This window comes from Novosphingobium sp. ZW T3_23 (assembly GCF_044987305.1).
GTDB lineage: Bacteria > Pseudomonadota > Alphaproteobacteria > Sphingomonadales > Sphingomonadaceae > Novosphingobium.
Window position 1 is genome coordinate 1 of sequence record NZ_JBJDRF010000011.1, and the last position, 55,324, is coordinate 55,324.

Below are 55,324 nucleotides of genomic sequence, written 5' to 3' on the forward strand. Positions count from 1 at the left end.
GCCCCAGCCAGGCTTGCCCCAGCCGGAGTTACCCCAACCGGAGTTGCCCCAGCCCGAGTTACCCCAGCCGGAATTGCCCCAGCCGGGCTTGCTGGAGCCCCAGCCGCCGCGGTCACCGCCACGGCCATTTCCACGGCTCGATTCGGAACCACGGCTTGAGCCGGAGTCCTTCGAGAAGCCGGCCTTCTGGAAGTTGCTGGAGGACGAGCTCGGCCTCTGATCTGCCATTGCGGCGGTTGGCGCTGCTACGAGCCCCACCACCATGGCAGCAATCAACGCTTTGTGCTTCATTGATGCTTCCCTTCCATTGATGCGCCCCAGGCGCCTGACAAGGCCACCCGTTCTCCTAGATACCGGTTACCGAGAGAATATTGGCAACCCGCAAGCATCAGATATGCCGGCCGCCGCAGGGGCGCGAAACACCGACCGAAGTCTCTAATGCTGAACATTTTTTTCGTAGGACGGGCACGACCAATAAAGGTCTTTGCACCCTGTCGCGGGCGATAGTTCATCCAAGAGCGCGCCGTTGCGAGCCGATTGCGACGATCCGTCCGCTCTATCCGCTCAATGGTGGGCAGTGGAACATGCTGATTCTTTGGTTAATTTTGAAATCGTTGGATAAGTGCATGTTCTTGGGGGAGAGCTTCTGTTCCTATACTACAGTTACTAAATCGTTTGCTAAACACTTAGTCCGCAATCCGAATCAAGGAATCGCCGGAGAGCTTCCTATAAAAACAGCTCCTCGCACCGGTGTGGCACGCTGGTCCCTCCGGACGAACCCGCAGTTCGAGAGCATCCTGATCGCAATCCACCAGCATCTCTTCCACGCGCAGGAAATGGCCGGAGGTCTCCCCTTTCAGCCAAAGCTTGCCGCGCGAACGCGAATGGAAATGAGCCAAGCCGGTTTCGCGCGTCTTCTCCAGCGCCTCGGCGTTCATGTAGGCGACCATCAATATGTCTCGCGTCTGCGAATCGACGGCGATCGCGATGAGAAGGCCCTGTGCGTCGAACCGGGGGAGGAACTCATGGCCCAGTTCGCGTTCGGTCTTGGTTGCTTCCGACATGCAGAAATCTCACTGACAGGAATTGTTGGACGCGGTTGTTGCACGATAACCACAGCCGTTGACCAAAATCCTCGTAGCCACGCTGCGCCTCTTTTCAACCCCGAGATTTCGTAGGATTGTCTACTTGCAGTCGGGGGGCTGCTGCTGACCCACAGGTCGCTGATACAAGCGCCACGGTTCAGGGAACAAGGCCGGAGTGCTCTCGGGTGGTCTGGTTTCAGGTAATGAGGGATCGGGCCAGGCGGCCTACAGGGGGACCGCCGAACTGCAATGCAGGGCTCAACAGTTTCGTCACGAGGACGCCCGGAACCCTAAGTTCCGGGCGTTTTCGTATGCTCTTCCGGGATTTCCTTCCCGTTCTGACGGACGACATCAAGCGCCTCGTCCAACACGCGCGCGAAGCAGCCAATGACTACCCTTTGTGCGCCGGATCGCTTGAGGATCGATACACAGGCGTCACTGGTCGCGCCGCTTGTCAGCACGTCATCCACCAGCACGATGCTCGCACCTTTGACGATCGTTTTTCGCGCTGGGCGAACGGCAATGGCGCCCGAAAGAACGCGGCGCCTCTCCGTCTTGCCCAGCCCGCCCAGCGACGGCGTAACCTTGCGACGTTCGAGCAGGTCGACCACCAGCCGGCCCCGGTTGATCCTGGCCACTTCGCGCGCCAGTTCGGCCGCCTGATTGTAGCCCCTTCGCCACAAGCGCCACCGATGAAGCGGGACGGGAACGATCAGCCAGGTCTCGTCGACGAAGCTCAACTTCGTCGCGAGAAGCCTGGCCATGAACCGGGCGTGGGATATCTGGTTGCCGTGCTTCAGCGCAAGTACCAGCTTGCGCGAAACGTCGTTGTAGAGCGTGGCCGCAGCGATGCCGTCGTGTCGAGGCGGATCCCCAAGACAAGGCGCGCAAAGGGCGCCCTCCGGCACGCCGTCGCCGAACGGACGGGAACAGGTTCGGCAGGACGGCTCACCGGGAATGGCCATCTCGCTCCAGCAGACATGGCAAAGCCCGTCCTGCGTACTCAGGCCGACGCCGCACAAGGGACATCGCGGCGGAAACACCAGGTCGATGAGCGGATCGAGAGCACGTGCAAGAGACATCGCTTGCAGGCTAGCCGAGCATGAGCCGCCAGCAAGCTACAAGACGTTAACCGCCGCGCTCGGTTGCATGAAGCGCGATTGCATCCAGGCTTGCGACGCGGCAGGGAGCGGGCATGGCCAGCAAAGCTCCTCCCCGCATCTTTTCCCCCGCACGCCGCATCGCGGCCCGCCGCCGCGCGATTGGGCTACAGCAACGGCCAGACGCGCCGCGCTACCTCCATGAGGACATGGTGGAAGACATCGTCGAGCGCCTGTCGTTCCTGCGCTTCGAACCGAAACGCGCCCTGGTCGTTGGAGACTGGACCGGCGAATTGGCACGGGCGCTGCAAGGCCAGGGCGTCGAAGTCACCGAGGCCGAACCCGCTGAGGGCTTCGACGAAGAATCGCCCTATCCCTTCGAAGGCTTCGATCTGATCGCCAGCCTGGGTACGCTGGACACGGTGAACGACCTGCCCGGCGCTCTGGTCCATATCCGCAAGGCTCTTGCGCCGGGCGGCATGATGATTGCCAGCTTCCTGTCGATCGGCAGCCTGCCGGTGCTGCGCGACGTGATGCTGGCGGCCGACGGAGATCGACCCGCGGCACGCATCCATCCGATGATCGATGTGCGCGCGGGCGGTCAATTGCTCCAGCGGACCCTCTTTGCGGACCCGGTCATCGATCACCGGCCCCTACGGGTAGGTTTTCGCAGCCTCGCGCGGCTGGTGGGCGATATTCGCGCCCAGGCGGCTGGAGCCGTCCTTGCCGACGCCGCCCCGGCGCTAGGAAAAGCGGGATTGGCGCGCGCCCAGGAAAGCTTCGCCGCCGCCGGTGAGGATGGCCGCACCGTCGAGACTTTCGAGATCATCACCCTATCGGGCTGGAAAAAATAAGAATTTGCACTCCCGGCCTCCCCCAAACTGGTTTGGCGACAAGGTCAGTTGGGGGAAGCCGGGATTTCGATCAGCCTTCGATGCGCGAAAAATCCGCGACCTTGTGGACGGCAGCACGGAAGCGATCGAGCAAGGCCAGGCGGGCCTGTCGCTTGACCGGATCGGCGTCATTGACAGTGACATGCTCGAAGAAGGCGTCGATCGGCGCGCGTAACGAGGCCAAGGCGCTCATGGCGGCGGCGAAGTCCTCTGCGGCCACTGTGCGAGCCACTTCGCTTTCCGCTGCTCCCACCGCCTGGACGAGGGCCTGCTCCGAAGGCTCGCACTGATAGACGGGCGCCTGCTCGCTGGCATGGCGATCGACCATCTTGGCGGCGATGACTTCCGACAGATCCGGATCGTCGACGAGCGCCAGGGGATCTTCTTCTCCGGTCCGGGAAATCTCACCCTCGACGCCGTGCCAGTCTTCCTTCCGAAGGATGTTCGCCGCGCGCTTGTAACCCGCGAGCAGGTTCACGCCGTCATCGGTGGAGACGAAAGCCTGAAGCGCATGGACGCGGGCGAGCAGGCGAACCAGATCGTCCTCGCCGCCCAGTGCGAAAACCGCGTCGATCAGGTCGTGACGGACGCCAGCTTCCTTCTGCTGAACCTTGAGACGATCAGCAAAGAAGTCCAGCAAGTCGCCCTCGGCCACGCCGAAACGCAGACCGTTGTCGGTGACGAGGCGGATGATGCCCAAGGCCGCGCGACGCAATGCGAAGGGATCCTTCGATCCCGTAGGCTTTTCGTCGATCGCGAAAAAGCTGCGAAGCGTATCCAGCTTGTCTGCCAGCGCCACCGCTACCGTAACAGGTGCGGTGGGAACCTCGTCGCCCTGCCCGACCGGCTTGTAGTGATCGCGGATGGCATCGGCTACCGCGTCAGGAAGACCTTCGGCACGGGCATAATAACCGCCCATAAGTCCCTGAAGTTCAGGAAATTCCCCGACCATCTCGGTGACCAGATCGGCCTTGCAGAGTTCCGCCGCCTGACGTGCGAGTGCGGGATCGCAGTTCGGCACCACGCCTTCCGCAGCCAGCCACTCGGCCAGGTTCGCCACGCGCGCAACCTTGTCGGCGACAGTGCCCAGCTTCTCATGGAAAGTGATGCGTGCGAGCTTTTCGGCGTGAACCGAGAGCGGCGTCTTGCGGTCTTGTTGCCAGAAGAAGCGCGCGTCCGACAGACGCGCTGCCAGAACCTTGCGGTTGCCGTCGACGATCGCCGCACCGCCATCGGTTGCGACGATATTTGCCGTACAAATGAACGCGTTGGCAAGCGAACCTGCTTCGTCTTCGCAAACGAAATACTTCTGGTTCACGCGCGCCGTAAGCTGGATCGTTTCTGGCGGGACTTCAAGGAAGTCCTCCTCGAAGCGGCCCATGAGCGGCACCGGCCATTCGGTGAGGCCGGCGTTCTCGATGACCAGGCCTTCGTCCTCGACCAGCTTCAACGCCGCCGCAGCGGCGGCTTCGCGCGCCTTGTTGCGGACGATATCCTGGCGTTCCTCATGGTTCACGAGGACATGGGCGAGCCGCAGCTTGTCTGCATAGTCATGCGCGCCGCCGATGGTGATCTCGCCGGGCGCGTGGAAACGGTGACCCAGCGTCACATAGCTGGACCGGATGCCGCCCACTTCGCATTCGACCAGATCCTCGCCGAGGATCGCGACGATGCCGGAGAGCGGGCGCACCCAGCGCAGCGATTCGGTCGAGATCGAGGCGGTGCCCCAGCGCTGAGACTTGGGCCAAGGGAAATTGCGGATGATCGCGGGGATCACCTCTCCCAGCACATCGGCCACCGCGCGGCCGGGCTTTTCGACGACCGCGAAATAGGTGTCCTTGCCCTTGAGGTCACGGACTTCGAGCTGGTCCTTGGTCAGGCCGGTCTTGCGCAGGAACCCTTCGAGCGCCTGTTCCGGCGCGCTGGTGGCGGGGCCCTTCGTTTCCTCGTGAACGGCCTCGGTCGCGAGGGGCAGGCCGCGCGCAATCAGGGCCAGACGGCGCGGAGTCGACCATACGGAGACTTCGCCGATGGCGACGCCCGCCGCTTCCATCTCCTTGCGAAACAGCTTTTCAAGATCGGCACGGGCGCCAGCCTGCATGCGGGCCGGAATTTCCTGCGAGCGGAGTTCGAGAAGGAAGTCGGTCATACGGTCCACCCCGGAAACTTGGCTTCCCATTCGGTCTTGTTCTTCTCGATCCAGGCCTCGCACGATCCCTTGGCGAGATCGCGCACGCGGCCAATGTAGCTGGCGCGTTCCTGCACGGAGATCACGCCCCGTGCCTGAAGCAGGTTGAAGAGGTGGCTGGCCTCGATCGCCTGGTCGTAGGCCGCGAGCGGAATCTCCGCCTCGATGCAGCGCATGCATTCGGCCTCGGCGGCCTTGAAGCCCGCGAAGAGCGCCTCGGTATCGGCAATCTCGAAGTTGTACTTCGACATCTGCTGCTCGTTGGCGAGGAACACGTCACCGTAGCTCACGCCTTCGTTGTTGAAGCGCAAGTCGTAGACCCGGTCGACGCCCTGGATATACATCGCAAGGCGTTCGAGACCGTAGGTAAGCTCTCCGGCGACCGGCTTGCAGTCAAACCCGCCGACCTGCTGGAAATAGGTGAACTGCGTCACTTCCATGCCGTCGCACCAGACTTCCCAGCCCAGTCCCCAGGCGCCGAGCGTCGGGCTTTCCCAGTCGTCTTCCACGAAGCGGATGTCGTGGGCCAGCGGATCCACGCCGATCGCGGCGAGGCTGGCGAGATAGAGCTCCTGGAGGTTGTCCGGGTTCGGCTTCAGGATGACCTGATACTGATAGTAGTGCTGAAGCCGGTTCGGGTTCTCGCCATAACGGCCATCGGTCGGGCGGCGCGAAGGCTGCACGTAGGCCGCCTTCCACGGCTCCGGCCCCAGCGCGCGCAGCGTCGTGGCGGGATGGAACGTCCCTGCCCCCATGCGCATGTCATAGGGCTGAAGGATGAGGCAGCCCTGGGCGCTCCAGAAATTGTGGAGCGTCAGGATCATGTCCTGGAAGCTGAGCGGCTGTCTGGCAGCGGTCGACATCGAAATCCCGTCAAATCTCTTGGTTGCGCGGCCTTTGGCGGATCGATCCAGCCAAATCAACCGCGCAAGCGGCACTGAAAGGGACTTATCGCTACCCTGCCTGCCCTCGCGAGGCTATCCCCAGCGCTGCATTATCCCGTTAAGCGTTCGTTTGCCTGCAAACGCCCATGGAAGCGTCATGAACTTTCCCGACAAGTCCCGATTTCTGGCGACCGCCTTCGCCTTCTTCGCGTTTCTCACCGCCCCTCAGGTCGATGGGCGGGAAGCCCGTTCCGCCACGAGCACGGAGGAAGCCCGTCCTGCGATGTGGAAAGTCTCGGATGAGGACACGACGATCTATCTCTTCGGTACCATCCACATCCTTCCCCAGGGCGTGGACTGGTTGCAAGGACCGGTGGAAAGCGCTTTCAACTCAGCCGACTTGCTCGTGACCGAGACGAGGCTGGATAAGCCCGAGGAACTCCAGAGCCTGTTCATGGAAAAAGGTCTGCGCCATGACGGGAGAAGCCTTCGTGACAGCCTTCCTTCCAAGCAACGTGCGGTTCTGGAAAAAAGTCTGATAGGCTCTGGGCTTGAAAAGCATTCCTTCGATGCTTTCGAGGCCTGGTATGCTGGCCTCCTTCTTTCGCTGATCCCTCTCAAGGCGGCAGGATACGATCAGGCCAACGGCATCGAAACCCAGATCGACGCCCTGGCCGAGCGTAGCGGGATCGCGCGGCATCCCCTGGAAACGGCCGCGTATCAGATCGGTCTTTTCGCGGCCCTGCCGCAGAACAGCCAGCAGGCCTACCTGTCCGAAGTGCTGGACCAGTTGCCTACGCTTCGGGAGGACGTGAGCAAGGTCGTCGCGGCATGGAAAGCCGGCAAGGCAGATGAACTCGCCCGGCTTCTCAATGAAGACGAATCGGACGAGACCCTGCGGAAAGTCCTTATCACCGATCGCAATGCCGCTTGGGCGAAATGGCTGGAAGGCCGGCTCGCGGAACCGGGGGTGGTGTTCGTCGCGGTGGGGGCCGGACATCTCGCGGGAGAAGGCAGCGTGCAGGATCAGCTTGCCCGGGCCGGCATCAAGTCCGAGCGCGTGCAATAGGCCATGCGTAAGCTGTTTATCCTCGCCGCCGCACTGGCGCTTTTCGCCTGCGCCGAGAAACCGGAGCCGGCCAACCCGGCGCTTTGGCGGGTGGAAGGGCGCGGCGGCGAAAGCGCGTGGCTCTTTGGAACCATCCATAGCGCCAAGCGCCCGCTGCTCTGGCGAACCGAACAGGTCGGCCAGGCGCTGGACGGGTCGGACACCGTAATGGTGGAAGTCGCAAACCTGGCGAATGAGCGTGAAGTGAGCGCCACTTTCGCGCGGCTGGCCCGCAGCAAGGGGCAGCCGCCGCTGTCGCAGCGGATCGCTCCCGAGATGCGCCCTGCCCTTGCGGAACTGCTGAAAAAGAGCGGCCATTCGGACGGAGATTTCGCAGCCGTGGACACCTGGGCAGCGGCCCTGACCATCGCCAGGGCGGATGCCGACGAGAACGAGGCTCGTAACGGCGTGGACCGCGCCGTCATGGCCGCTTCGGGCAGCCGGCCCGTGGTCGAGCTGGAAGGGGCCGCGAAACAGCTTGGCCTGTTCGATGCCTTGCCTGAACGCGAACAGCGCGACCTTCTGGCCGCGATCGTCCGCGAAGCCGGTACGAACACCACGGATCTCGCGGGTAGCTGGCGCAAGGGCGACATGGCTGCCATCGAGCGCGAAACCCGCAAGGGCCTGCTCGCCGATCCGGAACTGCGGAGCGTGCTTTTCGTAGGGCGCAACCGCGACTGGACCGCAAGGATCATAGCCGCCATGAAAGCGGGCAAGACGCCCTTCGTTGCGGTTGGCGCAGCGCATATGGCCGGAACCGAAGGCCTTCCCGCCATGCTGTCCGCACAGGGCTATACCGTGACGCGGGTGGAATGAAGGTGCGACAGGTCGCGTGTTCCATGCCCCCGGCCGCCACGCCGCTTGCAAATTCGCCCATTTCGCATTAAGGGCGCCCGCTTCCCGTCATGGTCATCCCTGGAGGCGTGGCGGGACGGTGCGGATCGACAAGCGGTCCGTGTCCGACATCTATCCAGTTTTCGAAAGGCAAGTCCACATGAGCGATACGCTTAACCTGCCGGCAGAGACGCGTGATCGGGCTGGCAAGGGAGCCTCCCGTGCACTGCGTCGTGATGGCCGCGTCCCCGCCGTTGTCTATGGTGGCAACGAAGAACCCCTCGCGATCCACGTCGAGGCAAAGGAGCTGATTCGTCAGCTTGGAACCGGTCACTTCTTCAACTCGATCATCGAAGTCGAAGTCGGCGGCAAGAAGTTCCGGACGCAGCCGAAGGACGTTGCCTTCCACCCCGTCACCGACCGTCCGCTCCACGCTGACTTCCTGCGCGTCGCCAAGGGTGCGACCGTTCACGTCAACGTGCCGGTCGTCTTCGCGAACGAAGATGCCTCGCCGGGCCTCAAGCGTGGCGGCGTGCTCAACGTCGTTCGCCACGACCTCGAACTGGTCTGCGACGCCGAGAAGATCCCGCACGAGATCGTCATCGACGTGACCGGTTTCGACGTGGGCGAATCGATCCACGCCAGCCACGTGAAGCTTCCCGCCGGCGTCGAGAACGCGATCACCGACCGTGACTTCACGATCGCCACGATCGCTGCGCCTTCGGCTCTGAAGAGCTCGGAAGGCGACACGGCGAAGACGGAAGGCGAAGGCGAGTAATTTCGCCCTTACCTATCTTCGGATAAAGCGACGGCCTCTCCCGCCCCGGCTCGACCGGCGTGCAGGAGAGGCCGTTTCGCGTTAACAATACAGGATTTTCCGCCATGCAGCTCTGGGTCGGCCTCGGCAATCCCGGTCCTCAATACTCGCTGAACCGACATAACGTGGGGTTCATGGCGATCGATGCGATCTCGGAAGTTCATGGCTTCGGACCGACGCAGAAGAAGTTCCAGGGCTGGCTTCAGGAAGGCCGCATCGGCAGCGAGAAGATCCTGTTGCTCAAGCCCGCGACCTTCATGAACGAAAGCGGCCGCGCCGTTGGCGAGGCCATGCGCTTTTACAAGCTGGCACTGGCCGACCTGACGGTATTCCATGACGAACTCGACCTGGCGCCGTTCAAGGTCAAGGTGAAGCAGGGCGGCGGCCATGCCGGCCACAACGGGCTGCGATCGATCGACCAGCATCTCGGCCCGGACTTTCGCCGCATTCGGCTGGGCATCGGCCACCCCGGCCACAAGGATCGCGTCCACGGCTATGTGCTGGGCAATTATGCCAAGGCGGACATGGACCCGCTGGCCGACATGCTGGGTGCCGTGGCTGGAGAGGCAGATCGCCTTGCCGCCGGGGATGACGTTCGCTTCATGAACGACGTCGCCCTGCGTCAGCAGGATTGATCCGGAGAGTTAGCTACCAAACGCCGCAAATAAGTGTCGAGTTAGCTTACAATCTCGACCGTACCCCTGTTTGTGCGCAAGCCAAATCCCCGAATTTCCGGCGTTGGCACGGCTTTTGCTTAGCTGCTTGCGATCCATTCGGAACATGCCGATCGGCAAACAGGGGAATAGTTATGATCCGCAAGTCCACGCTCGCACTGGCCCTCGCCGCCGGTACCACGCTCGCTTTCGCAACGCCTGCCCAGGCAACCTGGGGCTGGGGCGGCGGCAACAACGGCTGCGGCTGGGGCAAGAAGAACTGCGGTTCCAGCAGCAGCTCGGGCGGTAACACCTCCACCTCCGGCGGCACCACGACGACTTCGGGCGGCACGACCTCGGGCGGAAACACGAGCACTTCGGGCGGCACCACCACGTCCGGCGGAACCTCGGGTGGCTCCGGTGGCAGCACCGCCGTGCCGGAGCCCGGCATGCTCGGCATGATGGGCATTGGCCTGCTCGGCCTGGCTTACGCGCGCCGCCGCAAGACCCGCGACTGATCGGGACTTGGCGAAGGCCCTGAAGTCAGGGTCCGCTTTCTTCGAGCCGCTGCCGGTAGTTCAACCGGCGGCGGCTTTCGCTTTCTGAAGGTCGCGGGCGATGTCGGCATTGCGGGGGTCCGCGTCGGCCGCCGCTTCGAGCAGTTGCCGGGCTGTCGCCAGATCGACACCCAGTTCAAGCCTCAGCAGTGCTGCCGAGTGCATGTAGGCCGGGTTGTCCGCATCCTGCGCCAAGGCCCGATCGGCATAGGCGATAGCCTCGCGCGGGCGCCCCAGACCGGCCGATGCCCAAGCGAGCCGTCCCAGCACTTCGGCATCCTCTCCTCCTGCCAGCAACCGGCTGTAGATCGAGTGCGCCTCGCTCCAGTTCTGGCGGTCGAGAGCGGCCTGCCCCCTTTCGATCAGGCCCATGGTTACCTCGATGCGCTGTGGATCGAGGCGGACCCGCAAGGCCTTGGCCTTAGGATCGTCCGAAGCCCGCGCGGCCTTTTCGGCGACGACAAGCAAGGCTGCGGGTGCGAGTTGACTGTCGCTCAGCGGCTCCAGCGTTTTCCATGCCCCGTTTGCGTCGCCCGTCGCCAGTAGCGCTTCGCCCAGCATCGCGCGGCAGTAAGGGTTCGCCGGGTCCAGCAGTGCTGCCCGACTGAACAGAACGCGCGCCTGCTCTGCCTGACCGAGCCGGAGCAGCGCTTCCCCATACGCAAGGCCGAGCGGCGATGCCGGATCGAGCCCACCCTCCCGACCTTGCAGGGAAAGGCGGATCTTTTCCCAATCGCCCTGTTGCGCCAGCAGCCGGATACGCAGATTCTCGATCCGGGGATCGGATGGCCTCACTTTGCCTGCCTTGTCGACAAGCGCCATGGCCTCGCCGGACTTCCCCAGGGATCCATGAATCTCAGCGAGCGCCAGCATGGGGTCTATCCGGGACGGATAGGCAGCGATCGTCCGGCGATAGGCGGCAATGGCCGTTCCAGTATCGCCGCGCACGGAGGCCAGGTCGCCAGCAAGCACGAGCGTGTTGTAAGAGTTATTCGCAAATACCTGCATTCGCAAGAGAATTTTCTCTACCAGCGGCAAGTCGTCACCCTCGAGCGCAAATCGCGCATAGGCAACGGCCAGCTGCAAGTCATCACCCGCGCTCATGCCTTGCTCGAAGGCGTGAGCGGCCGCGCCCTTCTCTCCCAAGGCAATGTGAGCCTCGGCACGCAGCCGCCAGGCATCGGTGTCGAAATCGTTTACAATGAGCGTAATCGCTGCCTTCGGATTGCCGCGAACAAGCAGAGCGCCAGCTTTCAGCCGGTTAAGAACCGCGCCCTCGCCGCCCGCCGCCGCGAAACGGGAAATCGCCCGATCCGCCGCATCCGCATTGCCGAGGGCGATTTCCGCCCTCGCCAGCATTTTCAGCGCATCGCGATTTTGTGGATCATTTTCCAGCAATTCCAGAATCTTGTAACGGGCTTCTTCGTAATCCTGAGAGGCGATTGCCGCTTTCGCCGCATCAAGCGACGCCGGTTCGCTGCCGCTGCAAGCCGAAAGCGAGGCGAACGCCGAAACGATCAGAATGAGGCTGGCCAGGGCTTTCATCCCACTGGCCTAGCGGGCAAGCTCTGAAGTTTCCATGAAACGAGCGCGGCAACTGGTAATACCCGCGCAGGAGCGCTAAGGCGCGCGCCATACATTTCTTCCCGGAGTTACACATGGGTTTCCGTTGCGGAATCGTGGGCCTGCCGAACGTCGGCAAGTCGACCTTGTTCAATGCGCTCACTGAAACGCAGGCGGCGCAGGCGGCCAACTATCCTTTCTGCACGATCGAGCCCAACGTCGGCCAGGTCGGCGTGCCCGATCCACGTCTGGACAAGCTGGCGGAAATCGCCGGTTCGGCCAAGATCATCCCGACGCAGCTGTCCTTCGTGGACATCGCCGGCCTCGTGCGCGGCGCCTCGAAGGGTGAAGGCCTGGGCAACCAGTTCCTCGGCAATATCCGCGAAGTGGACGCCGTGGTCCACGTGCTGCGCTGCTTCGAGAACGACGATATCCAGCACGTCGACGAGCGTGTCGATCCGATCGCGGATGCCGAGACGGTAGAGACGGAGCTGCTGCTTTCCGACCTCGAAAGCCTGGAAAAGCGCGTTCCCGCAGCCCAGAAGAAGGCCGCGCAAGGGGACAAGGAATCGAAAGTGGTCGCCTCGGTCCTCGGCCAGGCGCTGGAACTGCTGCGCGACGGCAAGCCCGCGCGCCTCACCCAGCCCAAGGACGAGGACGAAGCCCGCGTCTTCGCCCAGGCCCAGTTGCTGACGGCCAAGCCGGTGCTCTACGTGTGCAACGTGGAAGAAGAAGCGGCTGCCGAAGGTAACGCTTTCTCGGCGCGCGTGTTCGAGAAGGCCAAGGCCGAAGGTGCGACGGCCGTCATCGTTTCGGCCGCGATCGAAGCCGATCTGGTCGGCATGGATCTTGAAGAGCGCATGGTGTTCCTCGAGGAGATGGGCCTGCACGAAACCGGCCTCGCCCGCATCATCCGTGCCGGTTACGAGCTGCTCGGCCTGCTGACCTTCTTCACGGTCGGTCCCAAGGAAGCGCGTGCCTGGACGGTCCACACGGGGGCCAAGGCCCCCGACGCTGCCGGCGAAATCCACTCCGACATGCAGCGCGGCTTCATTCGCGCGGAAACCATCGCCTATGACGACTACGTCGCGCTGAACGGCGAAGCGGGTGCCAAGGAAGCCGGCAAGCTGCGCCAGGAAGGCAAGGAATACATGGTGCACGATGGCGACGTCATGCACTTCAAGTTCAACGTCTGACCGATCACGTCGTCCCGGACTTGATCCGGGACCGCTGGCCGAGCCGGGCCTTGCTCGCGAGGAAGCGCCTAAAGATTTGCCAGCGGTCCCGGATCAGGTCCGGGACGACGAACTATCCTCGAAAGATTCGAGGATCGGGCAAGGCCCTTCGTCCGATCCCGCGCATTCGTGGGCGAGGCGGCGCAACGACTGCCGGGCCGCCTCCAACTGCTCGATCTCCTGATCCAGCGCGACCAGGCGCACTTGCGCCATTTCCCTTGCGCGGGGCCGGTCTCCGGTATGATCGAGGCTGATCAGCTCGGAAATCTCGTCGAGGATGAAGCCCGCCGCCTTGGCAGAGCGGATGAAGCGCAGTCGGCGCACGTCCTCTTGGGTGTAGTGGCGCTGCCCTTTCGCACCTCCGGCCGTCGCCGGCCGCGGATCGAACATCAGTCCCTTGCGCTGATAGAAGCGGACCGTTTCCACCCCTACGCCGCTTGAGCGGGCAAGCTCCGAAATCGTCAGGGCCATGCTTGACTCCGTACCATGGTACGGACGGTATAGGCCGATTCATGACACAGACGCCAGCCCGCCCCGCCGTTCTCCCCCGAACCGCCGTTCTTCATCGCATGGTCATGGAGAAGCACGCCTGCCCCTGGGGCATCAAGTCGAAGCACCTTCTGGAGAAGCTAGGCTACCGGGTCGAGGATCGCTGGTTGACCACGCGCGATCAGGTGGATGCGTTCAAGGCCGAGCACGGCGTGGCAACCACGCCGCAGACCTTCATCGACGGCCAGCGGATCGGCGGCTACACGGATCTGCGCGCGCATTTCGGCCTGAAGGTGCACGATCCCAAGGCCAAGACGTATCGTCCCGTCCTCGCGGTTTTCGCGACCGGCCTTGGCATCGCCCTGGCGGCCAGCTGGGCCGCTTTCGGCACGCCCTTCACCTTGCGCAGCGCCGAGTGGTTCGTTTCGATGACGATGATGTTGCTGGCCATGCTCAAGTTGCAGGATGTCGAACAGTTCTCGACGATGTTCCTCGGATACGACCTGCTGGCAAAGCGCTTCGTGCCTTATGCCTATGCCTATCCGGTGCTGGAATGGACGGCGGGCGCGCTGATGACGGCCCACGCCCTGCCCTGGCTCTCGATTCCGATCGGCCTCGCGATCGGCGGTATCGGCGGCCTATCGGTGTTCTATGCGGTCTACATCCAGAAGCGTGAGCTGAAATGCGCCTGCGTCGGCGGATCGGGAGCGGTTCCGCTGGGCTTCGTATCCCTCACGGAAAACCTGTTCATGGTGGCCATGGCGCTGTGGATGCTCGCACGGATGATATAACGAGACATCGACCTGTCATGATCGCAAGTCTAGGGGGTGTGCCTATGAAGACATTCGCCCCCCTGTTCGGCGCAATTGCCCTGCTCGCCTCTCCCGCAACGGCCAAATCCGATTCGCCTCCTTCGCCGGAAAGGCGCGAGCCGGTGGTGATCCTCGTCTCCATCGACGGCTTCCGCGCCGACTATCTGGATCGCGGCATCACGCCGAACCTTTCCACCCTCGCCGCAAGCGGCATCAGCGCAGCGATGCGCCCATCGTTTCCCAGCAAGACCTTTCCCAATCATTGGGCGCTGGTGACCGGCAAAGTGCCGGATCGCAACGGCATCGTCGCCAATGGCTTCGAAGATCCCGCCCATCCGGGAGAGAAGTTCACCATGGCCAGCGACGAGCCCTACTGGTGGGACGAAGCGGAGCCGATCTGGGTAACGGCCGAGAAGGCGGGCATTCACACCGCCACGATGTTCTGGCCCGGCTCGAATGTCGCCTGGGGCGGCACCCTGGTCAAGCAACCCTGGAAAACCGTGAGCGGCGGCATCCGTCCCCGCGACTGGCAGCAGTTCAACGGCGCGGTTTCCCCCATGCAGCGCGTCGATGCCGTGCTTGACTGGCTGCGCCGTCCCGCCTCGAACCGACCGAAATTTGTGACGCTCTACTTCGACCAGGTGGATACGGCCGGTCATCGCCATGGCCCGGACGATGCGCAGACCAATGCGGCGATCACCGATGTAGACGGCGACATCGGCAAGCTCGTGGCCGGATTGCGCGAACTCGGACAACCGGCCAATCTCATCGTCGTGGCCGATCACGGCATGGCGGCGGTTTCCAGCGACCGCGTCATCGCGCTGGACACGGTTGCAGACCCGTCGCTCTACAAATTGGGAGAAGCCGGACCTTTCGCCGCGCTGACGCCGACCGAAGGCGATGACGAGAAGCTCGCAGTTGCACTGGTCAGGCCGCATGAGCACATGCAGTGCTGGCGCAAGCAGGACATCCCGGCTCGCCTGCACTATGGCCGCAACCCGCGGATCGCGCCGTTCTTCTGCCTGGCGGAGCCCGGCTGGCAGATCGCGGCGACCAGCCCCGACAAAGCCTCAAACGGCGGCAGCCATGGCTACGACAATGCCGCTCCCGAAATGGCGGCGTTGTTCGTGGCGAACGGACCGGCTTTCGCCCCGCGTGGAAAGCTCGGCTCATTCGACAATGTCGATGTCGCCCCGCTCTTGCGCGACCTTTTGCACCTTCCACCGGCTACCGACGGCGATGGCAGCGACGCCCCCTTTCGCGGCGCATTGAGATCGCCCACGAAGAGGTAGGCGTCACCGCCGGCAGGTGACCTCGCCCTCCGACATGAAGGCCACGCGTTCCTGCGCATCGTGGAGCACAAGCTTCGCGGGCCAGTGCAGGGTGTCCGAACCGCCGGCCTTGTCCGGCAGACTCACCAGATCGACCCAGCTGGCCAGTCCCACGTAAGTGGAGCGCGCATTGCCCGGCAACTGTGTGCTTTCCTTCTTGGCAGCATAGCGCTTGAGATCGCCGGCGATGCGCATGAAGCCTTCGTCCGAGTTGGCGATGAAGATCGGATCCTTGTCGCCCGGCTTACGGAAAGTGCAGCCCGGTCTGTCCAGCCCATAGCGGGCGACATCAATTTCGGTGATGGGGCGGGGAATGATCGGCTTGAACGGTTCCTTGCTCATGCGCTCGACCATGGCGATGTCATGCGCGTCCTCCGCCGCCTCCTGTACCGGATCCTCCTGGCCACAAGCTGAGAGCAGCAGGAAGGAAGCGAGAGCAAGGACCGGTTTTCGCATTATTTTCGCCCGAACAGTTTCTCTATATCGTGGTGTGCAAGCTTAACCCACGTCGGGCGGCCATGGTTGCACTGGCCCGAGCGCGGCGTGTGCTCCATCTCGCGCAGCAGGGCGTTCATCTCCGCCACCGAAAGCGAGCGGCCGGCGCGGACGGAACCGTGGCAGGCCATTGTCGCCAGAACGAGGTCGAGCTTTTCGCCCAGCAACAGGGCATCGCCGTTGCGCGCCAGATCGTCGGCGATATCGCGCACCAGGGCGTGGACATCCGACTTGCCAAGCACGGAAGGCACCGCGCGCACCAGCATGGCGGCAGGCCCGAACCGTTCCAGCACCAGCCCGAAACGCGCCAGATCCGCCGTTTTGTCTTCCAGCGCGTCGCAGGCCGCTTCCTCAAGTTCGACCACTTCGGGCAAGAGCAGCGCCTGCGAACGGGCCATGGCGTCTTCCGCGCCGGCGGCCTTGAGCCGCTCCAGGACGAGACGTTCGTGGGCGGCGTGCTGGTCGACGATCACCAGGCCATCCTCGGCCTCGGCAACGATATAGGTTCCGGCGACTTGTCCGCGGGCCACGCCCAGCGGATACCGCAGGGCCTCCCCCGGCTCGTCCGTTGCCGGTTCCGCGCGGCCCGAGGGCTGCGCCATGACGCTTTCCTCATAGGAACGCCACGCCGCCCCCGCCTCGGACACGCGGCTGGGTGCCGGCTGGTAGTCCGAGCGCGTCTGCGGCGGGGAATATTCCCGTGCGAAAAGCGAGCCCAGCGACGGGGCCGGAGCCACCGGCTCCACCTGCCACATGTTCATCGCGGCGGCAGCGGCCGGTTGCGCGCTTCTCTGCCCCGACGATTCGAGTGCATGGCGCAAGGCGCCCACCAGGAAGCCGCGGATGAAACTCGGATCGCGGAAGCGCACTTCGGTCTTGGCGGGATGCACGTTTACATCCACTTCCTCCGGCGGGATCTCCAGGAACAGCGCCAGCACGGCGTGGCGGTCTCGCGCCAGCATATCGGAATAGGCGCCGCGCACCGCGCCCACCAGCAGACGATCCTTTACCGGGCGACCGTTGACGAAAAGATACTGATGATCGGCCACGCCGCGATTGTAGGTCGGCAGGCCCGCGACACCGGTCAGGCGCGCGGTACCGCGCTCTGCATCGATCAGCACGCCGTCTTCGGCCAGTTCGCGCGCCACGAGCCGCGCCACGCGCGAAGCCAGTTCCTCTCGCGGTTGCACGGCGATCACACGGCGCCCGTCATGCTCCATCGTGAAGCCGATGTCGGGCCGCGCCATGGCCAGTCGCCGCACCACATCCTGGCAGGCCGCATATTCCGAGCGCGCCGAGCGCAGGAACTTGCGGCGCGCCGGAACCTTGCCGAAAAGATCCTCGACCCGGATGCGTGTGCCCGGCGGCAGGGCGGCCGGGCTGTCCACCGCGACGATCCCGTGATCGACGACGCGCTTCCAGCCCTCTTCCGAATCGTGGGGTCGGCTCTCGATGGTCAGGCGTGCGACCGAGCCGATCGAAGGAAGCGCTTCGCCGCGAAAGCCAAGCGTCGCCACCAGTTCGATATGTTCGTCCGGAAGCTTGGACGTCGCGTGACGTTCCAGCGCCAGGGCGATCTGATCGGGCACCATCCCGCAACCGTCGTCGGTCACTTCGATCAGGTCCAGTCCGCCGGACGCCAGGCGGACGGTGATCTGTGTGGAGCCTGCGTCGATCGCGTTCTCCACCAGCTCCTTCAGTGCGGAGGCAGGCCGCTCCACCACTTCGCCCGCCGCGATGCGGTTGACGAGATGTTCGGGAAGGCGGCGGATCGTAGGCATCGAATCGTCTTTCGCAGGCAGCGGAGTTCGGCGACGGCAGAACAGATCGAGGCCGTTCCTTCGGCCAGTGAAGCCATTCACGCGTCGATGGCAGCCGAGCTTCGCCGCTTTCCAATCACTAGCGGTGAACCGCTTGAAATTCGAGACGGGCTTCTGACGATTCCCCCATGAAATCGACACAAATTTTTGGCGTTTCGCGAATCGATGGGCTAAGGGGACCGCTTCCATGCCAACCTGCCTGTCGCGTCATAGGGATTCCCAATGGCAAGCGCCGGGAAAGACAACGGATTACTGATGGCCTCGCTCGTCTCGCGATTCTTCAAACTCGGCTCACAGAACATGGCGATCGACCTCGGCACCGCCAATACGCTCGTCTACGTTCAGGACCGCGGAATCGTGCTGAACGAGCCTTCGGTGGTGGCTATCGAGACGCTCAACGGCGTAAAGAAGGTCAAGGCCGTCGGTGACGACGCCAAGATGATGATGGGCAAGACGCCCGACAACATCGAGGCCATCCGCCCGCTGCGTGACGGCGTCATCGCCGACATCGAAATCGCGGAAGAGATGATCAAGCACTTCATCCGCAAGGTGCATGGCAAGAAGAACCTGTTCCGTTACCCGGAAATCGTGATCTGCGTGCCCTCGGGCTCGACCTCGGTAGAGCGCCGCGCGATCCGCGACGCCGCCTCGAACGCCGGCGCCAGCCAGGTCTACCTGATTCTCGAGCCCATGGCCGCAGCGATCGGGGCAGACATGCCCGTTACCGAGCCGGTCGGTTCGATGGTCGTCGACATCGGCGGCGGCACCACCGAAGTCGCCGTGCTTTCGCTGCGCGGCCTGGCCTACACCACGTCGGTCCGCGTCGGCGGCGACAAGATGGACGAATCGATCGTCTCCTACGTGCGTCGCCACCATAACCTGCTCATCGGCGACGCCACGGCAGAGCGCATCAAGAAGGACTACGGCATCGCCGTCATGCCGGCCGACGGCATCGGTGAGACGATCCACATCAAGGGTCGCGATCTCGTCAACGGCGTGCCCAAGGAAATCACCATCTCGCAGGCAAACGTCGCGGAGGCTCTGGCCGAACCCATCGGCGCCATCGTCGAGGGCGTGCGCATCGCGCTTGAGAACACCGCGCCGGAACTTGCCGCCGATATCGTCGATCAGGGCATCGTGCTCACCGGCGGCGGCGCTTTGATCCAGGGCCTGGACGACTACCTTCGCGAAGAAACGGGCCTGCCGGTCAGCGTTGCCGAAGATCCGCTGTCCTGCGTGGCGCTCGGCACCGGCCGCGCCATGGAAGACCCGGTCTATCGCGGCGTGTTGATGTCCGCCTGACATTCACGGAGCGGCCTGTGCGCACCGCGCGGCCGCTCCGACTGATTCGCGGCGAGGATATCGCCGGCTGTTGACGATCGTGCGGCAGGTCAACCTCTCGTCCGCACCTACGAAGGAGTGCATGGCGCATGGCGCCGCCCGCAAACAGGCGCTCCAGCTACTCGCGTCGAGCGCAATACACCACGTTCCTCAGCTACACCGCAGGCGTTTTCGGCGCAGCGGTCGGGTTGGCGCTCGTCGTGATCTCACTGGTCAATCCCGCATTCTTTTCCACCCTGCGAACGCTGGCTGACGACGCGACCGAACCGGCCGCGCAGGCCTCTGCCGGTGGGCGCGATCTCGGACGCGATGCCTGGGCCGACATTTCCGGCTTCTTCCATTCCGGAAGCGAACATGCGCGCATCTCGCGCGAGCTGGCCGAAGCCAAGGTCCGGCTGGTGGAAGCGCGCGCCGCCATGGCCGAGAACAAGCGGCTGAAGGATCTCATGGGTCTTTCGCAGCAGGACGGCGGAGCAGTCGCCTATGCGCGCCTTACCGCCTCCAGCAGCGCCAGTTCGCGCCGCTATGCCACGCTCGGCGCCGGCCGCGACCGCAATGTCGCGCCCGGCATGCCGGTACGTTCGCAAATGGGCCTGGTCGGCCGCGTTCTGGAGGTCGGCTCGTCCAGCGCACGCGTGCTGCTGGTTACCGACAGCGAAAGCCTTGTCCCCGTGCGCCGGGCAACCGACGGCGTGCCCGCTTTCGCGCAGGGTAACGGTGACGGCACCCTGCGCATCCGGCTGATCAACCTGGGCATCAATCCGCTCAGGAAAGGCGACGTGCTGGTCACGTCCGGTTCCGGCGGACTCTATCGGCCGGGAACCCCGATGGCGATCGTCACGGAACTGATTCGCGACGGTGCCGTGGCCCGGGTGCTCAGCAATCCCTCGGATACTGACTACGTGATGGTCGAAAAGAGCTGGGCACCCCCGCCGCCACCGCCACCTGCCGCCGATACCACGGTCAAGAAACGCTGATGTTCCAGCGCGGCGCCTCCCGCTCCTCTTCCCGGCAGCGCATCAACCACGCCCCCTCGCGAATGCTCGCCCGGGGCTTTCCATGGTTGACGATCATGCTTGGCTCGGTCGTTCCGGGCTGGTTTCTGATCGCCTCGGCGCCGGTGATGCCGCCGATCGGATTTCTCGTCTATCTCGGCTGGCGCCAGTTGCGGCCCGGTCTCCTGCCGATCTGGGCCGGACTGCCGCTCGGCGTGTTCGACGACCTGTTCTCGGGCCAGCCCTTCGGTTGTGCCGTGCTTCTCTGGTCGGTGACGGCCATCGTGCTGGAGATCGTGGAACTGCGCCTGCCCTGGCGAAATTTCGTCACCGAATGGCTCATGGCAATGGGCCTGATCGTGGCCTATATAGTCGTCTGCCTCGCCTTGGCGAACATAGCGGGCGCCGCCTCTCCTCTTCGTGTAATCGTGCCACAGGTCGTCATTTCCGTGCTTTCATACCCGCTTGTCGGTAGAGTTGTCGCCCTCTTCGATCGGATTCGCCTCGCGCCGATCGTGCTCCTGCGATGAAGATCAGCTTCAAGCGATTCTTCCCGCAACGACATGTCAGCGCGGGCACGCTTCGAAACAGCTTCGACAGGCGCAGCATCGTGGTTGGATCGATCCAGGGCGGCGTCGGCGTGCTGCTGGCCGCGCGCCTGGGTTACCTCTCCATCGCCCAGAACGCGAAGTATGAGCTTCAGGCCGAGAGCAACCGCGTCAATCTGTCGCTGATTCCGCCGCGTCGCGGCTGGATCATGGATCGCAACGGTACGCCGCTGGCATCGAACCGTGCCGACTTCCGCGTCGATCTCATCCCCGAGCGCGTGCAGGATGCGCCGCATACGATACAAACCCTCGGCAAGCTGCTGAACCTGACGCCGATCGCCATGCAGGACCTCGAGGACAAGCTGGAGCGCGCGCGCCGCTTCGCCCCCGTGGAAGTGGCGAGCGGCCTGGACTGGGATACTTTCGCCGCCGTCAGCGTGCGCCTGCCGGATTTGCCCGGCGTCGTCACCCAGCGCGGCTTTTCCCGGTTCTATCCGCTTGGCCCCTCGGTGGGCCACCTGATCGGCTACGTCGGCCCCGCCTCGGCGGAAGAGTATGAAAAGGATCGCGATCCGGTCCTGATCACGCCGGGCTACAAGGTCGGCAAGGACGCGCTCGAAAAGTTCTACGAAAAGGATCTGCGTGGCAAACCGGGCGCGCGCCGGGTGGAAGTGACCGCATCCGGACGGATCGTGCGCGATCTCGACACTCGCGAGGACGTGCCCGGCCAGACGCTGAAACTTACCATCGATGCGGGGATACAGGAATACGCGTCCCGCCGCATCGGCCCCGAATCGGCCGCGGTTGTGGTCATGGATTGCCAGACCGGAGACATCCTGGCGATGTGCTCCATGCCCAGCTTCGATCCCAACAGCTTCTCGGACGGTATCGGCCGCCTCGAATGGAAGATGCTGTCGGACGACGACCATGTGCCGCTGCGCAACAAAGTGCTGCGCGGGCTCTATCCGCCGGGCTCGACGGTCAAGCCGATGGTCGCGCTCTCCTTCATGGAAGCCGGGCTCGACCCGAACGAATCGGTGTTCTGCGGCGGCGGCCTGCGCGTGGGCAACCGCGTGTTCCACTGCTGGAACCGGCGCGGCCACGGCTCGGTCAACATGGCCAAGGGCATCTACCAGAGCTGCGACGTTTATTTCTATCACTTCGCCCAGCGCATCGGCATGGACCCCATCGCCGCGATGGCGGGGCGATTGGGCCTAGGCAAGGACTTCCCGCTGCCGGTGTCCGGCCAGTCCTATGGTACGGTGCCCAATCCCGCGTGGAAGCTGAAGAAGTACGGGAAGGAGTGGCAAACCTTCGATACCGTCAATGCCACCATCGGCCAGGGCTACTTCCTGGTGAACCCGCTGCAACAGGCGATCCAGGCGTCGCGCATTGCCAGCGGTCGTGCGATCATGCCGCGCCTGGTTCACGGGCACGAGCATGAAGAGGCGCCCTCGCTCGGCATATCGGCCGAGCACCTGGCCTATGTACGCCAGGCTATGTCCGATGTCGCCAACGGCCCCGGCTCCGCGCCGCATTCAAGGCTGCCCTTCCCCGACATCAAGCTCGCCGGCAAGACCGGCACGGCTCAGGTCGTCGGCCTCAATGTCGGCAGCGGCAAGGGCGGCTTGTGGAAGCATCGCGACCACGGCCACTTCATCTGCTTCGCTCCGTTCGACAACCCGCGCTTTGCCTGTTCCGTCGTCGTGGAACATGGCGGCGGGTCCGGCGCGGCCTACCCCATTGCGCGCGACGTGCTGACTTACGTCTTCGACAAGCAGAAGGGCATGGACGTCCTGGCGGAACTCGAAAAGAAATGGGGCGGCACGCCCAAGGAGCGTCTCGAAGCCCGCTACCGCACCTATTCGGCCCAATATGGCGTGGGGGCTCCGGCAGTTTCGGCTGAAGAGGAAAACCGCAAGCTTCAAGGCGCCGATGGTCCCCAGGATCCGGCCCAGCCCATCGTTCGCGATGCCGCTTCGCCCGCTCCCGAACCGGACACGTCGGCCCCGACGCCCAACCAGGCGCCCGCCGCGACGTCCACGTCTCCTGCCACGCCCCCTTCCCCGGCAACAGGCGGCACTGGCGCCAACACTGGCGGCAGCACTGGAGGGAACCCGCAATGATCAGCCGATCTATCGTGCCCGACGCCATCGCCCGCCAGCCATGGCATATGCTGATACCGCTCATGGGCCTGGTGTGCCTCGGCGCGGCGGTGCTCTATTCGGCGGCGGGAGGCAGTCTTCAGCCTTACGCACTGAGCCACGTCATGCGGTTCCTGATCTTCCTGGGCATGGCGATCGTCATCTCCCGGTTCAGCCGCGATTTCTTCCGCATGTGGGCCTACCCGGCCTACGGGGCCATCGTCGTCCTGCTGGTTCTCGTCGAGGCCATCGGCGCGGTGGGCGGGGGCAGCCAGCGCTGGCTCAACCTAGGTTTCATGACACTGCAACCGTCAGAGCTGATGAAACCCGCCATCGTCCTGGTGCTCGCCCGGTTCTATGAAACGCTGCCGCATGCGATGACGGCGAGCTGGCGCGGCCTGGTCCCCGCTGGCGTGCTGATCGGCATTCCGGCGCTGTTCGTGATGATCCAGCCCGATCTCGGCACGGCCCTTGCGATCTGCTTCGGCGGCGGAGTGACCATGTTTCTGGCAGGCCTGCCGCTGTCATGGTTCATCGGCGCGGGGCTCACCGCCGCAATAGCGGCTCCGATCGCCTTCTTCACCCTGCTGCACGATTACCAGCGCAACCGTGTTCTGGTGTTCCTCGATCCGGAAAGCGATCCGCTCGGCACCGGATATCACATCACCCAGTCGAAGATCGCCATCGGATCCGGCGGCTTCTTCGGCAAAGGGTTCGGCAACGGATCGCAGAGCCACCTCCAGTACCTGCCCGAATCGCATACGGACTTCGTGTTCGCGACCATGGCCGAGGAATGGGGCATGCTCGGCGGGCTGTTCGTGCTTTTCGTGTTCTTCGTGGTCCTGTCCTGGGGCCTGCGCGTGGCCCGCAGGGCGCCTGATCGCTTCTCCAGCCTGCTTGCGGCCGGCATGAGCGCGACGATCTTCTTCTACGTCGCCATCAACCTGATGATGGTCATGGGCCTGGCGCCGGTTGTGGGCATCCCCCTGCCGTTCATGAGCCACGGGGGCACCTCGATGCTCACGAACATGATCTGCCTGGGCACGCTCATGGCCGTAAACCGCTGGAATCGCCGCCCCGGATCGATCTTGTAAAATTATCGAAATTTTCTCTTCCCATCCTGAAAACAGCCGCTATAGGAGCCTCTCCGCCGCCGGGGAGGTCCACCAAGACTTTCCAGAAACGGCAGCCCAGGTCAGGGCAGTGTGGACGCATAGCTCAGTTGGTAGAGCAGCTGACTCTTAATCAGCGGGTCCTTGGTTCGAGCCCAAGTGCGTCCACCATTCCTGTCCTTACGCGGAAACGCGTGGACGCATAGCTCAGTTGGTAGAGCAGCTGACTCTTAATCAGCGGGTCCTTGGTTCGAGCCCAAGTGCGTCCACCATTTCCGCCCTTACGCTGCAACGCGTATGGACGCATAGCTCAGTTGGTAGAGCAGCTGACTCTTAATCAGCGGGTCCTTGGTTCGAGCCCAAGTGCGTCCACCACCCTTCCAAATTGTGACTGCCAAATTTTGACTGACTGTCTTGCATCTGGCTGCGGCCCTGTCGGCTATCGATCAGGCCGTAACAGCAGCGTCAGGACTCCGCGCCAAGGGCCGGGCGTTCGAACTGGCGCTTGTCGGGGATCCCGTAAAGCTGCGCGAGTTGCTCTATCTGCGGCCTGGAAAGCGGCGCGAGGAACGCCAGACCGGCACGGTCACCCTGGCTCCAACGCACTTCCGCCTCCACCGCCTTGAGATTGGCGAGGCGCAGCGACACCCTCTGGTTGGCCGCGAATTCCTCGGAAATGCCGACGATGCAACAGCCGCCCTCCGATATGTCGGAAAGCTCCACCCCGATGACGTGCCAGCTCGACTTGCGGCAGCGCGCGCGAAGCAGCACGACGTGACGCGGGGATAGTCTGCCGCAATCGTCCCGTACCTGCATCTTGGCTCCTCGTGATCGCCCCGAAGTCATCCTCGGAGTCGATCTCCTAGCGACGAGAAGTAAACCCAAGGTTGCCTTGCAGAAGCATGTCAGCGCGCACCCTTCCCGTCCGCCTCTGCGGGCGGCGTGCCTGAGATCTGTGCGTCTATCTCCTTGGCCCGCTGACCGATGGTTTCGCGCGCCGTGTCATACCGCTCGTCGAAGGTCGGCTCCTTGTGACAGGCGGCAAGCGATGCGACGCATCCCGTCACGATGAGAATGCGCCGCATCAATAGTCCTTCTTGATCCGAACGTTGAGGCTGTTGACGCCCGAGCCACCGGCTTGGCTGAGCACCGATAGCCACCTGGTCACGCTCACTTCCAGCTGGGTGGCGGTGAAGCCACGCGCGTCGGTGATCAGCTCGACGTAGATGTCGTCGGTCAGGTACTGGCCTGCCGCGAGTGCGGTGCCCCGTCCGCTGGCCTCGTCGGGGCTGAGGATGCGCAGGCGATCGATCCCCGCTGCCGAGCGCAGCTTGCCGAGCGGATTGATCCCGCCGCCCGTCGCGCGCAGCGAGTTGAGCGATGTCGCCAGTTGGACGGCCTGGATCGCGGAAAGGTTCTCGATCGAACTGCCGAACAGAATACGCGAGAGCACTTCGTCCTGCGGCAGGCTCGGCACCGACTTGAACTCGATCTGCGGATTGAAGGCACGGCCGCTGACGGCGACGGTGACTTCGACGTCCTCGATCGATTCCGTGGCGGTGATCGCCACAGTCGGGTCGATCGTCTGCCCCCCGTTGAACGAGATCAGGCCATCGGAAAGTTCGAAGGACTTCCCGGCAAAGCCAAGCGTGCCGCGCACCAGCTTCACCTCGCCCGCCATGCTCGGCGCCGAACTGGTCCCGCTGAGGCGGAAATCGGCACTCCATTCGGACTCCAGGCCCATGCCGGAGACATAGAGCTTTTCGGGGGCCCTGAGGCGAAGGTCCAGTCTGACCGAAGAGAAGGCGCTGGTGATCTGCGGTGCCGGTTCGTCACCCGTCACGCGGGTCGGGCCCGAGCGCGGCTTGAAACGCACCCCGGTCAGATGCGGCACATCCACCGCGCCCTGACGCACGATCTCGTATCGGGTCTCCGGCAGGCGCAGTTCGCCTGACAGGAGGGCCGATTCCCCGGCATTCTTGACCAGACTGAGCGAACCGGTCGCGCTTGCGGACAGCGAATTGCTGCGCGCCAAGCGGGCATTGTCCAGCTTAACGTTGAGATTCATCGGATAACCGGCATCGGCGGCGAGGCTCAGCCGTCCATTCGCGCTCACGGTCCCGCTGCCGGCATTGGCATTGAGCGAGGTCAGCTCGAAGGAGTTTCCGCTGAACTTGCCGTCCAGCGTCATGTTGGTGAGCCGGGTGCCATAGGCCTGATATTCGTAGGTCAGATCCTTGCCCTTAACCAACCCGGTGATGCACGGATCAGATACGCGGCACGAGAAATCGGCGGCCATTCCCACCGATCCGGTGAGCGTCTGGCCCGGCTGCCCGGCGAAGGAGAACAGCGTGTCTGCCGGGCCGTTGTAGCGGATGCCGCCACCCAGCGGCGCTTGCAGTAGGCGCGTGGTCCATGCGCCCTCACCCGGAGGCAGGGGCCGCAGACTGGCGACCAGACGGCCGATCACACTGCCCTGCTTGCGGAACACCGCACGTGCCTCGCCGCCGTCGGGAAGCAGCTTGCCGACGAAGTTGATGTCCACCGGCTGGCTGACCGTGCTGGAACTCGTGCGGGTGAAGTTCACCAGGCTCATGCGGGCATCGGCGCGCGGGAAAGCGGTGGCGCTTGCCTGCTCGAAGTCGAAGCTGCCGCTGGCCTTGCCACCGAGGCCGTAACCGGGAACGAAAGCATTGACGAGAGCCACGTCGACGTTCTCGAGCCGGCTCTGGATCTTCATGCCCTCACCATAGGTTCCGGCGACCTTGGCCGTCCCCGATCCGAAAGCGATCGTGGTCGGCAAGAGTTCGTAGCCGCCATCCTTGGGAACGATGCGAGCCGGGGACTGGGTCTTGAGCGCAAGTCCGCGCACGCGGCCCTCCAGCGCGACCCGCCAGATTTCCGGCGTAAGGTCGGCATTCAGGCCGACACGGAACGGAACGCCGCTGACACCTTCGATCAGGCCCTTGGCCTTGCCGCGTCCGTCGCGATAATCGACGAGCACGCGGGCCGCCGCGATATCCAGCGCCCCGAAGGAGGTTCCCGCCAGCTGCGCGTCCGCGACGACGCTGGGCTTGTCGTAAAGCACGGCGCGGCCGTCGATGATCGCAGATCCGATGGCGAGCTTCGCAGCGCCGGGGAACACGGCGTCCTTGGCACGCAAGTTGAAATCCACGGCCTGATACTTGCCTTCGGCATCGAGCTTGAGCGCTCCGCCGATGCCATTGCCGTTGGCGGTCAGTTGCCCGGCGAACGGCCCGGCCTTGGTCTGAACCATGCGTCCGGCGAAATCGACGCCCGCCAGGTTGGCGCTGTTGATGTCCACCGTCATCTGCGAGCCCAGGCCCAGCGATACATCCGCCTTCAGGGGGCCGTAGTCGGTATCGCCGGTAAGATCGAAGCGATAGCCGCCGCGCGCGCCGGTTATCCGTGCGTCGAGGTTTGCCAGGCCGATGCCCAGCCCCGGCCGTTCAGCCGTGACATGCGCGTCGGGATTGGCGATCGTCCCTGTCACCCGAACGCCGATGGCGCCGTAGCGACTGGAACTCCCGCGCGCAGCGAGCGAAATGCGTCCATTGGGCGACCAGCTCCCCTGCCCGCCACTGACTTTCAATTCCGGTGCGTTGAGCTGGATGGAGGAGAGGCGAACGACGCCGTCGGGCCCGTAATGGACGCGCGACGAAGCGGCGAAATTGCCGCCGAGATAGGTCTGGAGACTCTCGTTGAGCAGCTTGGTCGAGCGCGCTCGGACGGTGCCGTCCAATGCGAAGCCGCCGCCTTCGCTCTTGAGGTCCATATTGGTGCGGATGTTGAAGATGCCGACGCTGTCGAGCCGGTAGTTGTCGATCTTCCCGTCGATCGCGCCCGTATAGAAACCCTTGGCCAGATCGGCCACGAGGATCAGGCCGGCGTCGATGCGGTCGGACCGCAGGCGCATGTTGTCGGACAGGACGCGGGTGCCGTCGATCGCGAGATCGCCGTCCAGCCTGACATTCGCCAGGCTTCCGCCTGCTACCGTGTCGAGGCCGGTGATCCGCTGCACGCGCGCGGACACCGGAATCAGGATCCTGTCCGCATCGACCCGCGCCGCGCCGCTTGCGGTCAGGCGTTCGAGCCCCATGTCGTTCATCACCACGCGGGCTGCGTTGATCCGATAGGCAACCTTCGGCGTGGTGAAGGCGCCATCAAGCGCGAGCGCTGCGGTAAGGCCCGCCCCGCTCAGGTTCGGAGCGATGGCGGCCGGTTTCAGCAGCGCGAAATCCAGCTTCAGGTCATCGAAACTGTTGGTCGAAAGATCGACGACACCGTTCGGCGTCAGGGTGAAGGCATCGCTCCAGACGCGGCCGGTCACCGTGGCACGGCGCTGGTCGAGCGCAGCCGTGATATCGAGATTGGTGATCGGCCCCAGCAGGCTGGCGGTCGGCCCGGTCACGAGGCGGGCGATCCGGGTTGGGCCCTTTACGGTAAAGGTGCCGTTGCGAGCCGCGAGCCCGAGATCGGCGAGATCCTCTTCGCCCAGGCGAGCGTCCAACTGGCCGTTCCAGGCCTTCCAGTCGCCCTTGCCGCCCAGCTTGATCCGAAGCGGCTGCTTGAAGCCGCCCAGGGCGGCGATGACGCCGCCGGTCGGCGCATCGAGATCGACGTCGATGGCAAGACGGTTCTTCGCTGGCACTGCATCGAGCAGCAGATCGAAGCGGTCTCCGCCCTCCTTGCCCTCGATGGCGATCGTACCGCCCTTTGCCGATACTTGCGCGCGACCGTCCGAAATATGGGCCTTTCCGTCGATCGTGACGATGCGTCGATTGCCGGAAACCGGCGGTTCGGCGATGAAGCGGTCGATCTTCAACCGGCCCACGTCGATGTCGATATCCGGCAGAAGCGGCGCGTCGCTGGGCGGGGTCGGTTTGAACTTGGGCACCCGGCGCAGGATCATCCGCTGGGCGGTAGCGCTGCGCACGTCGACGTGATTGCTCAGATAAGCGAAAGGCCGCCAGTCCACGTCGATTTCGGGAGAGAACAGGAACTCGCCTTGGGGATCGCTCACCGACAGGTTGCGAAGCGTCATTTTTCTGTAAAGCGAGCCTTCGATGCGGCCCACCTTGATGCGCATTCCGTTCTCGAACTGAAGCCCGGCGATCTGCTCGGCCACGAAGCGATGGCCCGGACCGGTGTCGATGCCGAAGATGACGGCCGCCACCAGCACGACGACGCCCAGCACCAGACCCACCACGGTCTTGAGCAGGCGAATCCGCACGCGGCGCCATAGCGAGGGCTTGGACGCAGCATCCTCAGAGCCGTTCTCAGGGGCACCATTCTCGGAATTGGGGGCCGGATTCAGGGTGTCATCATCCGACATCAGAAAGCCTGTCCGATCGAAACGTAGAGATTGAAGCGGGACTCGCCGGGCTGGCGATTGATCGGCGTCGCAATGTCGAGACGGACCGGACCGAAGTTCGTGTAGAAGCGACCGCCGATACCGACGCCATACCGCAAGTTGTTGAACTGCGGCATGGTCTCACGATAGGCTTGGCCGGCGTCCACGAAGGCGACGACGCCGTAGTTCCCGAAGCGATAGCGCGCCTCGAACGACCCTTCGTTCAGGCTGCGTCCGCCGACGGCCGTGCCGTCTGGCGCCTGTTCGCCAAGCGCCTGATAGGCATAGCCGCGCACCGAACCGCCGCCGCCGGCGTAGAGCCTGCGCGAAGGCGCGATGTCGAACAGCCCGGCTCCCTGGATCGTGCCGAATCGCACGCGCCCGGCAAGAACCAGGCTGTCCGTCACCGGATAATAGGCCGATGCATCCACTCGCGCGCGGACGTAGGGGTCGAAGCCGTTGCGTACCGTCGCTTCCGGCTGGACCAGTGCGGTAACGCGGTAGCCCTTGGTGGGATCGAGCAGGCTGTCGCTCTGGTCGAGCCCGATCTGGCCGTTGACGCCGGCTACGTAATAGAGCTTGCGGTCGCGGTCGCCGGTGTCGCGGTTGTAATCGGTTTCGGCGGTGGCCAGCATTTCGACGCCGAAAGCGTAAGTATATTTCTTTTGCCAGATCGGCGTCGAATCCCGCGCTATGCGCGCGGCGATGCGCCCGGTGTAGGCGCTGTAAGCCTCGTAATCGTTATGGAATGCCTCGGCGACCACTTCGAAAGTGCGATCCCGCTTGCCCGCGTTGGAGCGCCGGAACGTGACGCCCGCACCCTGCTGGCGTGTACCCGCAACCGCCCTTGCGATCAGCGCGCCTTCCGGCGGGAACATGTTGCGGTGGGTCCACGTAGCCTGTGCCGTCATGCCCTCGCCCGTCGCATAGCCCACCGATCCCGCAATCGTGCGCGGCGGACCGGCATCCTGCTGGACATGAAGGGTGACGTACTCGGTATCATCCGCCGCCGCTTCACCGGTCTTGCGCGGCTCGACCGAGACCGTCGAGAACAGGCTGGTGGCGACAAGCGCCTTGCGCAGATCGTCCACCTTGCGGCTGTCGTAGAGCTGGCCGCGCTTGAAGCGGGCGAGCACGCCGATGTGATCGGCATCGAACGCCAGGTCTCCGGCCGTCGTAAAGCCTCCGAACCGGCCGCGCGGGCCTACGTCGATCGGCAGGGTATAGACGCCTTCGCCGCTGTCCTCGTCCAGCAGGATGTCGCGGTCACCCACCTTGGCGAAGGCATAGCCGTTCTCCGGCAGGGCCAGGGCGACTTGCGCTTCGGCCCCCTGCACGCGTTCCGCAACGATCGGCTCACCGACCTTGAGCGCCAGGTTGCGAGAGATAAGGTCGGTCGGAACCGTGGGATCGGCCTTCACGACGATGTCCGAGAACGAATAGCGCTTGCCCGGCGCCACCTTGATCACGGCCACCAGCGGAGCGCCCTCGGTGCTCTCGGCAGACCTCTCGACGCGGGTGGTCACGATGGGCGAATACCAGCCCTCCGAGGCCAGCACCGTCTGCATCAGGGTTGCATCCTCGGTCAGGCGGGCATTGACCATCGCGAGGTTGGCGGCCTTGCCATCACCCTTCTTCAAGGCGGAATGGGCCCGGAATTCGTCGCTCAGATCGGTTGCCGTTTCACCGTCGGCACCGTCCAACCCGTCGATCCGGGTCTGGTATGCGATCTCGACGTCCTTGGTGTCTGCCTTGTCCTGTTCCGCGAACTGGACAGGCGTAACCTCGAACTGGTCGATCGGCGGCAACGGAGCCGTCAGCTCCGCGTCGCGGACAGGCGCATCGCCGATTAGTTCCTGCGAGTCGCCATCCGCAAGCGCCGGATCGCCCAAGGGCGGCGCCTGACCTTCCTGCGGCTTCGCATCGGTCTGCTCGCTGGCCATGCGGCGCTCGAACGCCTCGATCGATTCCAGCGGCTTGTCGAGCTCGGGATCGTCCTGCGAATCGAGCTTCGGTATGGCGTCGTTGAACTCGTCGTCCGGGATGACCGGTTTCACGTCCGGCAACGCGACATCGGCAGGCGGCGGCGGCACCGCAAGCTTGCCGGCCTGCACCTGATCGTCGTCAGGCACGGCAACGGGCGCGCTTGCAGGCGCAGACCCTGCGGGTTGCGACACAGCGTCTCCTGCGTTTCTGTCCTGCGCCAATGCAGGCGCCGCAGAAAACGCGAGAAGAAGGGAAAGAGTGGCAAGTCCCGCACCGTCGCGCAGCGAAAGGGAACAAGCCGGCTTCTGATCGATTAGCCAAGGCATGAGCAGCGCGATGTAACACCCCCTGTCGAGAATGGGCAACAGGCCCCCTCGTGGAATACCCTATCGCATTGCAACAGCGAAAGTTCCCTGCCGCAAGTGGGTAAGAGATGAAATCTGACGAAGGAACCGCGACGTCAACCGCCAAGGTGGAGATGTCGACACAGTCCGTGCCGAAACAGCCGGGAACGGATGCGAATGCGCCTTGGCAAATTCCTGGCCGTGCCTGGTGGAAGATCCTGAAGCGCGTCTATGTCATGAGCGGCTTCCATGAACTTGGGCTGCTCTCGGCGGGCCTGGCATTTTATTGCTTCCTCGCGCTGACGCCTCTTATCGGCGCAACGGTGATGATCTACGGCCTGTTCGGCAACGTCGACAGCGTGCATTCGCAGATGCAGAGCATTGTCGAGGTCGTCCCGCCGGAAGTCGCCCGCATGCTGGAGCAGCAGCTTGTCCAGATCGTCACGACCAGTCGCGGCGTTACCGGCTTCGCGCTTCTCATAGCCCTGTTCTTCGCCATTTTCGGCGGGATGCGCGCAGCGAACGGAATGATGAGCGCCCTCAACATCATCAACGAGGAACGCGAGACACGCGGCACCGTCTCGCTCACGCTGCGTGCGGTGGGGCTGACCGTGTCTGCCGTGTTCATCGCCCTTACCGGGGTGCTTTCCGGCGGCGTCTTCGCCTGGCTTCAGACCCAGACCAGCGTGTTCCTGGGAGATGCCACCGCGATACTGTTTAAATGGCTGACCTGGGTGGCCGCAGTGGCGCTCGGCAGCGCCGGCTTCGCGCTGATCATGCGCTATGGTCCCGATCGCAGCCCGGCCAAATGGCGCTGGCTCGCACCGGGTTCCCTGCTAGCGACCCTACTCTGGATCGCGGTCTCGTTCGGGTTCTCGCTCTACGTCGCCTATATCAGCGACTACAACGCCACGTACGGCTCGCTCTCCGCGATCGTCGTGTTCCTTATGTGGCTCTACCTTTCCGCTTACGGCGTGCTTCTGGGCGCGCTTGTCAATGCCGAGATCGAGCGCCAGACCTTCTGCGACACCACGATCGGCCCGACCTTGCCCGCCGGCGAACGCGGCGCGGTTCTCGCCGACCTTATCGACAATCGCGTTCCTTCGGCTTCCGAACTCGAACGCCACAAGCGCCGCCGCGCGGAACAGGTCCGTCGTCAGGCGGACTAGGACGTGGATTGCAGCGGTCGCCGTCGGTCATCCAGCCTGACGACCAGATCGGCGCGCACCGGCATTTCCTTCAGGATCCAGCGCGTCAGCCGTTCGTAGTGAGCGATGAAGCGGGCGATTTCATGGTCGTCCATCCGCCGCGCACCTTCATCGCCCAGCGCAAGACCGCGCTCCTGCTCAGCCCTCCACCCCTGCACCACCTCGAAACCGGGCGCAGCAAGAAGGACGAGCCGGTCTATCCGGGCAAACAGGCGCTGATAGGTATCGCCGAGCGCGTCATTGACGAAACTTCGCCAGCGAGCGTCCGGGTCCGCTTCTGCCTCCAGGGCATTCACCGGCCGCACGAGATCGCCGGGCGGCTGCGGCAATGCGCCGAGGCACCAGCCCTCCAGCAGCACGACCTCGCACCCCGGATCGACGATCGGCCAGTCCCGCTCGGCGACGCGCTCGTCGCGGGCCTTGTCGAAACGCGGAAGAGCGACCGGCAGGCCGCTTTCCAGATCGTCGAGAACCTCCAGCCCCAGTGAGATATCATGCGTTCCCGGCACGCCGCGCGTGGCCAGCAACGGATGGACATCCCGTGCCAGCGCCATCCTCTCGTCCCGAGTGAGATAGATATCGTCAAGCGAAAGCGTTGCCGCGCGCAAGCCCTCGCGTGACAGGGTCTCCGCCAGCGCGGCTGCCAAGGTCGACTTTCCCGACCCTTGCGCGCCGCAGATACCGATGACGACGGGCCTGCGTCGATGCCGGGCAAGCGCCACGCGCACCTGCCCAAGCACATCCGCCAGAATTTCGGGATCGATGCGCGGGGGCTCGCTGGCCTTCTCGCCTTCCGGCCTGTCGCTTTTCATCCCGCCTTTTCGGGCGTTCGCTTTCGATTGGCAAGCAGCCCGCATCGCAGCGGCGATCAGCCTTTGAGACGGTTGAAGACGGGGGCGCTCTGGGACTAGCTACTCGTCGAAACAAGCGCGAGGCCGGTGCTTGCGACCGGCCAGCGGATCCTGCCCGCCTGGGCGCGCTCCGCAACCCATCGCCCGCAGGAGAGGAAGCAGGAAGATGAGCGATATTCTGGGATACAGAGGCAAGCGCGTTATCGTCAGCGGCTGCTATTCGGGCATGGGCGAGGCGACGGCACGATTGCTCGTCGATCTTGGCGCCGAAGTGCATGGCTTCGACTTCAGGGAAAGCGCCGTGCCGATGGCCTCCTTCACGCAGATCGACTTGCGCGATCCCGCCACGATCGAAAGCGCCGTGGCGAAAGTGGGCGGCAAGGTGGATGCCCTGTTCAACTGCGCGGGCCTGCCCGGAGGCGGCGGCTTCCCCCCCATCGACGTCATGAAAGTGAATTTCCTGGGAACCCGTCATCTCACCGATACGGTCGTTCCGTTGATGGGCGAAGGCGCGGCCATCGTCTCGATCGCATCGACCGGTGGCCTCGGCTGGAGCCGCCGCATCCCGGTTCACATGCAGCTCCTGGCGACGCAGGGCTTCGAGGCCGGCCTTGCCTGGTGCGAAGCCAATCCGGATCAGGTTGCCGAAGGCTATGCGTTTTCGAAGGAAGCCGTGATCGTCTGGACCCAATTCATGGGCGCGCAGCTCATCAAGAAGGGCATTCGCATCAATTGCTCCCTGCCCTCTCCCACCCAGACGCCGATGATGGCCACTTTCCATGCCACCTCGGGCAAGGACGTGGTCGATGCGGCAGCCGAACCTCTCGGTCGCTACACCACGGCCGAGGAACAGGCCGGTCCGCTGGTGCTGATCAACTCCCGGCTTGCAGGCGTTGTGAACGGCATCGTCATGCCGGTCGATGGCGGTTTCATGGGCGGGCTGGCGACCGGGCAGGTCGATATCTCGCGAATGATGAGCAAGCAGCCCGCCTGACGCGGCATCTCTCACAGGCAATCGGAGGAAGGGTCGGACGGCATTGCCGCCCGGCCCTTTTCCCTATGCGTCAACCTGCTAAGAGACGGGCAACGACGGTAAAGGAGAGCACCCATGGATGACGCAGTACTGTACGAGATCGACGGGGACGGCATCGTCACGCTCACCCTCAACCGTCCGGAAATGCGCAATCCGATTTCCGACCCTGCGGTGATCGATGCCTTGCTGGACGCACTCGCCCGGCTTGAGGAAGATCCCGCAGCGCATGTGGCGATCCTGACCGGCGCCGGAAAGGGCTTCTCCTCCGGCGGGAACATCAACGAGATGAAGCCGGGCGGCAACGTCAACGGCGGCATGCCGGTGCGCACGCGGCTCAACTACAAACGCGGCATTCAGCGCCTGCCGCTGGCCTTCGCGGCCCTCGAAGTTCCAGTGATCGCAGCGGTGAACGGCGCCGCGGTGGGCGCCGGCTGTGACCTTACCTGCATGTGCGACTTGCGCATCGCGGGCGAAAGTGCGCGGTTTGCCGAAAGCTTCGTGAAGATCGGCCTGATCGCAGGTGATGGCGGCTCCTGGCTGCTTCCACGCGTGGTCGGCTGGTCGAAAGCGGCGGAAATGGCGCTTACCGGCGACATGATCGACGCTACCGAGGCACTGGCCTGCGGGCTGGTATCCAAGGTGGTCGCTGATGATCAGCTTATGCCCGAAGCCCGCGCCCTCGCCCGCCGGATCGCCGCCAATCCCTCGCACGCGGTCCGCATGACGAAGCGGCTCTTGTGGGAAGGCCGGCGCAGCGACCTTGCCACCCTGCTGGAGATGGCTGCCGCGATGCAGTCCGCCGCTCATGCCACCGAGGATCATGCCGAAGCGGTCGATGCCTTCCTGGAAAAGCGCAAGCCGGCCTTCAAAGGCTCTTGAATTTCGATGTGATCGGAGCATATGGCGATCACATCGAAATGTGAGAATGGATTTATCGCTATGGCTGGCAATGTGATCGAACAGGTCCGCAGGCTCGTTAACGAAGGCGGCATGAGCAAGGCAGGCCTCGCCCGCGCAGCCGGGCTTCACGCCAACACGCTTCGCGACTGCACCGAACTCGATTGGAACCCCACGGCCGAGACGCTGACGAAGCTCGAACGCTTCCTCCTGTCGAACGATGACCGCCCGGTGCTCGTCCCCATCGAGGAAATCATCGACGAAGCCCGCAACGGCCGCATGTTCATTCTCGTCGATGACGAGGATCGCGAGAACGAGGGCGATCTCGTGATTCCTGCGCAGATGGCCACGCCGCAAGCCATCAATTTCATGGCCACGCACGGCCGCGGGCTGATCTGCCTGACACTGACCAACCAGCGGGTCCAGGAACTCGGGCTCGACCTGATGAGCCAGCACAACGGCACGCGTCACGAGACTGCCTTCACGATCTCGATCGAGGCCCGCGAAGGCGTTACCACCGGCATTTCCGCCGCCGACCGCGCGCGCACAATCTCGGTCGCCATCGACGGCACGAAGACCAAGGCCGACATCGTCACTCCCGGCCACGTGTTCCCGCTGCGCGCACGCGACGGCGGCGTGCTGGTGCGCACGGGCCACACCGAAGCGGCCGTCGACATTTCTCGCCTTGCCGGCCTCAATCCCTCCGGCGTGATCTGCGAGATCATGAAGGACGACGGCACGATGGCGCGCATGGACGACCTGATCGCCTTCGCACGCATCCACGATCTCAAGATCGGCACGATCCGCGACCTGATCGCCTATCGCCGCCGCCATGACCGCATGGTCGAGAAGAAGAACGAGATCACCTTCCAGAGCCGCTTCGGCGGCCATTGGCTGGCGCGCAGCTACTTCAACAAGGCAACCGGCGAAGAGACGATGGCCCTGATAAAGGGACGGATCGATCCCGCCAAGCCCACGCTGGTGCGCATGCATACCCTGTCGATGTTCACCGACGTCTTCGGCGAAGAGTCGACCGAGCGGGGCGAGCTTCTCCACCGCTCGATGGAAATGATCGCCGAGGAAGGCGCGGGCGTGATCGTGGTGATCAATCGCCAGATCAACCAGCTGATGTCGCGCGTCATGGATATCAAGCAGCAGATCCGCGCAGGTGAAATGCCGGACATCGAAGAACTGCGCGATTACGGCGTGGGAGCCCAGATTCTGGCCGAACTCGGCATCCACGACATGATCCTGCTCACCAATACGCATCATTCGCTCGTCGCGCTGGAAGGCTATGGCCTCAACATTGCCGGCGAACGCCCCATCACCGCCCCCGAAGGAGCGAACTGACATGGCCCGTTTTCTCATCGTCGAAGCCCGCTTTTACGACCATCTCAATGACAAGCTGATCGCCGGCGCCAAGGCCGCGCTGAAGGCCGCCGGCCACCAGGCAGACGTCATCACTGTGCCCGGCGCGCTGGAGATCCCGGCTGCGATCTCGCTGGCCGATGCCACGGGCGACTACGACGGCTACGTGGCTATCGGTGTGGTCATTCGCGGCGAGACCTATCATTTCGAGATCGTCGCCGGCGAATCGGCGCGCGGGATCATGGCCCTGACCATGGATGGCATCCCCATCGGCAACGGCATCCTGACGGTCGAGAACGAGGAGCAGGCCCTCGTCCGCGCAGAACCCGCGCAGAAGGACAAGGGCGGCGAAGCGGCCAAGGCCGCCATCGCTCTCTACGATCTCAAGGAAAAATTCGCCTGAGCCTATTCGGCCGAAATGCGAACCAGGAATGCCCGCGAAATCGCGGGCATTCTTTTGCCCGGAATCCGTGCCGATAACGGGCCCAGATTTGCGAACGATATAAGATCAGGGAAAGTGGTGCGCCCGACGGGATTCGAACCCATGGCCCCCAGATTAGGAATCTGGTGCTCTATCCGGCTGAGCTACGGGCGCACTCGAAGCGCCTCCTAGCTTGGCGCGCCGGGCTTGGCAACGTGTTCGATGAGGCCTTCGATGGGACCGTTCAATTGGCCTGTTCGGGCGGAAGCACCGGAAACGGCAGTGCCGCGACGGCGATGCCTTCCTCGATAAGTTCCTTGGCCTGCTGGACGCTCGCGCGGCCGTGGATGGATTCGCTGTCCCGCTCTCCGTAATGCATCGCCCTTGCGTCATCCACGAAGCTGTCACCAACGAAGCGGCTGGATTTCAACGCCTCCGCCTGCATGACGGCAAGCTTCTGGAGCACCTCCACCGCCTGTGGCGGAAGCTCGACCGGAGCGGCAGGAGCATCCTCGGCACGCCGAACCGCAAGAACGGGCGTTCCCGCCCTCGCCGGTTCCGCGCGTTGATTGCCTTTGAGCCCGAGGCGCGGTGCCTGCACCGCCTTGCAGACATCCGCCGAACCGCAATGGGGGCAAGCAACCAGGCCGCGCTCCAATTGACGGGCGTAGTCGTCCGAGGACTTGAACCAGCCCTCGAAACGGTGCTGCGCGGAACGGCATTCGAGATCAAAGACGATGGGCATCGGCGGCTATTTGGCGATATCGCGGCGGTTGGCAAGACTGGGCAGCTGCGCACGTACTTCGGCGATGCGCGCGGGATCGATCTCGACGAAGCCCAGGCCCGCTGTTTCGCCCCCCAGATCGAGGAGTATCTCGCCCCAGGGATCGACGGCCAGCGAATGCCCGTAGGTTTCGCGGCCATCTTCATGCCGACCGACTTGCGCCGCACTGAGCACGAAAGCGCTGGCTTCGACGGCGCGGGCGCGCTGCATCAAATGCCAATGCGCCGTCCCGGTCGGCACGGTGAACGCCGCGGGCGCCGCGATCAGGTCGCACCTGGCCCGCCCGAGCGCTTCGAATAGCGCCGGAAACCGTATGTCGTAACAGATTGCCAGCCCCAGCAGGCCCAGCGGGGTTTCGACGGTGACAACGCGATCGCCGGGCGCGTAGGCATTGGATTCACGCCACGTCTCGCCGGTCGCCAGGTCCACGTCGAACATGTGGATCTTGTCGTAGCGAGCGCGAACTTCGCCGGTATCGTCGATCACGAAGGCCCGGTTGGCAAAGCGTGCATCGTGCTCAGAAGCCGGCGGTCGCACCGCCAGCGAGCCCAGGTGCACCCAGATGCCCTCGCGCGCAGCCGCCTCGCGCACCGCGGCAAGAACCCGGTCCTCGGCTTCCGGAACGATATGCGGTGCTGCGCGCTCGCGCCTGCGATCGATCAGCCCCGACATTTCCGGCGTGAACAGCATGACCGCGCCGGCCGCCTTCGCCTCGCCAATGGCCGAAACCAGCGCAGCGGCATTGTCCTGAGGCGAAATCCCGGACGTCATCTGAAACAGTGCGGCGCGGCCCATCGCGATCAGAGCCCCAGAACGGGGTCGAGTTTGCCCGCGCGGTTCAGGGCGTTGATATCGTCGAAACCGCCATAAGGCGCGCCATCGACCAGGACCTGAGGCACCGTGCGCGCACCGGGAACGCGCTCCAGCATTTCCTCACGCTTGGGTCCGCCCATCGTGATGTCGTATTCCTCATAAGCCACGCCTTTCTCGTCCAGAAGCGACTTGGCCATGACGCAGTAGGGGCATCCCCACTTGGTATAGATCTCGACCTTGGGCTGGCACATCGAATTCTTCCTTTTCCTTTTGGCGACCGAAGCCACTTTCCAGCTATCGGGCCCGCTATCGACCCCACTATCGGCAGGCGCGCGGGCGGACCTTGAAACCGGGGGCGGCTATCATATCTAGGGATTCAAGTCATGGCCCGCCAAGGGCATGGCTTGAAAACGAGGCGCCGGACAGTCCGGGCCTTGATGAAACGAAGATTGCTCATTGGAGGATTTTTGTCATGAACCGCATCGATTTTTCGCCCTATCGCCGCACCATGGTCGGTTTCGACCGCCTTTTCGACATGATCGAAAACCAGGGTCGCGCCAATCCGGGCGACAAGTACCCCCCTTTCAACATCGAGCGTCGCGGCCCCGATGCCTATCGCATCACTCTGGCCGTCGCGGGCTTCAAGCCGGCCGATATCGACATAACCGCACAGGCCAACCTGCTGGTGGTCAAGGGGCATAAGCCCGATGAGCACGCGGACGGCGAAATGCTGCATGTCGGGATCGCCCAGCGCGGTTTCGAGCGCCGCTTCGAACTGGCGGATTATGTCCGCGTCGATGGCGCCGATCTGGCCGATGGCCTTCTGGTGATCGATCTGGTGCGCGAAGTGCCCGAAGCGATGAAGCCCAAGAAGATCGCCATCGGCGGCAATACCCTGACGGTTGTCGATAGCGCCGCCGGAGACGCCTCGGCCGCCGCCTGATCGCGCCGATGAACTGACACATGCGGGCGGTCCGGGTTTTCCGGGCCGCCCTTTCCATATGCGCCTTCCTGACACCGATTGCGCGCACCGCACCGGGCGCACGCAAAAGAGCGTTGGACAGCCTGAAGACATTGCCTAAGCCGCGAGCTTTGCAACCTTGTGGGCTGCCCGTTTCTCATGATCTCGATCCTGTCGATCGTCCTCCCGATCTTCGCCTTGACCTTCATTGGCTGGCTGGCCCGTCGGATCGGTATCTTTAGTCCGCAGTCGACCACCGAACTAAACCGCTTCGTGGTCTATCTCGCTTTGCCCGCGTTGCTGTTCGACATCGTCGCCAAGGCAAAGGTGGCGGACTTGTGGCAGCCTGACTTCGTGGCCGTGTTCAGCCTCAGCACGTTCTTCTTCTTCGCCGCGACGGTCGCTGTAAGCCGGCTGGCCGGTAGAGACATCGGCGATGCCGCAATCCATGGATTGAACGGCGCTTACTCCAACACGGCTTTTCTGGGATTCCCGCTCCTCCTGGCGACCCTTGGACCAGGTTCGCAGACGCTGACGCTGATCGCTACGATCAATACCGTGTGCATGCTCTTTGCCGTCGCGATCGTGCTGATCGAATTCGGCAACCAGTCCAGCGCCCGGCCCATGGTAGTCGCGCTGCGGGTAGCTCAGGCCCTCTTTCGCAATCCGCTGGTGCTGGCGCCGCTTCTGGGCTTCGCCGTGATGTGGAGCGGCATGGGCGTCGCCGCCCCGCTCGACGCCTTCCTCAAGCTCCTGGGTTCCGCAGCCAGCCCCTGCGCTTTGGTGTGCCTGGGCATGTTCCTCGCTGAACCAAGAGAGGTCGAAGCCGGCGGCACCGGAAAAGCGGCCCTGCTCGTAACCCTCAAGCTGTTCGCCTATCCGGCGCTGACGCTGGCCTTGGCGGTCTGGGTCTTTCCGCTGGCAAAGCCGCTGCGCAATGCGGCGGTGCTGCTGGCCGCGCTTCCCACCGGGACGGGCCCCTTCATGCTGGCGGAATTTCACCGCCGGGAAGGTAGCCTGACGGCACGGGTCATCCTCGTCTCGACCCTGTTGTCGATCGGCACGATCACCCTGCTGCTTTCGCTTCTTGCCTGACGGAACGAAAAAGGGCGGACTCTTTCGAGCCCGCCCTTTCGGAAAACCTGACGTGACGGTCAGACCAGTCGCGCCTGCCGCAGCGCGGCGGCGATGAAGCCGGCGAACAGCGGGTGCGGTTCAAACGGCCTCGATTTGTATTCCGGGTGGAACTGCACGCCGACGAAGAACGGGTGATCCGGACGTTCGACGATTTCCGGAAGCAGGCCGTCAGGCGACATGCCGGAGAAGATCAGACCATCGCCTTCCAGCGTCTCGCGATAGGAAGCATTCACTTCGTAACGGTGGCGGTGACGCTCCGAAATCTGCGTGCTGCCATAGATCGCGGCGATATGGCTGTTGGGCGAAAGCTCGGCCGCATAGGCACCGAGGCGCATCGTACCGCCCAGGTCGCCGCCTTCGGCGCGCTTCTCCAGGCCGTCCTTGCCCATCCACTCGGTGATGATACCCACCACCGGTTCCTCGGTAGGGCCGAACTCGGTGGAGTTGGCCTTCTCGATCCCGGCAGAGCGCGCGCCTTCGATGCAGGCCATCTGCATGCCGAGGCAGATGCCGAAGAACGGCACTTCCCGCTCACGGGCGAAACGGACCGAGGCGATCTTGCCTTCCGTGCCGCGCTCGCCGAAGCCGCCCGGAACCAGGATGCCGTGCATCGGTTCGAGCGCGGCGGCGATTTCCGAATCTTCCTTCTCGAAGATCTCGGCATCGATCCAGTTCACGTTGACCTTGACGCGATTGGCCATGCCGCCGTGGACGAGCGCTTCGTTCAGCGACTTGTAGGCGTCCTGAAGGCCGACATACTTGCCGACCACACCGATGGTCACTTCGCCTTCGGGGTGCTCGAAACGGTCGGTAATGTCGTTCCAACGAGCAAGGTCGGGCGCCTGTGACGCCATGCCGAAGTGGTGAAGCACTTCGGCATCGAGGCCTTCCTGGTGATACTGGAGCGGCACTGCGTAGATGTTCGGCGCGTCCAGCGCAGGGATGACCGCCTGCGGACGGACGTTGCAGAACAGCGCGATCTTGCGGCGCTCGCTCTCGGGAAGCTCGCGATCGCAACGGCACAGCAGGATGTCCGGCTGGATGCCGAGGCCGGTGAGTTCGCGCACCGAGTGCTGCGTCGGCTTGGTCTTCAGCTCGCCGGCCGCCGCGATGTAGGGCACCAGCGTGACATGGACGAAGCAGGTCTGCTCGCGGCCGAGTTCGTTGCGCATCTGGCGCAGAGCCTCGACGAAGGGCAGGCCCTCGATATCGCCGACCGTGCCGCCGACCTCGCAGAGCACGAAGTCGAGATCCTCGGTCTCCGTCATCGCGAAGTCCTTGATCGCGTCCGTGACGTGCGGGATCACCTGGACGGTGGCGCCCAGATAGTCGCCGCGGCGCTCCTTGGCGATGATGTCCTGGTAGATGCGGCCCGAGGTAATGTTGTCCGCCTGGCGAGCCGAAACGCCGGTATAGCGCTCATAGTGACCCAGATCGAGGTCCGTCTCGGCACCGTCGTCGGTGACGTAGACTTCGCCATGCTGATACGGGCTCATCGTGCCCGGATCGACATTCAGATAGGGATCGAACTTGCGGATGCGGACGCGGTAGCCGCGTGCCTGCAGGAGAGCCGCGAGGCTCGCCGCCATGAGACCTTTGCCGAGCGAGGAGACCACGCCGCCGGTGATAAAAATATGCCGCGCCATGGGAGTCGGCCCTTAAATTGCATGGGGGCACGAGCGCAAGAGCGCTGTGCCTCAATCCACAGGTCAAAACAAATGAAATGCCGCCTGCCAGAGCCAGACGGCATTCCTGTTACGATGATGCGCCGGGTTTAACCCTGCCGGTATAGCCGTTTTACTGGCCGGCAGCACCCGAAAGCGGATCATTGGCCGGGGCGCTGCCGGCCGGAGCCGGGCCACCATTGGCCGGAGCGGGGCTGGCGCCGTTCGCCGGTGCAGCAGACGGTGCCGCTGCTCCGGCCAGCGGATCGGCCGGCTGCGCGGGTGCGGCCGGAGCCGTCTCGCGCTGAAGGGAGGTATCGATATCACGACCGGTGGTCGTATTGACCGCCAGCGCGGCAAGCACGATCGAAAGAATCACGAAGATGGCTGCAAGAACGCCGGTCGCACGGGTCATGAAATTGGCCGCGCCGCGTGCCGACATCAGACCCGAGGGATTGCCGCCACCCACGCCAAGGCCGCCGCCTTCCGACTTCTGCATCAGAATGACGACGACGAGCAGCAGCGCGACGATCGCCTGGACAACGGTCAGAAAGGTGAACAGCATCTTGCGTTTTTCTCAGTCTTCTCTGGGCCGAAAGCCCGCATCTCAAGCCGCGCAGATAGGCGCTCACCGCCCGTCGCGCAAGTCATCAGCCGCATGCCGCGTGCAAAGCCCGCAAGCCCACGGAATTACGATATCAGTCGTTCCCCAGCGAGGCTGCGGCACCGACGATCGCCAGGAAGCTCTCGGCGCTCAGGCTGGCGCCGCCGACCAGCGCGCCGCCCACTTCGGGCACGGCGAGCAATTCGCCGGCGTTATCGGCCTTGACCGAACCGCCATAGAGGATGCGCACGTCCGCCCCGCCCTCGCCGTAAATGGCAACGAGCTTCGCACGGATCGCCGCATGCATCGCGGCCACGTCCTCGATCGAAGGCACGCGGCCGGTACCAATCGCCCAGACCGGCTCATAGGCGACCGAGAGCTTTTCGGGGGCAGCATCCACCGCAGGGCACGATCCCTCGATCTGCGCGGCGACCACGGCTTCGGCGTCGCCCGCATCCCGCTGCGCCTCGGTTTCGCCGACGCAGAGAATCACCGCCAGGCCCGCCGACAGCGCAGCCTCGCCCTTGGCCTTCACGTCCGCGTCGCTTTCACCATGAAGGGTGCGTCGCTCGGAATGGCCGACGATGGTGAAATCGGCGCCCGCGTCCTTGAGCATCGGGGCGGAGATGTCGCCGGTGAAGGCACCGCTGTCCTCGGCGCGGCAGTCCTGTCCGCCCACGCCGATCAGCTCTACGGCATCGCGAATGCGGTAGAGCAGCGTCGCCGGAGGCGCGACCGCCACTTGCACCTTCGGGAAGCGTGCAGCGGCCCGGTCAATCGCGCGCGCCTCGTTGAGCATCGCACGCGTGCCGTTCATTTTCCAGTTACCGACGATGTAAGGCAGACCAGCCATCTTATTAAGAAACCTTGATTTCAGGGCGCGCAGGCTTCTCCGAATCCCGGCAGGAAGCAGGAATCACAAGCCGCGCTTTCCCGGCGCTGCTAGTGCAGAGAGACCGGTCTTGTCAAAATTCGTGCTTCCCTGCGGGCGCCCCGCGGCAGCTTGGGTGACGGCTTGGCCACCGAACGGCAGCCGGCGAATTGGCGAGTCGATGTGGGCTTATCGCACGTCGGCATTGCAGGATGGTACAAGCCACCCTAAAGCCAGCGCGTTTTCTCGCGGCGGCAGCGCCTTCGCTCCGACTTGACCCAATTTTCCACGCTGATCGGCACGGTACATGATCTCATTCTTCCGCAACGTTCTGAGTTCCAAGATCGGCGCCGGCATTGCCCTGGCGGTGCTGGTGCTCATCACGCTGGCCTTCGTGGGCGGCGATCTTACTGGCCTGCGCGATTCCGGCGGGATCGCCAGCGGCAACTCCGTCGCCACCGTCGGCAAGGACGAGGTCGAGGAGAACGAACTTGCGCTCGCGGCCAAGTCTGCGCTGTCGCGCGTTCAGGCGCAGGACCCCGCGATGACCATGAAAGTGCTCATCGCGCAGGGCGGGCTGGAACAGGTGCTGGACGAACTGATCGACCGCACCGCCACCGCGTTTTTCGGCAAGAAGATCGGTGTCGTCGCCGGAGATCGCCTCATCGATAGCGAGATCGCCCGCATCCCGGCCTTCCAGGGTGTAGACGGCAAGTTCGACCAGGCGACCTTCCGCCAGCTTCTGGGTCAGCAGGGTCTTTCGGAAAAGTCGCTTCGCGAAGACATCGCCCAGGGCCTGATCGCACAGCAGCTGATGCTGCCCGCGCAGTTCGGCACCACGATGTCCAGCTTCGCCGCCAAGCGCTATGCCGCCCTGCTGGACGAAAACCGCTCCGGCTCGGTCGTAGCCCTTCCCTCGCAGGCGTTCTTCCCGGCGAATGCCCCTACCGACGCTGAGCTTCAGGCTTTCTACAAGAGCCACACCAACACGTTCATCCGTCCGGAGCGTCGCGTGATCCGTTACGCCACCTTCGGCGAGGACGCGGTGAAGAATATCGCCGCCCCCACCGACGCGGAGATCGCCAAGCGCTACCAGGCCGACAAGGCGCTCTACGCCGCGCAGGACAATCGCAAGGTATCGCAGCTCATCGTTCCGACCGAAGCGGCAGCCAAGGCCGTCGCGGCGGAAGTCGCGGGCGGCAAGTCGCTGGAAGTCGCCGCCAAGGAAAAGGGGCTCTCGGTGGCAAAGCTGGAGTTCTTCAGCAAGGACCAGCTTTCCAGCCAGTTCTCGCCGGCCGTGGCCGATGCCGTTTTCGCCGCTCCGGTGGGCAAGCTCACCGCACCGCAGAAGAGCGCGCTGGGCTGGCATCTGATCCGTGTCGAGGAAGAGCAGAAGAAGCCCGAGCGCTCGCTTGCCGACGCGCGGGAAGAAATCGTCGCCAAGCTGGCCGTCGAAAAGAAGAACACGGCCTTCACCGACCTTCTCGCCAAGATCGAGGATGAGTTCGGCAACGGCGCCAGCCTGGTCGAAGTGGCCAAGTCGCTCGGCGCGACGGTTCAGACGACTGCTCCAATCACGGCCAATGGCGTGGTCTACGGCAAGCCCGGCGAAACCGCTCCCGCGCTGTTGCAGTCGGTGCTGAAGACAGCATTCGCCATGGACCAGGAAAAGCCGCAGTCGGCGCAAGTCAGCCAGGACGGCAACCCCGTTCCCGCCGAACGCAATTTCGTCCTCTATGACGTCACCCAGATCACGCCTTCGGCGCCCGCTCCTTTCAAGGAAATCGTGGAGGACGTGAAGACGGCCTGGCTGCTCGACAAGGGCGGTGCCGCCGCGAAGGCCGCAGCGATGCAGATCCAGGCGCAGGTCCGCAAGGGCAAGAGCCTGGAGCAGGCCGTGGCCGCGACCGGCAAGACGCTGCCGCCGGCCGAGCAGGTCTCGATGTCACGCGCCACGCTGACCGCGGCGCTCCGCTCGGGCCGCCAGGTGCCGCCTCCGGTATCGCTGATGTTCCACATGGCCAAGGGCACGGTTAAGGTTCAGGCCGCCGGGCAGAACCGTGGATGGTTCGTCGTCCTGCTCAAGGATGTGGTGCCCGGCAAGGTCGAGTCGGCCCAGCTTGTGGAAGGCACCCAGCGCGAACTCGGTGGCCAGCTTGGCCAGGCCTATACCGATGCCCTGGGCAAGGCGATCCGCAAGGAAGTGGGCGTCACCAAGCACGAAAAGGCCATCAAGGTCGTGCGGGATCAACTCGTCGGCACTGCCGGCGCCGAATAAGCAACAGCAATGAAGATCGGGGTTATGGAACGCGAATCGGATCGTCTGGCGGCATTGGCGCAGCTCTCTGAGGGCAAGCCGGCGCTGCTCTGGCGAAAGCTCGTCGCGGACACCGAAACCCCGGTCGCCGTCGCGCTCAAACTCTTCGAGGAAGGGCGCGGCGATTTCCTGCTCGAATCGGTCGAGGGCGGCGAGACGCGCGGGCGCTACAGCCTGATCGGCCTCGATCCCGACCTGGTGTTTCGCGCCGAAGGTCATGGCTGCGAGATCAATCGCGATTGGCAGACCGACCGGGAAGCCTTCTCGCCGCTGGCGGGCGACACCCTGGCGGAACTGCGCGCCTTGGTCGAAAGCTGCCGCTTCGACGTGCCGCCCCAGCTGCCGCCCGCCCTCGCCTGTCTGGTCGGCTACTTCGGCTACGAGACCATCGGCCTCGTGGAGAAGCTTCCGCGCGCGCCGCAAAGCACGCTCGCCTTGCCCGACATGCTGTTCGTGCGGCCTTCGCTGATCCTCGTGTTCGATCGGCTGAGCGACGAACTGTTCTGCGTGGCGCCGCTCTGGCCGGAGGCGGGCGCGCCGGAACGCCTTGTCGAACGGGCCGAGGAGCGAATTGAGGAGGCCCTGCGCAAGCTCGCGGCGCCCGCCCCGGCAGCACCCGCAGCAACCGAGATCGCCGAGCCGGTTCAAACTCCGGCAATGTCTGCGGCGGACTACCAATCCATGGTTCTTCGCGCGAAGGACTATATCGAGGCCGGAGACATCTTCCAGGTCGTGCTGGCTCAGCGCTTCACCTGTGAATTCCCGCTGCCGCCGCTGGCGCTCTATCGATCCCTGCGCCGCGTCAATCCGTCGCCGTTCCTCTACTTCCTGGACATGCCGGGCTTCGCACTGATCGGTTCCAGCCCCGAAATCCTGGTCCGTGTACGCGAAGGCGAAGTCACGATCAGGCCGATCGCCGGAACGCGCCCGCGCGGCAAGACCGCCTCGGAGGACAAGGCCAACGAAGTCAGCCTGCTTGCCGACCCGAAGGAGCGCGCGGAGCATCTCATGCTGCTCGACCTCGGGCGCAACGACGTCGGCCGGGTCGCGGCGGCGGGCACCGTCGAGGTGACCGACAGCTACACGATCGAGCGCTACAGCCACGTCATGCACATCGTCTCGAACGTGGTCGGCCAGCTCGACGCGGCGAAGCATGACGCGATCGACGCGGTCTTCGCCGGCTTCCCGGCGGGCACGGTTTCCGGCGCTCCCAAGGTCCGCGCCTGCGAGGTCATCGCCGAACTGGAGCCCGAGACGCGCGGCGCCTATGCTGGCGGCGTGGGTTATTTCGCGCCGGACGGTTCGGTCGATTCCTGCATCGTCCTGCGCACGGGGGTGTTGAAGAACGGCATTCTCCACGTCCAGGCCGGCGCCGGAATCGTGGCCGACAGCGATCCCGCCTATGAACAGCGCGAATGCGAGGCCAAGTCCGGCGCTCTATTCGCCGCCGCCCGCGAAGCCGTGCGCGTCGCCGGGGAGCCGGGCTTCGGACAATGAAGCCGGCCGCCACCGCGGCCGTGTTGTTCCTCGCCGCCTGCTCGTCGGGCGGTGCGAAGCAGGAAGCGGCCGCACCGCCGCCGCCCGCCTGCAGCGGCGCGACGTTCGAAGGCGCATCCTTCACCCATTGCCTGGCGGATCCGGCCCGCCATACCATTCACATGGTCCTCGGCCCTTCGGGCAAGCCGCCCTATCGCAGCCTTTCGCAACTGGCCGTAGACCGGCCGGGCAAGAACCATGCGGTCGCCTTTGCCATGAACGGGGGCATGTTCGATCAGGACGGGCAGCCCATCGGCTATTACGTCGAAAGCGGTGTTCGCGGACACAAGCTCAACACCAACGAAGGCTGGGGTAACTTCCATCTCCAGCCAAACGGCGTCTTCTACGGCGATGCGGCCGGAAATTGGTCCGTGCGAGCAACTGCATCGTTCGCGAAGACGGTTTCCAACCGACCCGACTTCGGAACCCAATCGGGACCGATGCTGGTGATCGACGGCAAGCTTCATCCGAAGATCGACCCCGACGGCGAATCGAAGAAGCTCCGCAACGGCGTGGGCGTCGATCGCCAGGGCCGCGCGCATTTCGTCATTTCGGACGAGCCGGTATCCTTCGGCAAGCTCGCACGCTATTTTCGAGATGCCCTGAAATGCTCCAATGCGCTGTTCCTCGACGGCAGCGTATCGTCGCTCTGGGATCCGGAGCACGGGCGAGTGGATGGCGGACCGCCGCTCGGCCCCTTGATCGTCGTCGAGAAAGCGGCGAAAGGCACAAGATGATCCTCGTCATCGACAACTACGACAGCTTCACCTGGAACCTGGTCCATTACGTGATGGAATTGGGCGCGAAGGTGGAGGTCGTCCGCAACGACGCCCTGACTGCGGCCCAGGCCATTGCCAGCGGCGCCCAGGGCTTTCTCCTGTCGCCGGGGCCTTGCACGCCGAACGAGGCTGGCATCAGTCTCGACCTCGTCGCCGCCGCTGCCGACGCCGGAAAGCCCCTGCTCGGGGTATGCCTCGGGCACCAGTCGATCGGCCAGTATTTCGGCGGCAAGGTGGTTCGCGGCGGATTGATGCACGGCAAGACATCCCCCGTCACGCATGACGACACGGGCGTGTTTGCAGGCATCCCCTCGCCCTTCACGGCAACCCGCTATCACTCGCTGATCGTCGAGGATATTCCGGATGTCCTGAAGGTCAACGCGCGCTCCGACGATGGCCATGTGATGGGTTTCCGCCACGCCGAACTGCCCATCCACGGCGTGCAGTTCCATCCCGAAAGCATCGCCACCGAACATGGCCACGCCATGCTGGCGAACTTCCTCAAGGTTTGCGGCATCGACGCAAGGCTCCCGGCCCGGATCGCGGCATGACGGTTCGCACCACGCTTCCGGATCCGCTTCATCCGATCGACGAATCCGAAGCCGAGCATGCCTTCGGCCTGATCCTCGACGGCAAGGTCGACGACGAGACGATCGTGCGGTTTCTGATCGCGCTGACCGAGCGCGGTGAGACGGCCAGCGAGATCGCGGGTGCCGCGCGGGCCATGCGCACCCGGATGATCCCGATCGCCGCTCCCGCCAATGCCATCGATGTCTGCGGCACCGGGGGAGACGGCCATCACACGCTGAACGTCTCGACGGCCGTTTCGCTGGTGGTTGCGGCCTGCGGCGTTCCTGTTGCCAAGCATGGGAACCGCGCCGCCAGTTCCAAGGCGGGCGCGGCCGATACGCTGGAAGCCCTCGGCCTCAATCTCGATCGTGCCGCCGAAACCGCCGAAGAGACGCTGGGGGATCTCGGCATCTGCTTTCTCTTCGCGGCGCGCCATCATCCGGCGATGGGCAAGATCATGCCGCTCCGCAAGGCGATCGGGCGGCGTACGATCTTCAATCTCATGGGCCCGCTGGCCAATCCCGCCAATGTCACCCGCCAACTGGTGGGCATTGCCCGCCCCGCCTATGTGCCGATCTATGCCGAAGCGCTGATGCACCTGGGCAGCGATCACTCCTTTGTCATTTCCGGAGACGAGGGGCTGGACGAGTTGAGCCTGGCGGGCGGCAACGAAGTGGCCGAGATCAAAAGCGGCGAACTTTCGATGCGCCGTGTCTCGCCGGAGGACGCGGGGCTTCCTGTCTCCCCGGTCGGCGCGATCCGCGGCGGCGACGCGGCTTACAATGCCGAAGCCCTGCGCCGCCTGCTGCTGGGCGAGCATGGACCTTACCGGGATGCCGTCCTTCTCAACGCCGCCGGGGCACTGATCGTCGCCGGCGAAGTCGAGACCTGGCGCGAAGGCGTGGAGGAAGCCGCCGAGGCTATCGACAAGGGCCTTGCGAATGCCCTCCTCAATTGCTGGATTTCCGCGCTTCGGCCCTGAGCCGCCGCGTCTTCGAGGTACCCATGTCCGACAAGCTCACTGAAATCTGCGATACCAAGCGCATCGAAGTGCAAACCCGCAAGGGGTTCGCCACGATCGAAGATCTCGACGCACGCGCGACGGAACAGAGCGCCCCCCGTGGTTTCGAAGCCGCGCTGCGGCGCAAGGCCGAATCCGGGTTCGCGCTGATTGCTGAAATCAAGAAAGCATCTCCTTCCAAAGGGTTGATAAGAGCTGATTTCAGGCCCGCCGAACACGCGATTGCCTATGAGCGCGGCGGAGCGGCATGTCTGTCCGTGCTGACGGATGCGATCTATTTCCAGGGCCACGAGGATTTCCTGGTCGACGCCCGCGCGGCCTGCTCGCTGCCGGTGATCCGCAAGGATTTCATGGTGGACCCGTGGCAAGTGGCCGAAGCCCGTTCGATGGGCGCCGATGCGATCCTGATCATCGTCGCCGCTCTCGACGACGTGCTCATGGCGGAGATCGAGGCGGCCGCCATGGAGCGCGGGATGGACTGCCTTGTCGAAGTTCACAACGAGGCCGAAATGGAACGCGCAGGCCGGTTGAAATCCCGCCTGATCGGCGTCAACAACCGAGACCTGAAGCGCTTCGTCACCGATATCGGAACGACGGAACGACTTGCTCCGCTTGCCCCACCGGGAACCCTTCTTGTCAGCGAGAGCGGCATCAACGGTCATCAGGATCTCGAACGCCTCTCTGCCTGTGGCGCTCGCACGTTCCTGGTCGGTGAAAGCCTGATGCGCGAAGCTGACGTCGAAGCGGCAACCCGGCGGCTGCTGTCCGGAATCTAAGCTTCCTTTCCTGACATTCCGGTCGCTGGTTCCAAGAGGTTACATGAGCAAGTCTCTCACGCACATCGATGCCGAAGGAACCGCACGGATGGTGGATGTCGGCGCGAAACAGGAGACTCGCCGCGTCGCCGTCGCATCGGGGCGTATCACGATGACAACCTCGGCCCTCGCCGCCATCCGCGCTGGAGACGCGCCGAAAGGCGATGTCCTGGGAACCGCGCGCATTGCCGGTATCATGGCGGCCAAGAAGACTTCTGAACTCGTCCCGATGTGCCACCCGCTTCTTCTCGACGCCATCAACGTCGATTTCACTTTCGAGGAAGCGGCGATAGAGGCCAGGGCCACGGTTTCGCTCACCGGCAAAACAGGCGTTGAAATGGAAGCGATTATAGCAGCTTCCATCGCCCTTCTGACAATCTATGACATGGCCAAGGCGCTCGACAAGGCCATGGTCATCGGCGACATCCGCCTAGTCGAAAAGCTTGGCGGCAAATCCGGGCATTGGAAGGCCGAGGATCTGTCGCGATGATGCCACCGATGCCCTTGGAGGAAGCGCAGGCGAGGCTCCTGGCTCTTGTCGAGGCTCTCCCAGTCGAACACGTAGATGTCGAAAGTGCGGCGGGTCGTTATCTTGCAGCCCCGCTTCTCGCCCGGCGCTGCCAGCCCATGGCGGATATGTCCGCGATGGACGGCTATGCCTTGAGCCCCGGTGATATTGCAGGCCCATGGAAAGTGATCGGCGAAAGTGCCGCCGGCCATCCTTTCATGGGCACGATCGCCAAGGGTCAGGCGGTGCGTATCTCGACCGGAGCCTTGCTCCCCGCAAGTGCCGGCGCCGTGATAGTTCAGGAAGACCTGGCCCGCGAAGGAGACCACCTCACCCTCACCGGCGACGCCCCCACCCCGGAAAACAAGCATATCCGTGCCAAGGGCCTGGACTTCCAGGACGGCGCACCGCTGCTCGCCGTGGGAACTCTGATAGGACCGGCACAGATCGGGCTCGCGATCGCCTCGGGCCATCGTCACTTGCCCGTCAGGCGGCTGCCCCGACTTGCCGTGATCGACAGCGGCGACGAACTGTCGGCCGATCCGGAAGCCTGCGGGGATCATCAGATTCCCGCCAGCAACGGCGCCATGCTCACGGCGCTGGCGCGAAGCGTTCCGGTAGATGCAAAGCGAAATGGACCGGTCCCCGACGATATCGACGCCATCGTGGCCGCCTTTTCAGCGACTCAGGATGCCGATGTCATCGTCACCAGTGGCGGAGCTTCGGTTGGCGACCACGATCTCCTTCGTCCCGCGCTGGAAGCCTGGGGCGCCGATATCGATTTCTGGCGCGTTGCGATCAAGCCGGGCAAGCCGCTGCTCGTCGCAACCCGCAGACAAGGCGCCCGCAAGCAGATCGTCATCGGTTTGCCGGGAAATCCGGTTTCCAGCCTCGTAACGGCCTACCTCTTCCTGCTTCCGGTGCTGCGCGCGCTCTCTGGCGCGTCCGGCGCGCTTGCCAGGCCGATTACGGCCCGCCTGTCGCAGCCGCTCCAACCCGGCAGCGCGCGTCGAGAGTTCGTGAGGGGCTGTTGGGACGGGGAGACGGTGCACGCGCTATCGCTCCAGGATAGCGGAGCACTGTCGTCGCTCGCAGCCAGCAACGTTCTGATCGATCGCCCTGCACAGGCCCCGCGCGCGGAAGTGGGGGACACGGTTCAGATGTTCTTGCTCCAAAATGGCGGTATTGCTTGACGATACCCTGTTCGTTGCATAATTGTTCCCTCAATGTTCACGAACGCGATACTTGAAAGGCTGCTGGCCTGACAGGGCTGTTCGTCGGACGGGATTGGGCCAAGTGCCGCAGAACACATGAGGCTAAGCAGATGTTGACGCGCAAGCAGCACGAGTTGCTCCGGTTCATCCAGGTCCGGCTTGAGGAAAGCGGCATTTCCCCCAGTTTCGAGGAAATGAAGGAAGCCCTCGACCTCAAGTCCAAGTCGGGTGTTCACCGGCTGATCTCGGCGCTTGAAGAGCGCGGCTTCATCCGCCGTCTCCCCAACCGCGCCAGAGCACTCGAAGTGCTTCGTCAGCCTGAAGATGCAACGAGCAAGCCGCCAAAGCCGGCGTCTGCCAAGGAAATCGCCTCGCGCGCACCGGCTGTTGGCCGTCCGGCGAACGACGTCATAGAAATCCCCCTACACGGCCGCATTGCAGCCGGTGTCCCTATCGAAGCGCTGGAAGGCCAGTCTTCGCTACCGGTACCCGCGGCACTTCTAGGTTCCGGCGATCACTACGCCCTCGAAGTGTCGGGGGATTCGATGGTGGAAGCGGGAATTCTCGATGGAGATTTCGCGCTGGTGAAGCGCACCACTACTGCACGGGACGGCGAGATCGTGGTCGCGCTCATCCGTGGAGAAGAAGCTACGCTGAAGTACCTGCGGCGGGAAGACGGAATGGTTCGGCTCGACCCAGCGAATGCGGCCTATGAGCCTCAGATCTACGGCCCGGACGAAGTAGAAGTTCAAGGCAAGCTCGCTGGGTTGCTGCGCCGGTATCACTGATCGGCAAAAGGGGGACGGAACGCCCTCCCCTGCCTGTCCAATGTCGTCACGCCAGCTAGTGTTGTACTTGCTTGAGCACGCCATTGCGCCACCATCCATGGTCGCCCTGCGTCTCGGCTACCGATGTCAGCCTCCGGTTTTTCAAATCAATCGTGACGCCTCCCGTACGGTCCAGCATTCGTCGATCGACCTTTAGCCATTTGGGACGGCATGTGGTTGGCAAGCGACGGTGCGCGATGACGATATCCGATCGCGCGCAGGCCCTTGCCAAGGCATCTTCCGGTACGGGCAGATCCCCTCTGGCGATCAGAAGATGGCGAGTGGAATAGCCGTCCTTGAGCGCCACTTTGCAGAAATCTTCGTTGCACTTGGCTTGAGGGTTGGAGCGCATCAATTCCGGATCATCCAGGACGCCGGCTGACTCCATGATGTTATCCAAGGCATAGTCGCTCGAACTGTCGCGTAAGGTAACAAGGCGCTCGCTGACAGGATCGATCCATGCCACGTGACGGCCGTTTCCAGAAATCATGACGTCCGGCGCCTGGATCATCATCAGCCCAAGGTATCCGGCAGCTATCGCAGCCAATCCCCAGAGACGTGCAAGGCTTTGAACCAGGCAAAGCCACAGCCCTCCGACCACGAACAGCATGAAGTGCCATTCGCCCATGCGCGGCATCACCTTTACGGCACCCGGCTGCGCGGCGACCCATCGCGCGATCTCCAACAATGCATCCACCGCATGGTGCGCCAACCACCAGACCGGCGCGCCAAGACCCACGACGTCTAATGCCAGCGCTAATGCGACCAGGGGCATGACGATCAGGGTCGTCAGAGGGATTGCAAGAAGGTTCGCGAAAGCCCCGTAAAACCCCGCGCGATGGAAATGGTACATCCCGATAGGCATCAGCGCCGCTTCGATGGCGATACCCATGACAAGCATGAGCGCGAAACTGCGGAGCGCCTTGGTTAAAATCGCTTCATCTCGCGGTGCCAGCCAGTGCTTGATCGGTGCGGAGTCGCTCAATGCGACCAGGACCATCACAGCGGCAAAGCTCATCTGAAAACTCGGACCGATCAACGACTCGGGCCAGATCAGCAGAACAAGGAAGGCCGCTGCCGCCAGCAAGCGCATCGACAAGGCCTGGCGCCCCAACGCCAGTGCCGCCAGCACCAGCAATGCGCTCAGGCAGGATCGTACGGTCGGCACCTGCGAGCCGCTGAGCAGCGTATAGCCAATGCCCGCAAGCGCGCCCATCACGGCTGCGAGGATCGGAAGTCGTACGCGCAAGGCGATCGCGGGAAAAAGGGCGAGCGAACGCAGCACCAGGAAATATATGCACCCGATCGCCGCGCTGACATGAAGCCCGCTGATCGACAGCAGGTGCGCAAGCCCGGCATCGCGCATCGCTTGCGCATCGTCCTTGCCGATCGCGCCCATGTCTCCCGTGGTCAACGC

At 64.0% G+C, this 55,324-nt stretch carries 51 protein-coding genes and 4 tRNA genes (1 of these 55 cut by a window edge); 33 read left to right on the forward strand and 22 right to left on the reverse strand.

What is annotated here, in order from left to right; translation table 11 throughout:
* From ACI3K3_RS08385 to ACI3K3_RS08395, 3 genes are all read right to left on the reverse strand, one after another.
* Positions 1–228, reverse strand: a 228-nt coding sequence (locus ACI3K3_RS08385; RefSeq protein WP_404913149.1) for a hypothetical protein, incomplete at its 3' end; no start/stop codon positions are given.
* Positions 229–686: 458 nt separating this feature from the next.
* Positions 687–1,064 carry a phosphoribosyl-AMP cyclohydrolase gene (gene hisI, locus ACI3K3_RS08390; protein ID WP_404913150.1) on the reverse strand — a complete coding sequence of 126 codons (378 nt, stop codon included), beginning with the start codon at positions 1,062–1,064 and terminating at the stop codon, positions 687–689.
* 311 nt (positions 1,065–1,375) lie between these two features.
* A complete protein-coding gene (locus ACI3K3_RS08395; protein ID WP_404913151.1) occupies positions 1,376–2,167 on the reverse strand; it encodes a ComF family protein in 792 nt (263 codons plus the stop codon).
* A 113-nt stretch (positions 2,168–2,280) separates the two neighbouring features.
* Here ACI3K3_RS08395 and ACI3K3_RS08400 point away from each other — a divergent pair, with 113 nt between their 5' ends.
* A complete protein-coding gene (locus ACI3K3_RS08400) occupies positions 2,281–3,039 on the forward strand; it encodes a methyltransferase domain-containing protein (RefSeq protein ID WP_404913152.1) in 759 nt (252 codons plus the stop codon).
* A gap of 70 nt (positions 3,040–3,109) precedes the next feature.
* On the opposite strand, the gene glyS is transcribed toward ACI3K3_RS08400, so the two are convergent.
* The gene (gene glyS, locus ACI3K3_RS08405; RefSeq protein ID WP_404913153.1) at positions 3,110–5,227 is read right to left on the reverse strand and encodes a glycine--tRNA ligase subunit beta; all 2,118 of its coding nucleotides are present in this window, start codon (positions 5,225–5,227) and stop codon (positions 3,110–3,112) included.
* Positions 5,224–6,129, reverse strand: coding sequence for a glycine--tRNA ligase subunit alpha (locus ACI3K3_RS08410; protein ID WP_313439989.1), 906 nt, complete (start codon positions 6,127–6,129; stop codon positions 5,224–5,226). Before ACI3K3_RS08410 ends, glyS begins: the two co-directional genes overlap by 4 nt.
* Here ACI3K3_RS08410 and ACI3K3_RS08415 point away from each other — a divergent pair.
* The 5 genes from ACI3K3_RS08415 to ACI3K3_RS08435 all read left to right on the forward strand — a co-directional run bounded on the left by ACI3K3_RS08415 (position 6,089) and on the right by ACI3K3_RS08435 (position 10,080).
* Positions 6,089–7,219, forward strand: coding sequence for a TraB/GumN family protein (locus ACI3K3_RS08415; protein WP_404913154.1), 1,131 nt, complete (start codon positions 6,089–6,091; stop codon positions 7,217–7,219). The two genes, ACI3K3_RS08410 and ACI3K3_RS08415, sit on opposite strands and share 41 nt — an antisense overlap.
* Positions 7,220–7,222: 3 nt before the next feature.
* Positions 7,223–8,074: a TraB/GumN family protein gene (locus tag ACI3K3_RS08420; protein WP_404913155.1), complete on the forward strand. Its 852-nt coding sequence runs from the start codon at positions 7,223–7,225 to the stop codon at positions 8,072–8,074.
* Between the two features lie 178 nt (positions 8,075–8,252).
* Positions 8,253–8,870, forward strand: coding sequence for a 50S ribosomal protein L25/general stress protein Ctc (locus ACI3K3_RS08425; RefSeq protein ID WP_313439981.1), 618 nt, complete (start codon positions 8,253–8,255; stop codon positions 8,868–8,870).
* 104 nt (positions 8,871–8,974) lie between these two features.
* On the forward strand, positions 8,975–9,544 hold the full coding sequence (gene pth / locus ACI3K3_RS08430; RefSeq protein ID WP_404913156.1) for an aminoacyl-tRNA hydrolase: 570 nt from the start codon (positions 8,975–8,977) through the stop codon (positions 9,542–9,544).
* Positions 9,545–9,717: 173 nt separating this feature from the next.
* Positions 9,718–10,080 carry a PEP-CTERM sorting domain-containing protein gene (locus ACI3K3_RS08435; RefSeq protein ID WP_404913157.1) on the forward strand — a complete coding sequence of 121 codons (363 nt, stop codon included), beginning with the start codon at positions 9,718–9,720 and terminating at the stop codon, positions 10,078–10,080.
* A 60-nt stretch (positions 10,081–10,140) separates the two neighbouring features.
* On the opposite strand, the gene ACI3K3_RS08440 is transcribed toward ACI3K3_RS08435, so the two are convergent.
* Positions 10,141–11,664, reverse strand: a complete 1,524-nt coding sequence (locus ACI3K3_RS08440; RefSeq protein WP_404913158.1) for a tetratricopeptide repeat protein — start codon at positions 11,662–11,664, stop codon at positions 10,141–10,143.
* Between the two features lie 113 nt (positions 11,665–11,777).
* On the opposite strand from ACI3K3_RS08440, the gene ychF reads away from it, so the two are divergent.
* Entirely contained in the window at positions 11,778–12,878 is a 1,101-nt protein-coding gene (gene ychF, locus ACI3K3_RS08445; protein WP_404913159.1) for a redox-regulated ATPase YchF, read from the forward strand.
* Between the two features lie 93 nt (positions 12,879–12,971).
* Here the strand turns inward: ychF and ACI3K3_RS08450 are convergent, their stop codons facing one another.
* Positions 12,972–13,388 carry a MerR family transcriptional regulator gene (locus ACI3K3_RS08450; protein WP_404913160.1) on the reverse strand — a complete coding sequence of 139 codons (417 nt, stop codon included), beginning with the start codon at positions 13,386–13,388 and terminating at the stop codon, positions 12,972–12,974.
* A 41-nt stretch (positions 13,389–13,429) separates the two neighbouring features.
* Here ACI3K3_RS08450 and ACI3K3_RS08455 point away from each other — a divergent pair, with 41 nt between their 5' ends.
* Together ACI3K3_RS08455 and ACI3K3_RS08460 are read left to right on the forward strand one after the other, a co-directional pair.
* On the forward strand, positions 13,430–14,197 hold the full coding sequence (locus tag ACI3K3_RS08455; protein ID WP_404913161.1) for a MauE/DoxX family redox-associated membrane protein: 768 nt from the start codon (positions 13,430–13,432) through the stop codon (positions 14,195–14,197).
* A 44-nt stretch (positions 14,198–14,241) separates the two neighbouring features.
* Positions 14,242–15,510, forward strand: a complete 1,269-nt coding sequence (locus ACI3K3_RS08460) for an ectonucleotide pyrophosphatase/phosphodiesterase (protein WP_404913162.1) — start codon at positions 14,242–14,244, stop codon at positions 15,508–15,510.
* Positions 15,511–15,513: 3 nt separating this feature from the next.
* On the opposite strand, the gene ACI3K3_RS08465 is transcribed toward ACI3K3_RS08460, so the two are convergent.
* Together ACI3K3_RS08465 and mutL are read right to left on the reverse strand one after the other, a co-directional pair.
* Complete coding sequence (locus ACI3K3_RS08465) at positions 15,514–16,005, reverse strand: hypothetical protein (RefSeq protein WP_404913163.1); 492 nt, start codon at positions 16,003–16,005, stop codon at positions 15,514–15,516.
* The gene (mutL, locus tag ACI3K3_RS08470; RefSeq protein ID WP_404913164.1) at positions 16,005–17,825 is read right to left on the reverse strand and encodes a DNA mismatch repair endonuclease MutL; all 1,821 of its coding nucleotides are present in this window, start codon (positions 17,823–17,825) and stop codon (positions 16,005–16,007) included. The genes ACI3K3_RS08465 and mutL overlap by 1 nt, the downstream gene beginning before the upstream one ends.
* Positions 17,826–18,119: 294 nt before the next feature.
* Between mutL and ACI3K3_RS08475 the strand changes: the two genes are divergently transcribed.
* The 8 genes from ACI3K3_RS08475 (at position 18,120) to ACI3K3_RS08510 (ending at position 24,379) form a co-directional block, all read left to right on the forward strand.
* A complete protein-coding gene (locus ACI3K3_RS08475; RefSeq protein WP_031341471.1) occupies positions 18,120–19,166 on the forward strand; it encodes a rod shape-determining protein in 1,047 nt (348 codons plus the stop codon).
* Between the two features lie 128 nt (positions 19,167–19,294).
* Complete coding sequence (gene mreC, locus ACI3K3_RS08480) at positions 19,295–20,182, forward strand: rod shape-determining protein MreC (RefSeq protein WP_404913165.1); 888 nt, start codon at positions 19,295–19,297, stop codon at positions 20,180–20,182.
* Complete coding sequence (locus ACI3K3_RS08485; protein WP_404913166.1) at positions 20,182–20,730, forward strand: rod shape-determining protein MreD; 549 nt, start codon at positions 20,182–20,184, stop codon at positions 20,728–20,730. The genes mreC and ACI3K3_RS08485 overlap by 1 nt, the downstream gene beginning before the upstream one ends.
* On the forward strand, positions 20,727–22,874 hold the full coding sequence (gene mrdA, locus ACI3K3_RS08490) for a penicillin-binding protein 2 (protein ID WP_404913167.1): 2,148 nt from the start codon (positions 20,727–20,729) through the stop codon (positions 22,872–22,874). The genes ACI3K3_RS08485 and mrdA overlap by 4 nt, the downstream gene beginning before the upstream one ends.
* Positions 22,874–23,986, forward strand: a complete 1,113-nt coding sequence (gene rodA / locus ACI3K3_RS08495; RefSeq protein ID WP_404913233.1) for a rod shape-determining protein RodA — start codon at positions 22,874–22,876, stop codon at positions 23,984–23,986. The genes mrdA and rodA overlap by 1 nt, the downstream gene beginning before the upstream one ends.
* Positions 23,987–24,099: 113 nt before the next feature.
* Positions 24,100–24,175 (forward strand) — tRNA-Lys (locus ACI3K3_RS08500).
* A 25-nt stretch (positions 24,176–24,200) separates the two neighbouring features.
* Positions 24,201–24,276: transfer RNA gene (locus ACI3K3_RS08505), tRNA-Lys, on the forward strand.
* A 27-nt stretch (positions 24,277–24,303) separates the two neighbouring features.
* A tRNA-Lys gene (locus ACI3K3_RS08510) sits at positions 24,304–24,379 on the forward strand.
* A 90-nt stretch (positions 24,380–24,469) separates the two neighbouring features.
* Here ACI3K3_RS08510 and ACI3K3_RS08515 read toward each other — a convergent pair.
* The 4 genes from ACI3K3_RS08515 to ACI3K3_RS08530 all read right to left on the reverse strand — a co-directional run bounded on the left by ACI3K3_RS08515 (position 24,470) and on the right by ACI3K3_RS08530 (position 31,690).
* Positions 24,470–24,820, reverse strand: a complete 351-nt coding sequence (locus tag ACI3K3_RS08515; RefSeq protein WP_404913168.1) for a PilZ domain-containing protein — start codon at positions 24,818–24,820, stop codon at positions 24,470–24,472.
* Positions 24,821–24,909: 89 nt separating this feature from the next.
* Positions 24,910–25,089, reverse strand: coding sequence for a hypothetical protein (locus ACI3K3_RS08520; RefSeq protein ID WP_404913169.1), 180 nt, complete (start codon positions 25,087–25,089; stop codon positions 24,910–24,912).
* Positions 25,089–29,360 carry a translocation/assembly module TamB domain-containing protein gene (locus tag ACI3K3_RS08525; protein ID WP_404913170.1) on the reverse strand — a complete coding sequence of 1,424 codons (4,272 nt, stop codon included), beginning with the start codon at positions 29,358–29,360 and terminating at the stop codon, positions 25,089–25,091. The genes ACI3K3_RS08520 and ACI3K3_RS08525 overlap by 1 nt, the downstream gene beginning before the upstream one ends.
* The gene (locus tag ACI3K3_RS08530) at positions 29,360–31,690 is read right to left on the reverse strand and encodes a BamA/TamA family outer membrane protein (protein WP_404913234.1); all 2,331 of its coding nucleotides are present in this window, start codon (positions 31,688–31,690) and stop codon (positions 29,360–29,362) included. The genes ACI3K3_RS08525 and ACI3K3_RS08530 overlap by 1 nt, the downstream gene beginning before the upstream one ends.
* Before the next feature lie 107 nt (positions 31,691–31,797).
* On the opposite strand from ACI3K3_RS08530, the gene ACI3K3_RS08535 reads away from it, so the two are divergent.
* Positions 31,798–32,877 carry a YihY/virulence factor BrkB family protein gene (locus ACI3K3_RS08535; RefSeq protein ID WP_404913171.1) on the forward strand — a complete coding sequence of 360 codons (1,080 nt, stop codon included), beginning with the start codon at positions 31,798–31,800 and terminating at the stop codon, positions 32,875–32,877.
* Here the strand turns inward: ACI3K3_RS08535 and ACI3K3_RS08540 are convergent.
* Positions 32,874–33,728, reverse strand: a complete 855-nt coding sequence (locus tag ACI3K3_RS08540; protein ID WP_404913172.1) for an adenylyl-sulfate kinase — start codon at positions 33,726–33,728, stop codon at positions 32,874–32,876. The two genes, ACI3K3_RS08535 and ACI3K3_RS08540, sit on opposite strands and share 4 nt — an antisense overlap.
* Positions 33,729–33,933: 205 nt before the next feature.
* Here ACI3K3_RS08540 and ACI3K3_RS08545 point away from each other — a divergent pair, with 205 nt between their 5' ends.
* The 4 genes from ACI3K3_RS08545 to ribH all read left to right on the forward strand — a co-directional run bounded on the left by ACI3K3_RS08545 (position 33,934) and on the right by ribH (position 37,468).
* Positions 33,934–34,761, forward strand: a complete 828-nt coding sequence (locus tag ACI3K3_RS08545) for a coniferyl-alcohol dehydrogenase (protein WP_404913173.1) — start codon at positions 33,934–33,936, stop codon at positions 34,759–34,761.
* Positions 34,762–34,875: 114 nt separating this feature from the next.
* The gene (locus ACI3K3_RS08550; protein ID WP_404913174.1) at positions 34,876–35,679 is read left to right on the forward strand and encodes a crotonase/enoyl-CoA hydratase family protein; all 804 of its coding nucleotides are present in this window, start codon (positions 34,876–34,878) and stop codon (positions 35,677–35,679) included.
* Positions 35,680–35,739: 60 nt separating this feature from the next.
* Complete coding sequence (gene ribB / locus ACI3K3_RS08555) at positions 35,740–37,047, forward strand: 3,4-dihydroxy-2-butanone-4-phosphate synthase (RefSeq protein WP_404913175.1); 1,308 nt, start codon at positions 35,740–35,742, stop codon at positions 37,045–37,047.
* Position 37,048: 1 nt separating this feature from the next.
* Positions 37,049–37,468 (forward strand): 6,7-dimethyl-8-ribityllumazine synthase, encoded by a 420-nt coding sequence (gene ribH, locus ACI3K3_RS08560; protein ID WP_404913176.1) that lies wholly within the window; start codon positions 37,049–37,051, stop codon positions 37,466–37,468.
* 115 nt (positions 37,469–37,583) lie between these two features.
* Here ribH and ACI3K3_RS08565 read toward each other — a convergent pair.
* From ACI3K3_RS08565 to grxC, 4 genes are all read right to left on the reverse strand, one after another.
* A tRNA-Arg gene (locus ACI3K3_RS08565) sits at positions 37,584–37,660 on the reverse strand.
* Between the two features lie 70 nt (positions 37,661–37,730).
* Positions 37,731–38,231 (reverse strand): DUF1178 family protein, encoded by a 501-nt coding sequence (locus tag ACI3K3_RS08570; RefSeq protein WP_404913177.1) that lies wholly within the window; start codon positions 38,229–38,231, stop codon positions 37,731–37,733.
* A 6-nt stretch (positions 38,232–38,237) separates the two neighbouring features.
* Positions 38,238–39,065, reverse strand: a complete 828-nt coding sequence (locus ACI3K3_RS08575; protein WP_404913178.1) for a carbon-nitrogen hydrolase family protein — start codon at positions 39,063–39,065, stop codon at positions 38,238–38,240.
* Positions 39,066–39,070: 5 nt separating this feature from the next.
* Complete coding sequence (grxC, locus tag ACI3K3_RS08580; RefSeq protein ID WP_404913179.1) at positions 39,071–39,334, reverse strand: glutaredoxin 3; 264 nt, start codon at positions 39,332–39,334, stop codon at positions 39,071–39,073.
* Between the two features lie 221 nt (positions 39,335–39,555).
* Between grxC and ACI3K3_RS08585 the strand changes: the two genes are divergently transcribed.
* A complete protein-coding gene (locus tag ACI3K3_RS08585) occupies positions 39,556–40,026 on the forward strand; it encodes an Hsp20 family protein (protein WP_404913180.1) in 471 nt (156 codons plus the stop codon).
* Between the two features lie 177 nt (positions 40,027–40,203).
* Positions 40,204–41,139, forward strand: a complete 936-nt coding sequence (locus ACI3K3_RS08590) for an AEC family transporter (RefSeq protein ID WP_404913181.1) — start codon at positions 40,204–40,206, stop codon at positions 41,137–41,139.
* Positions 41,140–41,198: 59 nt separating this feature from the next.
* Here ACI3K3_RS08590 and ACI3K3_RS08595 read toward each other — a convergent pair whose 3' ends face one another.
* The 3 genes from ACI3K3_RS08595 to tpiA form a co-directional block, all read right to left on the reverse strand.
* A complete protein-coding gene (locus tag ACI3K3_RS08595; protein WP_404913182.1) occupies positions 41,199–42,827 on the reverse strand; it encodes a CTP synthase in 1,629 nt (542 codons plus the stop codon).
* Between the two features lie 151 nt (positions 42,828–42,978).
* Positions 42,979–43,407, reverse strand: a complete 429-nt coding sequence (gene secG / locus ACI3K3_RS08600) for a preprotein translocase subunit SecG (protein ID WP_404913235.1) — start codon at positions 43,405–43,407, stop codon at positions 42,979–42,981.
* 136 nt (positions 43,408–43,543) lie between these two features.
* Positions 43,544–44,302: a triose-phosphate isomerase gene (tpiA, locus tag ACI3K3_RS08605; RefSeq protein WP_404913183.1), complete on the reverse strand. Its 759-nt coding sequence runs from the start codon at positions 44,300–44,302 to the stop codon at positions 43,544–43,546.
* Between the two features lie 325 nt (positions 44,303–44,627).
* Between tpiA and ACI3K3_RS08610 the strand changes: the two genes are divergently transcribed.
* The 9 genes from ACI3K3_RS08610 to lexA all read left to right on the forward strand — a co-directional run bounded on the left by ACI3K3_RS08610 (position 44,628) and on the right by lexA (position 53,868).
* Positions 44,628–46,598 (forward strand): peptidyl-prolyl cis-trans isomerase, encoded by a 1,971-nt coding sequence (locus tag ACI3K3_RS08610; RefSeq protein ID WP_404913184.1) that lies wholly within the window; start codon positions 44,628–44,630, stop codon positions 46,596–46,598.
* Between the two features lie 24 nt (positions 46,599–46,622).
* Positions 46,623–48,134: an anthranilate synthase component I gene (trpE, locus tag ACI3K3_RS08615; RefSeq protein WP_404913236.1), complete on the forward strand. Its 1,512-nt coding sequence runs from the start codon at positions 46,623–46,625 to the stop codon at positions 48,132–48,134.
* Positions 48,131–48,910 carry a phosphodiester glycosidase family protein gene (locus ACI3K3_RS08620; protein ID WP_404913185.1) on the forward strand — a complete coding sequence of 260 codons (780 nt, stop codon included), beginning with the start codon at positions 48,131–48,133 and terminating at the stop codon, positions 48,908–48,910. Before trpE ends, ACI3K3_RS08620 begins: the two co-directional genes overlap by 4 nt.
* Positions 48,907–49,503 (forward strand): anthranilate synthase component II, encoded by a 597-nt coding sequence (locus ACI3K3_RS08625; RefSeq protein WP_404913186.1) that lies wholly within the window; start codon positions 48,907–48,909, stop codon positions 49,501–49,503. Before ACI3K3_RS08620 ends, ACI3K3_RS08625 begins: the two co-directional genes overlap by 4 nt.
* Entirely contained in the window at positions 49,500–50,504 is a 1,005-nt protein-coding gene (gene trpD, locus ACI3K3_RS08630) for an anthranilate phosphoribosyltransferase (RefSeq protein ID WP_404913187.1), read from the forward strand. Before ACI3K3_RS08625 ends, trpD begins: the two co-directional genes overlap by 4 nt.
* A gap of 23 nt (positions 50,505–50,527) precedes the next feature.
* Positions 50,528–51,319, forward strand: a complete 792-nt coding sequence (gene trpC, locus ACI3K3_RS08635) for an indole-3-glycerol phosphate synthase TrpC (RefSeq protein ID WP_404913188.1) — start codon at positions 50,528–50,530, stop codon at positions 51,317–51,319.
* Between the two features lie 43 nt (positions 51,320–51,362).
* Entirely contained in the window at positions 51,363–51,848 is a 486-nt protein-coding gene (moaC, locus tag ACI3K3_RS08640) for a cyclic pyranopterin monophosphate synthase MoaC (protein ID WP_404913189.1), read from the forward strand.
* Positions 51,845–53,059 (forward strand): molybdopterin molybdotransferase MoeA, encoded by a 1,215-nt coding sequence (locus ACI3K3_RS08645; protein ID WP_404913190.1) that lies wholly within the window; start codon positions 51,845–51,847, stop codon positions 53,057–53,059. The genes moaC and ACI3K3_RS08645 overlap by 4 nt, the downstream gene beginning before the upstream one ends.
* Before the next feature lie 131 nt (positions 53,060–53,190).
* The gene (gene lexA, locus ACI3K3_RS08650) at positions 53,191–53,868 is read left to right on the forward strand and encodes a transcriptional repressor LexA (RefSeq protein ID WP_404913191.1); all 678 of its coding nucleotides are present in this window, start codon (positions 53,191–53,193) and stop codon (positions 53,866–53,868) included.
* Positions 53,869–53,923: 55 nt separating this feature from the next.
* Here the strand turns inward: lexA and ACI3K3_RS08655 are convergent, their stop codons facing one another.
* Positions 53,924–55,324, reverse strand: the 3' portion of a protein-coding gene (locus ACI3K3_RS08655; protein ID WP_404913192.1) for a ComEC/Rec2 family competence protein. The gene runs 801 nt beyond the window's last position; only the last 1,401 of its 2,202 coding nucleotides appear in the window; the start codon falls outside the window, past its right edge — the gene reads right to left on this strand; the stop codon is at positions 53,924–53,926.

Excerpts from the sequence above, each read along its gene's own strand:
- ACI3K3_RS08585 (WP_404913180.1), top strand. The coding sequence starts at position 39,556 with ATGAACCGCATCGATTTTTCGCCCTATCGCCGCACCATGGTCGGTTTC.
- ACI3K3_RS08590 (WP_404913181.1), top strand. The coding sequence starts at position 40,204 with ATGATCTCGATCCTGTCGATCGTCCTCCCGATCTTCGCCTTGACCTTC.
- mrdA (WP_404913167.1), top strand. The coding sequence starts at position 20,727 with ATGAAGATCAGCTTCAAGCGATTCTTCCCGCAACGACATGTCAGCGCG.
- moaC (WP_404913189.1), top strand. The coding sequence starts at position 51,363 with ATGAGCAAGTCTCTCACGCACATCGATGCCGAAGGAACCGCACGGATG.
- ACI3K3_RS08610 (WP_404913184.1), top strand. The coding sequence starts at position 44,628 with ATGATCTCATTCTTCCGCAACGTTCTGAGTTCCAAGATCGGCGCCGGC.
- trpE (WP_404913236.1), top strand. The coding sequence starts at position 46,623 with ATGGAACGCGAATCGGATCGTCTGGCGGCATTGGCGCAGCTCTCTGAG.
- ribH (WP_404913176.1), top strand. The coding sequence starts at position 37,049 with ATGGCCCGTTTTCTCATCGTCGAAGCCCGCTTTTACGACCATCTCAAT.
- ACI3K3_RS08400 (WP_404913152.1), top strand. The coding sequence starts at position 2,281 with ATGGCCAGCAAAGCTCCTCCCCGCATCTTTTCCCCCGCACGCCGCATC.
- ACI3K3_RS08525 (WP_404913170.1), bottom strand. The coding sequence starts at position 29,360 with ATGTCGGATGATGACACCCTGAATCCGGCCCCCAATTCCGAGAATGGT.
- ACI3K3_RS08465 (WP_404913163.1), bottom strand. The coding sequence starts at position 16,005 with ATGCGAAAACCGGTCCTTGCTCTCGCTTCCTTCCTGCTGCTCTCAGCT.
- ACI3K3_RS08550 (WP_404913174.1), top strand. The coding sequence starts at position 34,876 with ATGGATGACGCAGTACTGTACGAGATCGACGGGGACGGCATCGTCACG.
- grxC (WP_404913179.1), bottom strand. The coding sequence starts at position 39,334 with ATGTGCCAGCCCAAGGTCGAGATCTATACCAAGTGGGGATGCCCCTAC.
- ACI3K3_RS08515 (WP_404913168.1), bottom strand. The coding sequence starts at position 24,820 with ATGCAGGTACGGGACGATTGCGGCAGACTATCCCCGCGTCACGTCGTG.
- tpiA (WP_404913183.1), bottom strand. The coding sequence starts at position 44,302 with ATGGCTGGTCTGCCTTACATCGTCGGTAACTGGAAAATGAACGGCACG.
- ACI3K3_RS08520 (WP_404913169.1), bottom strand. The coding sequence starts at position 25,089 with ATGCGGCGCATTCTCATCGTGACGGGATGCGTCGCATCGCTTGCCGCC.
- lexA (WP_404913191.1), top strand. The coding sequence starts at position 53,191 with ATGTTGACGCGCAAGCAGCACGAGTTGCTCCGGTTCATCCAGGTCCGG.
- ACI3K3_RS08595 (WP_404913182.1), bottom strand. The coding sequence starts at position 42,827 with ATGGCGCGGCATATTTTTATCACCGGCGGCGTGGTCTCCTCGCTCGGC.
- mreC (WP_404913165.1), top strand. The coding sequence starts at position 19,295 with ATGGCGCCGCCCGCAAACAGGCGCTCCAGCTACTCGCGTCGAGCGCAA.
- ACI3K3_RS08540 (WP_404913172.1), bottom strand. The coding sequence starts at position 33,728 with ATGAAAAGCGACAGGCCGGAAGGCGAGAAGGCCAGCGAGCCCCCGCGC.
- ACI3K3_RS08460 (WP_404913162.1), top strand. The coding sequence starts at position 14,242 with ATGAAGACATTCGCCCCCCTGTTCGGCGCAATTGCCCTGCTCGCCTCT.
- ACI3K3_RS08395 (WP_404913151.1), bottom strand. The coding sequence starts at position 2,167 with ATGTCTCTTGCACGTGCTCTCGATCCGCTCATCGACCTGGTGTTTCCG.
- ACI3K3_RS08435 (WP_404913157.1), top strand. The coding sequence starts at position 9,718 with ATGATCCGCAAGTCCACGCTCGCACTGGCCCTCGCCGCCGGTACCACG.
- pth (WP_404913156.1), top strand. The coding sequence starts at position 8,975 with ATGCAGCTCTGGGTCGGCCTCGGCAATCCCGGTCCTCAATACTCGCTG.
- ychF (WP_404913159.1), top strand. The coding sequence starts at position 11,778 with ATGGGTTTCCGTTGCGGAATCGTGGGCCTGCCGAACGTCGGCAAGTCG.
- ACI3K3_RS08415 (WP_404913154.1), top strand. The coding sequence starts at position 6,089 with ATGTCCTGGAAGCTGAGCGGCTGTCTGGCAGCGGTCGACATCGAAATC.
- ACI3K3_RS08420 (WP_404913155.1), top strand. The coding sequence starts at position 7,223 with ATGCGTAAGCTGTTTATCCTCGCCGCCGCACTGGCGCTTTTCGCCTGC.
- ACI3K3_RS08425 (WP_313439981.1), top strand. The coding sequence starts at position 8,253 with ATGAGCGATACGCTTAACCTGCCGGCAGAGACGCGTGATCGGGCTGGC.
- ACI3K3_RS08475 (WP_031341471.1), top strand. The coding sequence starts at position 18,120 with ATGGCCTCGCTCGTCTCGCGATTCTTCAAACTCGGCTCACAGAACATG.
- ACI3K3_RS08530 (WP_404913234.1), bottom strand. The coding sequence starts at position 31,690 with ATGCCTTGGCTAATCGATCAGAAGCCGGCTTGTTCCCTTTCGCTGCGC.
- ACI3K3_RS08455 (WP_404913161.1), top strand. The coding sequence starts at position 13,430 with ATGACACAGACGCCAGCCCGCCCCGCCGTTCTCCCCCGAACCGCCGTT.
- trpD (WP_404913187.1), top strand. The coding sequence starts at position 49,500 with ATGACGGTTCGCACCACGCTTCCGGATCCGCTTCATCCGATCGACGAA.
- ACI3K3_RS08485 (WP_404913166.1), top strand. The coding sequence starts at position 20,182 with ATGTTCCAGCGCGGCGCCTCCCGCTCCTCTTCCCGGCAGCGCATCAAC.
- mutL (WP_404913164.1), bottom strand. The coding sequence starts at position 17,825 with ATGCCTACGATCCGCCGCCTTCCCGAACATCTCGTCAACCGCATCGCG.
- ribB (WP_404913175.1), top strand. The coding sequence starts at position 35,740 with ATGGCTGGCAATGTGATCGAACAGGTCCGCAGGCTCGTTAACGAAGGC.
- ACI3K3_RS08440 (WP_404913158.1), bottom strand. The coding sequence starts at position 11,664 with ATGAAAGCCCTGGCCAGCCTCATTCTGATCGTTTCGGCGTTCGCCTCG.
- ACI3K3_RS08570 (WP_404913177.1), bottom strand. The coding sequence starts at position 38,231 with ATGCCCATCGTCTTTGATCTCGAATGCCGTTCCGCGCAGCACCGTTTC.
- ACI3K3_RS08410 (WP_313439989.1), bottom strand. The coding sequence starts at position 6,129 with ATGTCGACCGCTGCCAGACAGCCGCTCAGCTTCCAGGACATGATCCTG.
- ACI3K3_RS08575 (WP_404913178.1), bottom strand. The coding sequence starts at position 39,065 with ATGGGCCGCGCCGCACTGTTTCAGATGACGTCCGGGATTTCGCCTCAG.
- trpC (WP_404913188.1), top strand. The coding sequence starts at position 50,528 with ATGTCCGACAAGCTCACTGAAATCTGCGATACCAAGCGCATCGAAGTG.
- glyS (WP_404913153.1), bottom strand. The coding sequence starts at position 5,227 with ATGACCGACTTCCTTCTCGAACTCCGCTCGCAGGAAATTCCGGCCCGC.
- ACI3K3_RS08625 (WP_404913186.1), top strand. The coding sequence starts at position 48,907 with ATGATCCTCGTCATCGACAACTACGACAGCTTCACCTGGAACCTGGTC.
- ACI3K3_RS08545 (WP_404913173.1), top strand. The coding sequence starts at position 33,934 with ATGAGCGATATTCTGGGATACAGAGGCAAGCGCGTTATCGTCAGCGGC.
- ACI3K3_RS08620 (WP_404913185.1), top strand. The coding sequence starts at position 48,131 with ATGAAGCCGGCCGCCACCGCGGCCGTGTTGTTCCTCGCCGCCTGCTCG.
- ACI3K3_RS08450 (WP_404913160.1), bottom strand. The coding sequence starts at position 13,388 with ATGGCCCTGACGATTTCGGAGCTTGCCCGCTCAAGCGGCGTAGGGGTG.
- ACI3K3_RS08535 (WP_404913171.1), top strand. The coding sequence starts at position 31,798 with ATGAAATCTGACGAAGGAACCGCGACGTCAACCGCCAAGGTGGAGATG.
- ACI3K3_RS08645 (WP_404913190.1), top strand. The coding sequence starts at position 51,845 with ATGATGCCACCGATGCCCTTGGAGGAAGCGCAGGCGAGGCTCCTGGCT.
- hisI (WP_404913150.1), bottom strand. The coding sequence starts at position 1,064 with ATGTCGGAAGCAACCAAGACCGAACGCGAACTGGGCCATGAGTTCCTC.